A 53,860-nucleotide genomic window follows, 5' to 3' on the forward strand; every position below is an offset into this window, starting at 1 on the left:
GGCTCTCGGGGAGCAAGGTGCTTTGACCTCGATGTTCACCTTGGATGAAGCGTTTCATGGGCGACCCTTGCGATAAATTCTGGGAAATCATAGCAAGGGTTTGTTTCCACGTTTTTGCACACTCTGGGCCATGGATGGCCGATGGCGGCGGGCCCCCGGAGCAATGCCTTCGTTACGGCATGCCGCGCCTAAGCGAGGCACCGAATGGAGGGGCAAAGCGTTTTGCTTCCTTTTGGGCGTCTGCAAAAGGGAGTCGCTGTAAGAGCGAAACCATAATCAGCCGTTACCGCAGAAACGGATATGTACACCCTCAAAAAATAAGTCGCCCAACACACAGCCATCGCGGGCAAGCCCACTCCCACAGGCTCCACGTCGCACACAAAAAAACTGAAAAAGCCCGCTGACCATCACCGGTCAGCGGGCTTTTTAATGCGCGGTCGATCAGTGCGCCACTGCCGCCTGCTCTTCCATCTTCTGCCGCAGGCTCAACGGACGCATATCCGTCCAGGTTTCTTCGATGTAAGCCAGGCATTCCTTTTTCAGCCCGCTCTTGCCCACGGTGCGCCAGCCTTCAGGCACGGCCTTGTAGTCGGGCCAGATCGAGTATTGCTCTTCGTGGTTGACCACGACCTGAAAGAGGATGTCCTCGCGGTCGAATACTGACGTCATGGTATTTCTCCATCGCTGTAGGGTGGGCTGCGCTGCGTGCGCAGCCGGTATGTAGAAGGAACGTTCGGGGTGCCAAAAAATTTAGAGGCTGGCGGTAGCAGCGGCCATGGCCCTGCCGAAAATCGCCGCCACCCGATCGATTTCGGCGGCCGTGATCACCAGCGGCGGCAGGAAACGCACCACGCCACCGTGACGTCCGCCGAGTTCCAGGATCAAGCCGCGCTTGAGGCACTCGCGTTGCACCAGCGGCGCCAGGCGCCCAAAGATCGGTGGATGCCCCTGCACATCCAGCGGCCCCGTCGGATCGACCAACTCAACGCCAAGCATCAAGCCACGCCCGCGAATGTCACCCAGTTGCGGGAAGTCTCGCTGCAGGATGTGCAAGTGTTCGCTCAAGCGTTCGCCCATGGCGCTGGCGTGTTCGCAGACCTTGTGCTCAGTCAGGTAACGCATCACCGCAGAGCCTGCAGCCATTGCCATTTGATTGCCACGAAAAGTCCCGGCATGCGCTCCCGGTAGCCAGGTGTCGAGCCAGTCGCGATAGACCACCACGGCCAACGGCAGGCTGCCGCCGATGGCTTTGGACATCACCACCACATCCGGAATGATCCCGGCGTGCTCGAAGGCAAACATCTTGCCGGTGCGGGCAAAACCGCTCTGGATTTCATCGACGATCAGCGCCACCCCAGCCTTCTCGGTGATGCGTCGCAAGCCGCGCAACCAGTCGAGATCGGCCGGGATCACCCCGCCTTCACCCTGCACCACTTCGACGATCACCGCTGCCGGCAGTTGCACACCGGCCTCGGGGTCATTGAGCAGGTTTTCCAGGTAATTCAGATTGACCTGCACACCCTGCGCACCACCGAGACCAAACGGGCAACGGTAATCGTAGGGGTACGGCATGAACTGCACGCCGCTGCTAAGCAAGGCGCCCAACGGCTTTTTCGGCCCCAGGCTGCCCATCAAACTTAACGCGCCCTGGCTCATGCCGTGATAACCGCCCTGGAACGACAACACGGTGCTGCGTCCGGTGGCGGTGCGCACCAGCTTCAACGCAGCTTCCACCGCGTCAGTGCCGGTAGGGCCGCAGAACTGGATCTTGGCTTCAGCCGCCAGCGCCGGCGGCAGCAGACCGAACAGGTCCTGAACGAATTGATCCTTGACCGGCGTGGTCAGGTCGAGCGTATGCAGTGGCAGTTCATCAGCCAGCACTTGCTGGATCGCGTCGATCACCACCGGGTGATTGTGCCCCAGGGCCAGGGTTCCGGCGCCGGCCAGACAGTCGATGAAACTTCGGCCTTCGACGTCTTCGACATAAATGCCCTTGGCGCGTTTGAGAGCCAGGGGAATGCGTCGCGGGTAGCTGCGGGCATTCGATTCCTGCTGGTTCTGACGGGCCAGCAATGGCGATTCGTTGAACTGATAAAGCGTCTCGGCTGGCGTCGGGGCAAGCCGGGCCGACTGATCTTCCATAAGGCTGGTAGCGACTGACATCTCTCGACCCCTCAATAAGGTTTTCCTGTTCTGGAAACGCACCGGGGCCCTGCGGATTTAGACCTGCGATCAGCTTTCTATGAAGGTGGCCCCAGCCCTTTGTGCATGGGGATCGCGTGGAGCCCCGCGACCATGAACGTTTGGGCGCATGACTGGTATCCCAGATGGCGGTAAAACGCCTCGCTGGTTCGGGTGCTGTTGAGTCGCGCGTGGTGCAAACCCTGCTTGAGCAGCCAGCCCTCGAGGTCACGTACCAGCGCTTGCCCGGCGCCCCGGCGAAACCATTCCGGCTGCACGTAACAGAACGCCACTTTGCCGCTGATCGCGGCCATGGCGACGCCGACCGGTTTGTCCTGCAACAGGGCGATGTTCAAGTACAACCGCTGGTCGGTCAGCCAGGCGCTGATGTGTTCGGCGGTTTTGTTGTGGGTCCAGGCCGCGACGATTTTCGCATCGTTGCGGTGGTCGAGCGCGCAACCGACCCGGATGGAACGCTCGACAATCCGGCTGATAATGCCGGCGTCGGCAGGGGCTGCGGGGCTGATGTGAATCGATGCATCCATGGCGCTGTCACCTCAATCCATTGAGTCAAAGCTGCGAGGGACGATAGCGCTGTGTTGGCCGATGGCCTAATGAAGAGACGTTACATTTGGTGTGCAACCCCAATCCCTTGTAGGAGCTGGCTTGCCAGCGAAGGTCGTCAACGATGACGCGTTTAAAACAGGATAAACGCGGTGCCTATGGGTCCTTCGCTGGCAAGCCAGCTCCTACAGGTGGAGGGTGCTTATCAGAGCTGTTGCAACGGCATTGTCAGCTCAACCCGCAACCCATCCGGCCGGCTGTCAAAACGCAGGGTGCAGCCGCAGCGCTGGACGATGGCCTGGACAATCGCCAGGCCGAGGCCGCAGCCGGTGCTCTGGCCATTGCGCCAGAAGCGTTGGGTCAGGTGTTGCAAGTCCTCTTCGGCAATGCCCGGCCCATGATCGCGAACCACAAACTGCACGCGATTGCCGGTGGTTTCCAGGCTCAGCTCCACGGCGCCATCGCCCGGCGTATGCCGTAGCGCGTTGTCGAGCAAGTTGCGCAGCGCGGCAATCGACAGCACCGCGGGCATTTGCACTGGCGCGTGAGAAAGCTTTGGCGGCATTTTAAATTTGATCCGTTGGCGGTCATCACTGGCCGCATCCTGGATCGCCAGTTTCGCCACTTGCTCGGCGCTGCATTGAACGCCGTCATCGAACGACAGACTGCCTTCGACCCGCGCCAGCAGCAGCAATTGTTCAAGCGTGCGGTGCAAACGGTCGGCGCCCTCTTCGGCCCGGGCCAGGGATTGATCCCGCGCCGCGCCGTCGGTCATGCGCGCCACTTGCAGGTGAGTCTTGATCGCCGTCAGCGGGCTGCGCAGTTCATGCGCCGCATCACCGGTCAGGCGACGCTCGCGTTCGATGGTCTTGCCGATGCGCTGGAACAACTGATTCTGCGTGTCGAGCAACGGTTGCAGCTCACTGGGCAGCGGCTGGATCTGCAACGGTTCAAGGGAGTCGGCGCTACGCCGCATCAAGGCGTCACGCATGCGGTTGAGCGGCGCCAGCCCCTGGCCGATCCCCAGCCACAGCAGGCACAGGCAACCAAGCAACGCCACGCCCACCGGCACTGAAGCGGCCAGCAGAATCGACATGTTCAGGGCTTCACGCTCGATCTGCCGATCAGCCGTGGTGATCCGCAAATCGCCACGGGCGAGGGTGAAACTGCGCCACGGTGCGCCGTCGATCATTTGGTCGTGAAAGCCCATTTTCTCGGCTTCCAGGGTTTGTTGCGGGTCGGTGTGACTGCGGGCGAGAATTTCGCCGCGCAACGAGCTGACCTGACACGCCATGCCACCCGGGATGTTCAACTGTTCAGCGCTGAAATGGGTGCCCTCGCCTTTGCTCGGCAAGGCCGGCAATTGCTCCATCAGCCCGGCGACCATGCGCGCCGACGCCACCAGCCGCTGATCGAGGGAAAACATCATTTGATTGCGCAAATCGCTGAGCATCCAGGCCGCCGCCAAGGCCCAGATCAGCGCAAAAGCGGCGCCGAGTGTCAGGCTCAAGCGCAAACGCAGGCTCATCACTTCGATTGATCTCCGCCATCCGCCGGCCCCAGGCGATAGCCCAGGCCGCGCACAGTCTCGACGATGCCGTTGCCCAGTTTACGCCGCAGGTGATGGATATGAACGTTGAGGGCGTTGCTTTCCAGTTCGTCGTTGAAACCGTAGACACTGTCTTTCAATTGCTCGGTGGACAGCACCCGGCCACGGTTATGCAGCAAGGCTTGCAACAGCGACTGTTCACGGCGCGACAGGTCGACCGGCTGGCCGGCGAGCAGGGTTTCGCGACTGCTCGGGTCGTACGTCAGGGCGCCGTGCTCGATCAGGTTGACGCTGCGCCCCGCCACGCGCCGCAGCAACGTGTGCAGGCGCGCGGCGAGTTCACGCAGATCGAAAGGTTTGAGCAGGTAGTCGTCGGCACCGGCTTGCAGACCGTCGACGCGGTCGGTGACCGAATCCCGCGCCGTGAGAATCAGCACCGGCAACTCCAGGCCGTTGTGGCGCAACTGCTGAAGCAGCTTGAGACCGTCTTCATCCGGCAGACCGAGGTCGAGCACCATCACGTCGAACTCGGCCACCTTGAGCATCGCCCGGGCAGCCGAAGCGGTGGCGACATGCTCCACGGTCAGGCCTTGGGCGGTGAGCCCGGCGACGATGCCGCTGGCGATCAGCTCATCGTCTTCGCAAACCAGTACGTGCATGGGAGCTCCGTGAGCAAAAACATGAGTCAAACAGGTGAGGATTAAGGCGCAATTATGACAAGCCATGTGAATGAGGAGAAGCGCCAGGACTGCCCAGAACCGTTGTATTAGCTATTACTTGCCATCTGAACAAGCCTGAAACAACTAACATTTAACCTGGCCCTTTAAATAACGAAACAAATCTCACTGAACAGACCTTTAACAAACGCATAACATCATGCAACTAGCGGAGCACTATCGACAGACTGCAAATGGACTTAAACGCACCGCTAAATAACATCAATAAAACTGAAAGGAATCAGAATATGCGTACATTAAAAAACATGATCGCCGTTGATTGGCGATCCGGGAAAGATCGTTATTACTTCTTTTTCAAAGATACCGAAACCTACACGCGATTCGATATTGGAGATCACAGCGTTCCTGACGGCTACCCCGCATCAGTCAACTCAGGCAATTGGGACAGTTTTCACTCAGACATCAAAAACCTGAGATTCGGATTCTCGACCACCAATCTTTACAAGTTCGATGGGCAGGAAGCGTTTGACCGGGATTATCTTCTGCTTTTCTATTACGAGGGCGAAACACCCATGTGCTGCTGGTACGATCAAGATGATGACAAGGTAACTCGCCGTAAACCTGTGGCAGATACTCATTGGCGCCCTATTCTTCCGTACTTTGACAACATTGTGGCGGGCACATGGTGGGAAACCGGCGGTGCAAACTGGATAGGAAAACCGTCACCCTTTCGATTCCTTATGAACGACGGACAGTCTTTCTGGTTTGATATTTATAAGACGGATGTGCTCCTTCAGTCCATCGATGAACACAGCTGGCCTGGCTTGGAGCTGTACCAGAATCGGATTCTCACCGGCGTACAAAATGACCGAACGCTGGAGCAAAGTCTTTTCCATATCTTCCTGACCAATAATGAGTTCATGACCTATACCATTCCTGATGGCGAACTCGTGCATGGCCCCAAGAAGGTCGATGAACATACCTGGTCGGGTCTGCTTCGCGACTGAGCCTGGCCAGACCACGGCAGGCGAGCGGCGGTTAATCATCGGTTAATCGCCGCCGCTCATTGTGCAGCTCACTTGCACAGAGCCAAGGCTTATCCATGCGTCGACTGTTGGTACTTTTTGTTCTCTTGATCTCGGGTCTGGCCCAGGCGGGAACCAATCCGTTTGAGGCCAAGCCCGACTTTCTTCCGGTCGGCAAAGCCTTCATTTTCACCTCCGAACGCCTTGAGTCCGGTGAAACCCAGCTGTTCTGGCAGATTGCCGACGGTTATTACCTGTACCAGAAACGCCTGAAATTCGATGGCTTGCCTGAGCAGCACAAACCGGTGTTGCCGGAGGGTGAGTCCCACAGCGACGAGTTTTTCGGTGAACAGCAGGTCTATCGCCAGGGCCTGGAGCTGAAGATTCCTGCCGGTGCCAGTGGCCAGATCAAGGTGGGTTTCCAGGGCTGTGCCGATGCCGGTTTGTGTTATCCGCCGCAAACCCAGGTGGTGGACCTGGGCGACAGCGCAGCGGTTAACGTGGCCACCGAAGCGCCGGACCAGGCCTTGGCCAGTGGCCTGCAACAACGGGCGTTGGGCTGGAGCTTGCTGGTGTTCTTTGGCCTCGGCCTGTTGCTGGCGTTCACGCCTTGCTCATTGCCGATGCTGCCGATCCTGGCCGGTTTGATCGTCGGCAGTGGCGCCAAGCCCAAGCGCGGTTTCGCCTTGGCCAGCAGTTATGTGGTGAGCATGGCGCTGGTGTATGCGGCGATGGGTGTTCTGGCCGCGTTGCTCGGTGCGAACCTGCAGGCGCTGTTGCAGAACCCTTGGCTGCTCGGCAGTTTCGCGGCAATTTTCGTGTTGCTGGCGTTGCCGATGTTCGGCTTCTTTGAGCTGCAATTGCCAGTGGCCGTACGAGATCGACTGGAGAACGTTTCGCGTAATCAGCGCGGCGGCAGCCTGATCGGCGCCGGTGCATTGGGGGCCTTGTCCGGTCTGCTGGTCGGCCCGTGCATGACCGCGCCGCTGGCGGGCGCCCTGCTCTACATCGCGCAAAGCGGTAATGCGTTGCATGGCGGATTGATCCTGTTTGCCATGGGTATCGGCATCGGTGTGCCATTGCTGTTGCTGGTGACCGTCGGCAATCGCTTCCTGCCCAAACCCGGCGCGTGGATGAACCTGCTCAAGGGCATCTTCGGTTTCCTGTTCCTCGCCACTGCATTGCTGATGTTGCGCCCGGTGCTGGATGAATCCCTGTGGGTCGGCTTGTGTGGCGCGTTGTTGTTGATCGCCGCCTACAGCGCCTGGAAGCAGTCGGAAGGTTTCGGTCGCATCGCCCACCTGTTCGGCGCCAGCTCGTTGTTGCTTGGACTGTGGGGCAGCCTGGCGCTGATCGGTGCAGCGGGTGGCAGTGACGACCTGTTCAAGCCGTTGCAGGTGTTTCGCGCCTCCAACTCGGCCAGCGCCGCCGTGCCAACGGGCCATGACGCCTTCACCACGATCAAGGACGCAGGCGCGCTGCAACGGGAACTCGATGCCGCACAGGCGCAGGGCCAATGGGTGCTGCTGGACTACTACGCCGACTGGTGCGTGTCGTGCAAGGTCATGGAAAAGCAGGTGTTCGGCAAACCCCAAGTGCTTGCAGCCTTGAGCGATGTGCGCTTGCTCCGGCTGGACGTCACCGCCGACAATGCCGCCAGCCGCGAGCTGCTCGGCCGTTACAAAGTGCCGGGGCCGCCGAGCCTGCTGTGGATCGGTGCCGACGGCAGCGAGCGTCGCAGCCAGCGCATCACCGGCGAGGTCGATGCCGACACTTTCCTGCAACGCTGGACCACCACCCGAGACGCCCGTTAATGCTGACCTTTACCCTCGGCACGTTTGCCATCGCGCTTAACCACCTGCTGCTGATCAGTGCATTGGCACTGGCGACCTTCGTCGGCTGGCGGGTGGCCAAGCGCGGTGGGGAAAATCCCGAGTCGGTGCTGTTCAGCCTGTTCCTGATCGGCATGCTCGCGGCGCGAATCGGTTTTGTTGCCGTGTACTGGACGCACTATCGCAATGATGCCTGGCAGATCATCGACCTGCGCGACGGCGGTTTCCTCGCCTGGCCGGGGGTGATCGCACTGTTGCTTGCCGCCGTGTATCGAGGCTGGCGTCGTCCGGGCCTGCGTCGGCCCTTGGGTTTTGGCGTAAGCTGCGGCCTGGCGTTCTGGTTGCTGGCGACGTTCTCCCTGGCAATTTACGAACAAGGCACGCGCCTGCCGGACATTGCCCTGCGCAATGCCGCCGGTGAAACCGTGCAACTGGCTGACTACAAAGGCGGCCCGCTGGTGATCAATCTTTGGGCGACCTGGTGCCCGCCGTGCCGACGGGAAATGCCGGTGCTGGAAAACGCCCAGCAACACCGTCCGGACCTGACGTTCCTGTTCGTCAACCAGGCCGAAAGCATGCAAAGCGTCAGCACCTTCCTGGAAACCCAGGGCCTGAGCCTGTCCAATGTGTTGTTCGATGGCGGCGGCCGATTGGGCCAGGCCGTCGGCTCCATGGCGTTGCCGACTACGCTGTTCTATAGCCCCGAAGGTCGCTTGTTGGGCAGCCATCTGGGTGAGCTGTCGGAAGCCAGCCTGGCCCGCGCCCTGGAAAACTTCGAGACCCCGAATCCTGCCGTACCGGCCACCTCTTCAAGGAAACTGCCATGCCCCGCCTCCGCCACCTGCTGACGCTGACCCTGGGCGCCGCCCTGCTGCACCTGCCATCGGTGCAGGCTGAAGAGCTGCCCGAGGCGATCAAGAAGATCGAGGCCAAGGGCGCGAAAATCGTCGGTCAGTTCGATGCGCCCGATGGTTTGCGCGGTTATGCGGCGCAATACCAGAACCGTGGCATGGCGCTGTACCTGACACCTGATGGCAAGCATGTATTGCTGGGCAATCTGTATGACGCCGAAGGTAACGACCTGAGCAGCGCGCCGTTGCAGAAGCTGGTGTATGCGCCGATGGCCAAGGAAGTCTGGGGCAAGATGGAGGCGAGCAACTGGATCGGTGACGGCAACAAAGACGCACCGCGCGTCGTCTATTTGTTCAGCGATCCCAACTGCCCTTACTGCAACATGTTCTGGGAACAGGCGCGGCCATGGGTGAAGGCCGGCAAGGTGCAGTTGCGGCACATCATGGTCGGCATTATCCGCGAAGACAGCCCGGGCAAATCTGCCGCGTTGCTGGCGGCGAAGGATCCGCAAAAAGCGCTGGAAGACCATGAGAAGTCTGGCAAGGACAGTAAACTCAAGGCATTGAAAGACGTGCCACCGGCGATTCAGGCGAAACTCGCGGCCAACATGCAGTTGATGGAAGACCTGGAGTTGTCCGCTACCCCGGCGATTTTCTACATGGACGACAAGGGTGAGCTGCAACAACAGCAAGGCGCGCCATCGCCGGACAAGTTGCTGAAAATTCTCGGGCCGAAGTAAGTAGTTTGGCCGTTGGATTTACGGTGATAACACTGACGCCATCGCGGGCAAGCCCGCTCCCACAAAGAGCGGTGGTGAACACCTGATTTGTGCCTACCATAAATCACTGTGGGAGCGGGCTTGCCCGCGATGACGTCAGCAAGATCAACTAATTTCTCTCAGCCAAAAACTTCAGCAACGCCTCAGTGACAAACTCCGGGTTTTCCAGATTGGAAATATGCCCTGCTTCCGGCACCAACACAGAGGCGCAACCAATCAACCCGGCCATCTCCCGGGCTTCACTCGGTGGCCGTGGCTTGTCCTGATCACCGCACATCACCAGTGTGTTCGCTGCATCCAACTCGCCCAGACGCGGCAACACATCATCCCGACCAAACGTAATCCGCCCCATCGGCACGATGCTTTCGCGCAGGCGTTGCGGCGGCAGCGCGGCCAGTTTCGAGCGGAAATCCTGATACAACGCCGACTGCGGATCGATGCCCGGGCGGAAGAAAATCGGCACCACGATATCCAGCAACTGCGGCGAGATCACACCAGTGTCTTCGATCTGTTTGAACAACGAGAAATAGTATTGGCGAGTCGGTTCCGGCTCGACACCGACATAGGTGTCCATCAGCACCAGCCCGTTGAGCCGCTGAGGTGCCGACAGCGCCAGACGCACGCCCCACATGCCGCCGACTGAAAGACCAGCGAACGTGACCCGGTCGATATCCAGATGATCGAGCAATGCCAGCGCCTGGCGCGCGATGTCATCCAGCGACGTCGTACCGTCCGGCAGCGGCCCGGATTCGCCGTGGCCCCAGAGGTCCAGGGCGATCACCCGATAGTGTTGCGACAGTGCGGCAATCTGCGGCGCCCACATGGTTTGGTCCCACAGGTAGCTGCCGGCCAGCAGCACCGCCGGGCCAGTGCCTTGATCGATGTAGTGAAGGGCTTGTCCGTCCAGAGTTACGAAGGGCATTGACTGTCTCCGCGTCAAAAATGGAGCCGCAAGACTGATGCGGCAGTGTTGCGCAGTCAACGCGAGAATTGTACAGACTGTGCCGACGCCTTCGCGGGCAAGCCTCGCTCCTACAGGGTAATGCGCGATTCTGTAGGAGCGAGGCTTGCCCGCGAAGGGGCCAATACAGACGCTAAAGAATCAAAGCCCCTCCAACTCCGCCATCAGGTCATTCAACCGATCCACCTTCTCCTCGGTGATGTCACTCGCCGCCAACCCGTCGATGTACTCGGCCAGCTCCTCCACCGTGCTGCATTCGAACATTGCCCGCAGCGGCACATCCCGTTGCAGGGTTTTCTGCACTCGCGAAGCAATCTGCGTGGCCAACAACGAATGACCGCCCAGTTCAAAGAAATTGTCGCGGATGCCGACCTTCTCAACCTTCAGCACTTCGGCCCAAATATCCGCCAGGGTCTGCTGCAGTTGATTGCGCGGCGCTTGATAGTCCTGGCTCTGCAACTGGCCGATCTCCAGAGCCGGCAAGGCCTTGCGATCGAGTTTGCCGTTGGCGTTCAGCGGCATCTTGTCGAGCCACAGCCAGTGCAGCGGCACCATGTATTCCGGCAATTCGGCACGCAGGCGTTGCTTGATGCGCTCCAGTCGTTCACCCGAATTGAGCGCCGAGTTGGCCGCCACCAGATAACCCACCAGGTGTTTGCCGTTCACGCCGTCCTGCACGCCGACCGCCGCTTCGCGGACTTCCGGTTGTTCGTGCAGACGCGCTTCGATTTCCCCCAGTTCGATGCGGTAGCCGCGAATTTTAACTTGATGGTCGATGCGGCCAACGTACTCCATCACGCCGTCACTGCGACGACGAGCCAGGTCACCGGTGCGATACAGCCGATCCCCCGGCGCACCGAACGGGTTCGGCACAAACACCTGAGCGGTGCGCAACGGATCACTCACATAACCGCGCCCCACCCCGGTGCCGGCGACGCACAATTCGCCCACCGCACCCAACGGCACCAACTCCAGCGCGCCATCGAGCAGGTACAAACGGTTGTTGTCGGTCGGCGTACCGATCGGCAAATAACTGGCGCGCGTCGAGGCCATGTCGACGCGAAAGAACGCCACGTCGTCCGAGCATTCCGCCGGGCCGTAGGCATTCACCAGCCCGATCTCCGGGTAGCGCAATAGCCATTGGTGCGCCAGTTCCGGCGGCATCGCTTCCCCCGTCGGCAGCATCCAGCGCAAGCCATCGAGGCTCATACGTTCCTGGGCGAGCATGCCCTGGATCAACGACGGCACGCTTTCCAGCACGGTGATACCTTGGGACGAAACATGACTCAGCAAACCCTGTGGATCATGAGCAATGGTATTCGGCACGATATCCACCCGAGCGCCAAACAACGGTGCCGCGAGGAACTGCCAGACCGAAATGTCGAAACTTTGCGAGGCGGTCTGGGCGATCACATCCGTGGCGCTCAGGTCCAGGTACGGCACCTTGCTCAACTGGTTATTGAGCATGCCGCGTTGCTCGACCATCACGCCCTTCGGCAACCCGGTTGAGCCCGAGGTGTAGATCACGTAGGCCAGGTTATCCGGGGCGCTGTAGATCCCCGGGTTTTGCACCGACACATTGCTCGCTTGCACGTCTTCCCAGACCAACAGCTTAGGTCGATAGGCACAACCGAATTCATCCAGCAACGCGACGGCCTGCTCACGGCACGCTTCGGTGCAAACCAGTAACGGCGTGCGGCTGAGGGCGATGACCCGGCTCGGGCGCTGGGTCGGCAGGCCGGGATCCAGCGGCAGGTACCCGGCCCCCGCCTTGAAGCTGCCGATGATCATGCCGAGCAAATCGAGGTTACGTTCGGCCAGCAACGCCACCGGTTGATCGAGCCCGACACCGGCCACGATCAACGCATGACCGAGACGGTTGCTGCGCTGGTTCAGCTCGACGTAGCTGTGCAGCCGGGCGAGGCAACTGGCGGCAATCCGCTGCGGATGCTGCGCGACTTGCGCTTCGAACAACTCGACGTAGCTTTTTTCCAATGGGTAGTCGTGTTCGCTCTGGTTGCAGCCATGGATCAGGAAATCCTGCTCCTCGGCGCCCAGCAGCGGCAGATCGGCCATGTCGCCGTGGAAGCCTTCCACCAGCGCCAGCAGCAACCGCTTGAACTCGCCGAGCATGCGTTCGATCGTCGATTCATCAAAGTAACGTTGGTCGTAGGACAGGTGCAGACCCAGGTCATCGCCCGGATAGCAGACCGCCGTCAGCGGGAAGTTGGTGTGGGTGCGGCCCGAATCCGAAGTCGCATTAAGGCTTTGCGCACGGTCCAGCACCGAGACTTCCACCGGGGCGTTTTCGAACACGAACAGGCTGTCGAACAGCGGTTGGCCCTTGGGCAGTTCACTGTTTTCCTGAATGCTCACCAGCGGCAGGTACTCGTACTCGCGCAGTTGCATGTTGCTGTCGAGCAAGCCGCTGAGCCACTGACGAACGCTGCAACGCTGATCGTCTTCGGGCATTTTCACTCGCAGCGCGATGCTGTTGATGAACAGGCCGACCGTGCGCTGCATCTCCGGCATGTCCACCGGACGCCCGGCCACGGTGACGCCGAACAGCACGTCGCGATCACCGCTCAAGCGCCGCAAGACCAGGGCCCACGCCGCTTGGGCGAAGGTGTTGATGGTCAGTTGATGGGCCTGGGCCAGTTCCCGTAGTTGTGCGCCGTCACGGGCATCGAGTCGGGTGTAGCGGTCTCCGACGATCATGCCGCCGCTGTCACCGGCGTGTTCACGCAGGAACGGCCGGTCGCTCGGAATCGGTGTGGTCCGTTCGAAGCCTTGCAGGTTGGTTTTCCACCACTGCCGCGCCTCGTCCAGGCTCTGGCGTTGCAGCCAGCCGATGTAGTCGCGATAACGTGGCGGCACGACCAGTTGCGCTTCGCGGCCTTCGCCCAGCGCAGTGTAGATGTCAAAGAAATCGTTCATCAGCAGCGAACGGCACCAGGCATCGATGAGGATGTGGTGGTTGCTCATCATGAACCAGTAGCGCGCTTCGCCGACCTTGATCAGGCGCAGGTGAAACGGTGCCTGGTTGAGCAAATCGAAACCGGCCTCGCGCTCGTTTTTCAGCAGCGCCTGCAACTTCGGCTCCTGTTCGGCCTCAGCGATGGCGGTCCAGTCGAGGTAGTCGATCGGTGTGCTGCCCGGCTTGTGGATCACTTGCAGCATGTCTTCGCCGACGTTCCAGCAGAACGATGCGCGCAAGGCTTCATGGCGGGCGATCACCGCTTGCCAAGCCTGGGCGAAACGCTGCGGATCGAGTTCGCTGTTGATGCGGTAGCGATCCTGCATGTAGTAGAGGCCGGTGCCCGGTTCCAGCAAGGTGTGCAGCAGCATGCCTTCCTGCATCGGGGTCAGCGGGTAGACGTCTTCGATGAGCGCGGCTGGCACCGGCAACGCGTCGAGTTGCGGCTGCGTCAGTTTCGCCAGCGGGAAGTCCGACGGCGTCAGGCCGCCCGCATCGTCGTTCAGGCAATGCTCGATCAGGCCCTGCAATTCGCCGAGGTAGGCGTCTGCCAGTTCGGCGATAGTTTGCGGGTCGTAGCGTTCGGCGCTGAAGGTCCAGCGCAGCACCAGTTCACCGCCGTAAACCTGACTGTCGACGCTCAGCTCGTTAGGCAGCGGCGCTTTTGGATCGTGTGCGGCACCGACCGGCTCATCCAGCGGACGGAACAACGCGTCACTGCCGAAGCTCTGGTCGAACTGGCCGAGGTAGTTGAAGGTGATCGGCGCCACCGGCAGCGCGGCCATGGACTGCCGGCACACCTCATCGGCCAGGTAACGCAGCACGCCATAACCCAAGCCTTTGTGCGGCACGGCGCGCAGTTGTTCCTTGATCGACTTGATCGACGCGCCCTGCCCGTCCGCTGGCGTCAACCGCAACGGATAAGCGCTGGTGAACCAGCCGACAGTGCGGGTCAGGTCGATCTCGTCGAACAGCGTTTCGCGGCCGTGGCCTTCCAGCTGAATCAGCGCCGATTCGTCACCGCTCCAGCGGCACAGCACGCGGGCCAATGCAGTCAGCAGCAGATCGTTAACCTGGGTGCGATAAGCACTCGGCGCCTGTTGCAGCAATTGACGGGTGCGCTCGCTGTCGAGGCGTACGCTGACGGTTTGTGCATGGCGATTCTGCCGGCCGCCCTCGGGGCGTTCGCACGGCAATTCAATGCCTGGACCGGCCAGTTGCGCCTGCCACCAGCCCAGTTCTTCGCGCAGGGATTCGCTGCCGGCATACGCCTGCAAGCGCGCGGCCCAGTCCTTGAAGGCGCTGGTTTTGGCTGGCAGGTTGACCGTCTGTTGCGCGGTCAATTGGCGATAGGCGGTTTGCAGATCGTCCAGCAGCACGCGCCACGAAACCCCGTCCACCACCAAGTGGTGAATGGCGATGAACAGCCGTTGCTGATCCCTCGGCGCATCGACCAACAGTGCGCGCATGAGCGGGCCCTGTTCAAGGTCGAGGCTGCGCTGGGCATCGGCGAACAGCGCCGCGCATTTATCGATGGAGGGAACGCGCACTTGCCAGAGCACCGCGGCATCGGACACCGCCTGATGCTCGGCCTGCCATTGCCCGGCGGCGTCAGTGAAACGCAGGCGCAAGGCATCGTGCTGCTGGATCACGGCCAGCAGCGCCGCCTCCAGACGATGGGGCTCCAACGTCACGGTCGGTTCCAGCAGCAACGCCTGGTTCCAGTGTTGGCGCTGCGGGATATCGGTGTCGAAGAACCAGTGCTGGATCGGCGTCAGGCGCGATTCGCCCGTGAGCAAACCTTGCTCGGCGGTGACCTGCTCGGTGCGGGTCGCCACGGCGGCGAGGGTCTGCACGGTCTGGTGCTGGAACAGGTCACGCGGGCTGAAGTGGATGCCTTGCTGCCGTGCACGGCTGACCACCTGGATCGACAGGATCGAGTCGCCACCCAGTTCGAAGAAATTGTCGTTGAGGCCGACCTGTTCGACGTTCAGCACGTCGCACCAAATGCCGGCCAGGGTCAGTTCAAGTTCGTTGCTCGGCGCCACGTAGTGCTGACGATTCAGCTCCGGGTCCGGTGCCGGCAACGCGCGGCGGTCGAGTTTGCCGTTGGCGGTCAGTGGCATGCTGGCCAGCAGGATCAGGTGCGTCGGCACCATGTAGTCCGGCAATTGCGATTTGAGGTGATTTTTCAGGGCTTCGCGCAGTGCCGCTTGTTGCGTTTCGTCCTGTTCGGCGACGTCGGTGACCAGATAGCCAACCAATTGTTTGCCGCTCGGTGCGTCGAGCGCCAGCACCACGGCTTCACGCACAGATTGGTGTTCCAGCAGGCGGGTTTCGATCTCGCCCAGTTCGATACGGAAACCGCGAATCTTCACTTGATGGTCGATACGGCCGAGGTATTCCACCAGACCGTCGGCACGCTGGCGCACCAGGTCGCCGGTGCGGTAGATCCGCCCGCCATCGGCGGCGAACGGATCAGCCACAAAACGCTCGGCGGTCATGCCCGGACGCTGGTGATAACCCTGCGCCAGACCGGCGCCACCGATGTACAACTCGCCGGTCGCGCCTTGTGGCACCATCGCCAGATCGCCATCAAGAATGGAAGCCACACGAGCGCCGATCACGCTGCCGATTGGCACGCTGCCCAGGCCTTCTTCCAATTGCTCCGGGGCGAGACTGGCCAGCGGCAGGACCACGGTTTCGGTCGGGCCATAGGCGTTGAAGACCAGGCTCGGCTTGACCGCCGCGCGAATCCGTTGCAGGTGTTCACCCGTCAGGGCTTCACCGCCGGTGATGATCATGCGCACCGGCAGGGTTTCGTTCTGCGTGGCCAGCCATTGCGCCAATTGACTGCCATAGCTTGGGGTGAAGCCGAGGATGTTGATGTTCTGCCGGCGAATCAGGCCGCAGATTTCTTCCGCATCCCATTGGCCTTGCGCACGCAGAACCACTTGCGCGCCGCACAGCAATGGCACCAGCAGACGCTCGGTGGCGGCGTCGAAGTTGATCGAATAGAAATGCAGCTCGCAATCATCCGGGCGCATGCCAAAACGTTCGATCACCGCTTGGCAATGCATGGCGATTTCACCGTGGGAGACCACCACGCCTTTCGGTTTGCCGGTGGAGCCCGAGGTGTAAATCAGGTACGCCTGATGCTGCGGCAGGCTGATAAATGGCAGCTCGGTGGCCGGGTAGTTGGCCAGTTCGGCGGCGTCTTCTTCCAGGCACCAGCGGGCCACGGTCGAAGGCAATTCACCCAGTGCCTTGAACATCGCCGCATCGCTGAGCAGCAAACCGATGCCGCTGTCTTCGATCATGTAATGCAGGCGATCCAGCGGGTATTCCGGGTCCAGCGGCACGTAGGCGCCGCCGGCCTTGAGGATCGCCAGCAGGCCGACGACCATCTCCAGCGAGCGCTCCAACGCCAGGCCGACGCGAACCTGCGGGCCGACACCACGCTCGCGGAGCATCCACGCGAGGCGATTGGCACGGCTGTCGAGTTCGGCGTAACTCAGGGTCTGCCCGGCGAAGGTCAATGCCGGTGCATCCTTGCGCACCAGCGCCTGTTCGCTGAACAGGCGGTGGATGCACTGATCCAGTCGATGCTCGCCCTGTTCAGTGCCAAGGCTGTCGAGCAGGTTTTGCTGCTCGCTCGTTTGCAGCAACGGCAGTTCACTGAGGCGCTGTTGCGGGTCGGCCAGCAGCGCTTCCAGCAGGTTGCGCCAATGCCCGGCCATGCGCGCAATGCGCGGTTCATCGAACAGATCGGTGCTGTAGGTCAGGCAGCAACCCAGGCGATGGTCGAGGTCGGTGACTTCCAGGTTGAGGTCGAACTTGGTCGCCCGGGCATCGTTGGCCAGGTACTCGACCGTCATGCCGGCCAGGGTGCGGCTCTGCTGGAATTCCCAGCGCTGCACGTTGCACATCACCTGGAACAGCGGGTTGTACGCGGCGCTGCGCGGTGGCTGCAAGGCTTCCACCAGATGATCGAACGGCAGGTCCTGATGGGACTGGCCTTCGATCACCGTGTGGCGAACCTGCTCGAACCATTGCCCCACGGACATCTGCCCGTCGAGCTGGCAACGCAACACTTGGGTGTTGAGGAACGCACCGATCAGCCCTTCGCTTTCCGGGCGGATCCGGTTGGCGACGGGTGCGCCGATGCGCAGGTCGGCCTGGCCGCTGTAGCGGTAAAGCAACACGGCCAGCGCGGCGGTCATGGTCATGAACAGGGTCAGACCGTGTTGTGCGTTAAAGGCACGGACCCGCGCGGCGAGGTCGTCGCTGAGGTCGAAACGGAACAGTTCGCCCTGATGACTTTGCACGGGCGGACGCGGACGGTCCCCCGGCAATTCCAGCAGCGGATGTTCGCGGCCCAGTTGCGCGGTCCAGTAGTCGAGTTGGCGCTGACGCTCGCCGGACTCCAGCCACTGCCGCTGCCAGACGCTGTAATCCAGATACTGCACCGGCAACGGCGCCAGCGGCGATTCACGGTCATCGACGAACGCCTCGTAGAGCGCGCTCAGCTCACGGGCGAAGATGTCCATCGCCCAGCCTTCGGTGACGATGTGGTGCAGGGTCAGCACCAGGTAGTGTTCCTGCTCGGCGGTCTTGACCATGCACGCGCGCAGCAGCGGTCCGGTTTCCAGATCGAACGGCGTGTGCGCTTCATCGTCGGCCAGTTGCTGCACCTGCCATTCGCGGCTGGCGGCGTCCAGCGCCGATAAATCCTTCCAGTCCATACGCATCCCGGTGTCCGCATGCCCTTGTTGCCGGGCCACGCCATCGATGCTCGGGAAAGTCGTACGCAGGGTTTCGTGGCGCATGATCAGCGCTTGCAACGCCGCTTCGAAACGCCCGACATCCAGCACCCCGCGCAGCCGCGCCATGCCGCCGACGTTGTAGGCCGGGCTGTCCGGTTCCATCTGCCAGAGGAACCACATGCGCTGTTGCGAATAGGACAACGGCACCGGTTGGCTGCGGTCGACCTTCGCGATCGGCGGCTGCTTATTGGTGTTGCCGCTGACCTGGATCAGCCGAACCTGTTCGGCGAAGGCGCCCAGCTCACTGTTCTCGAACAGCGCGCGCAGCGGCAACTCGACGTCGCAAGCCTGGCGGGTGCGGGAAATGATCTGGGTGGCCAACAGCGAGTGACCGCCGAGGGCGAAGAAATCGTCGCGCAGACCGATCTGCGCAAGACCCAGGACTTCGCGCCAGATGCCGGCGATTTGCTGCTCCAGTGCGCTGACCGGTTCGACGTGTTCGCGGGCCTGCCATTGAGGCTCCGGCAAGGCGCGGCGATCGAGTTTGCCGCTCGGGCTCAAGGGCATTTGGTCGAGGCGCATCAGTTGCGCCGGGACCATGTATTCCGGCAGCTCGGCCGCCAGCGCGGTTTTCAGGCGGGCGGTTTGCGCGTCTTCGCTTTCGCCGGTTTCAGAGGCGGTGTAGTAGCCGATCAACTGGCCACCGGCCGAGGTCTCGCGCACCAGCACCACGGTTTGGGCGACGCCATCCTGCGCCAGCAAACGCGCCTCGATTTCTTCCGGTTCGACACGAAAGCCGCGCAGTTTGACCTGCTGATCGAGACGGCCAAGGTATTCAATCACGCCCTCGGCGGTCCAGCGCGCACGGTCGCCAGTGCGGTACAGACGCGCGCCCTGCTCGCCCAGCGGATCGACGACAAAACGTTCGGCAGTCAGCGATGGACGACCGAGGTAGCCTCGGGCCAGACCGATGCCGCTGATGCACAGTTCACCCGGCACGCCGGCCGGCACGGGATTGAGATCACTGTCGAGCACGCGGCAGACGACGTTGCCCAATGGCCGACCAATCGGCGAGCGCTCGCCATCAGCGACAGAGCAATGCCAATGAGTGACGTTGATCGCGGTTTCGGTCGGGCCATAGCGGTTGTGCAGTTGCACCGCCGGCAGGTGTTCCAGCACGCGATTGCGCAGCTCGGCAGGCAAGGCTTCGCCACCGGAGAACACACGGCGCAGGCTGGTGCATTCGGCGCTCAGCGGTTCGTCGATGAACAACGCCAGCAGCGGCGGCACGAAGTGCAGCGTGGTCACGCCATACTGTTGAACCAGCTGCGCGATGCGATGCGGATCGCGATGTTCACCGGGGCCGGCGATCAGCAAACGGCTACCGGTGATCAGCGGCCAGAAGCACTCCCACACCGACACGTCGAAACTGATCGGCGCCTTTTGCATCAGCACGTCGGTGTCGTTCAGGCGGTAGGTGTTCTGCATCCATTGCAAGCGCTCGGCGAGTGCCGCGTGAGTGTTGCCGACGCCCTTCGGCTGGCCGGTGGAACCGGAGGTGTAAATCACGTAGGCGAGGTTGTCGCCGTGCAAGTGCAGACCCGGCGTGTGGCTCGGCCAGCTCTCCAGATGCAGGGCGTCCATGGCGATCACACTGACGCCGTCGGTGGCGGGCAAGCGCTCGAGCAATTGGGTTTGGGTCAGCAGCAATTCGACGCCGCTGTCGCTGAGCATGTAGGCCAGGCGCTCGGCCGGGTAATCCGGGTCCAGCGGCACGTAGGCGCCACCGGCCTTGATGATTGCCAGCACGCCGATCAGCAATTGCGGCGAACGCTCGGCGGCGATGGCCACGCAGACGTCCGGGCCAACGCCTTTGTCGCGCAGGTAATGGGCCCGGCGGTTGGCCTGGGTGTGCAGCTCGGCGAAGTCCAGGTGGCCACCGTCCCACATCAGCGCGATGCGCTCCGGGGTGAGGCGCGCTTGTTCATTGAGCAATTCCGGCAGCCATTGGCTGGCAGGCGTGCACGGTGTGGCGCTCCAGTTTGATTGCTGATCGAGCTCACTCGGCGTCAGCAGTTGCAGGTCGCCAATGGCGGTTGTGGGTGGCGCGCAAACGGCGCGCAGCAGGTTGCTGAAATGCTCCGCCAGACGCTCGATGGTCGCGGCATCAAACAACTCGCTGGCGTAGTCGAAGGACAGGCTCAGGCGACCGTTGCGGTCTTCTTCACTGTGCAATTGCAAGTCGAACTTGGCTTCGCGGCTGTGCCACGGCAGCTCTTCAGCCAGCAGCCCCGGCAAGCGCCGCAAAGCGCTGAGGTCGCGTTGCTGATGGTTGAACATGACCTGGAACAAGCCTTGTTCGCGAGCTTGCGGGAAGGCTTCAAGCAGTTGCTCGAACGGCAGATCCTGATGCGCTTGTGCACCCAATGCAGTCTGCCGGGTTTGCGCCAGCAACGCCGTGAATGGCTGCCGTGAATCGACGTCGGCGCGCAGCACCTGGGTGTTGATGAAGAAGCCGATCAGCCCTTGGGTTTCCAGGCGCGGACGGTTGGCGTTCGGCACGCCGATGCGGATGTCGCGCTGGCCGCTGTAGCGGTGCAGCAGGCTCTGGAACGCGGCGAGCAGCAGCATGAACGCGGTGGATTCATGGGCCTGGGCAGTCCTACGAATGGCATCGCTCAGGGTCGCGCCGAGTTTTATGGAATGGCGGGCGGCTGTGTGTATGGATTGCGCCGAGCGCGGGTGATCGGTGGCCAGACTCAGGGTCGGATGCTCATCGCCCAACTGCGCTTTCCAGTAAGCCAGTTGCCGCTCGCCCTCCCCTTGCGCCAGCCATTGACGCTGCCAGCTGCCGTAGTCGGCGTACTGCGTGGGTAACGGTGCAAGCGTCGCTGTTTGTCCTTGGGACGCGGCAGCGTACAGGCGTGAAAACTCGTCGATCAACACGTTCAGCGACCAGCCGTCAGCGATGATGTGGTGCAGCGTCACCAGCAGTTGATGGTCCTCGTCATCGAGGCGCACCAACGTCACCCACAGCAGCGGGCCATTCTCCAGGTCGAATTGAGTCCGCGCTTCGTCTTCACGGATTTGCAGCGCGCGCGCTTCACGCTCGGCGACGGGCAGGTCGCTAATGTCGATCAATTGCAGATTGAATTCACCGGCGGCATCGACCTGTTGCAGCGCCACGCCGTCTCGCTCGAAGAACCGCGTGCGCAAGGATTCGTGACGCTCGATCAACTGCTGAAAACTGGCGCGCAAGGCGTCTTCATCCAGTTCACCGCGCAGGCGCAAGGCGCCGGGAATGTTGTAGGCGCTGCTGTGCGGGTCGAGTTGCCAGGTGATCCACAGACGGTTTTGTGCCAGGGATTGCGGCATGGATTCGGCGCGCGACAGCGCGGTGATTGCGCCTTGGGCGAGGCCGCCATCCTGTTGTTGCTGGGCCACGGCAGCAGCGAATGCGCCGAGGGTCGGCGCTTCAAACAGCAGGCGCAGATTGAGCTCCAGGCCGAGTGCTTCGCGCAGACGCGCCACCACTTGGGTGGCGGCGATGGAGTTGCCGCCGAGCCGGAAGAAGTGATCGTCGGCGCTGACCTGTTTGAGGTTCAGTTGTGCGCACCAGATCTGGCCGATCAAGGTTTGCAGCTCAGAGCTTGATTCAGTGCTTGCTTCACTTTCGCTGACCTTCGACGGGAACAGCGCGTAGCTGTCGAGGCTGCCGTCCGCCAGACGATTGCGGCACGCCGAGCGTTGCAATTTGCCGCTGGAGGGTTTCGGCAATGCGCCCGGATTGAGTAGCACCACGACGCTTGGCGCTTGCTGATACGCCTCGGCCACGGCTTGGCGGATGGCTTTGATCAACGCCTCGGGCGGGAGGATTTTCTGCACGCTGCGGCTGATTTCCGCGGCGATGCCGATGCCTTCCTCGCCGTCGATATTCACGGCGAACGAGGCGACGCGACCTTTACGCACCACCTCCACTTCGCGCTCGATGGTCTGTTCGATGTCTTGCGGATAAAGGTTGTGACCGCGAACGATCAACATGTCTTTCAGGCGACCGGTGATGAACAATTCGCCGTCGCGCATAAAGCCCAGGTCGCCGGTGCGCAGCCAGGTTTTTTCGTTGTGTTGCACGAAGGTCTTGGCACTGGCCTCCGGGTTGCGCCAGTAGCCGTGGGCAATGCTCGGCCCGGCAGCCCAGACCTCACCAACCTCGTTGTCAGCCAACTCGTTGAGCGCAATCGGATCGACAATCAGCACCGCGTGATCCGGCTGACTGATGCCGCAACTCATGATCGCCGCGCCCTCGCCCGACTCGGCGCGGTTTTGTGCCAGGGCCAGATCATCCACGCGCAGGTTACCAATCCCTTGGCCACGAGGACTACCAGCGACGAACAGCGTGGCCTCGGCCAAACCGTAGGACGCCATGAAACTGTCCGGCGTGAATCCGCAGCTCGCGAACTTCTCGGCGAAGCGTTCCAGGGTGTCGAGGCGAATCGGTTCGGAACCGGAATACGCCACGCGCCAACCGCTCAGGTCGAGACGCTCCAGCGCCGACTCGCTGACGCGCTCGCTGCACAGTCGATAGGCAAAATCCGGCCCGCCGCTGATGGTGCCGCCGTACTCGCTGATCGCTTCCAGCCAGCGCAACGGGCGGCCGAGGAAGTAGGCAGGCGACATCAGTACACACGGCACGCCACTGAAGATCGGTTGCAACAGACCGCCAATCAGGCCCATGTCGTGGTACAGCGGCAGCCAGCTGACGATCACATCGTCGGGGTTCAGATCGATGCCAAAACCGTGGCGGATCAACAGTTCGTTGGCCACCAGGTTGCCGTGGCTGACTTGCACGCCTTTAGGCAACGCGGTCGAGCCGGAGGTGTATTGCAGGAAAGCGATGTGATCGTCGTGCAGGTCCGGCGCTATCCAGCGTTCGGCAAACGCACTGTCGAGGGTATCGACACACAGCAACGGCGGTGCGCCTTCGATTTGCAGCAACGCATCGCGCAGGCCGGCGCTGGTCAGCAGCAGGCGCGGTTCGGCATCGCTGATGATCGACAGCAAACGCTCTTGATGATGACGACGGGTCGACTCCGGCGGATAGGCCGGCACCGCAATTACACCGGCGTACAGGCAACCAAAAAACGCCGCGACGTAATCCGGACCGCTGGGAAACAGCAGCACCGCGCGGTCGCCCAACGCAGCCTGGGCCTGCAACGCGCCGGCAATGGTTCGCGCCCGCTGATCGAGTTCGCGATAACTGAGCACCACAGCCTGATCCTGGGTTTCGGCGAGAAAACGCAAGGCCACCCGGTCCGGCGTCAGGGCCGCGCGGCGCTGGAGGGCGTGGACCAGATTGCTGGGGAGTTCGAACGCGTCGGTCATGAGGTTTCCTGCCTGATTTCGGCTTGGTAGGAGCGGGCTTGCTCGCGAAAATCCGGAGAACGCCGCGGGGTGTCAGGCGCCCATAGCCATCGTTGACGACCATCGCAAGCGAGCCCGCTCCTACGGGTGATGAGGGTTGTGCTGTGCCATTCACCAATGAGAACGGATGACGTTGGCAAATAATTAGTCGGTGGGACTGATCGCCAACGGGGCCGTGGTGCGGCAGCGTGTCGCAGTTCTCACTCTGCACCGTCGTGGCGCATTAATTCTCTTTCTCAATTGACAATCATTATCATTCAACATAATTTGTCGCTCGATGTGTAGGACGGCACCGGCCTTCCGGGCGTCCCACTAACCTATTTGCAGCAGGGTGATTTCCATGACGGAACAAGTGTCCACAAGCAGGTGCGATTCACCGCTACTTCAGGCATTCGTCGACAATCGACTGATTCTGGTCAAGATTGCAGCCCGCATTACCGGCTGCCGCTCGCGTGCCGAAGATGTGGTGCAGGATGCATTCTTCCGGTTGCAATCGGCGCCGCAGATCACCTCCTCGTTCAAGGCTCAACTCAGCTACCTGTTCCAGATCGTGCGCAACCTGGCGATCGATCACTACCGCAAACAGGCGCTGGAGCAGAAGTATTCGGGGCCTGAAGAGGAGGGCCTGAACGTGGTGATCCAAGGGGCCTCGCCGGAGACTTCGCACATCAACTTCTCGACCCTGGAACACATTGCCGACGCGCTGACCGAGCTGCCCAGCCGCACCCGTTACGCCTTCGAGATGTACCGCCTGCACGGCGTGCCGCAAAAAGACATCGCCAAGGAACTCGGCGTCTCGCCGACCCTGGTGAACTTCATGATCCGCGATGCGCTGGTGCACTGCCGCAAGGTGTCGGGCAGTCGTGTGGATACGTTTGCCCGTCGTTGAAAGCTGAAATCTGCGTCGCCCCCATCGCGGGCAAGCCCGCTCCCACAGGTTCAGCGCTAACCTTGTAGGAGCGGGCTTGCCCGCGAAGACGGACTCAAGACCGCAACGGATCTTGAGCCTCAAGCATCACGCCAACAAACACCGATCAAAAAACCGCTCCCGCCCCAGCGCCATCAACGCCGCGCGCTTGTGCGGGAAGTCGAACGCTTTCTCGCAGTAAAAACCCTGGTTCTGCATATGCCCGATCATCTTCGCGTTATCCGCGCGAGGCTCGGCGACCACTCGCTGGGTGCGCGGATCATCGAGAAACAGGTAATGCACCAACGCCGATAACCAGCTCGCCACCTTATGCGGACCGCGGTGATTTTCTTCGCCCACCAACATGTGGATGCCACGGTCGTAATCGCCGGCATCGTAGAACGGCGCGATGCGATCTTCCTTGGCCCAGTACGCTTCGAAGTAGGCGAAGGGTTGATCATCAAAACACCCGATCAACGTCAGCGTGTGCGGGTCGGCTTCGAGTTTGCCCAGGTACTCGCGATGCTGTTCGAGACTGCCCTCCTCCTGCCAGAAACTCGCCACCCGCGGGCTGTTCTGCCAACGATTGAAACGCGCAAGGTCATGCTCGATGTCTACCGTGCGCAGGGAAATCCACGCACCGAGCCGCGCATCGAAACGCCGGTACACTTCACCGCGCGGTTTCATCGGGCGCAGCGGATGACGCTTGCCACCACTGAGGACCATTTGCTGCGGATAATTCGATGTCAGCGACGTGCCCAGCCAAGGTTGAGGCAACTGCCAGAATAACGTGCGCTCGCAGCGATACTGGCCGACGACTTCGGTCGAGATCAGCAACCCGCTAAGCAACGCTGCAGTGGGAGCTTCATCGAGGTGCCAGGTCAGGTGTTGACGGGCCGGGTCGCTGGCCAACAGCCAATAACACGCCGCCCAAAATGCCTGACCGTCAGGACGGCCAAAGCGCTCTTCGACCTGCACATGCAACTCGGGCTCGCGCGTCAGGCGCAACTGGATCAGAGGTTGCCCTTCCAGGCTGAGGCTCAGTCGGTTTTCGGTTTCATCAGCTACAAGACTGTTGCCTGTCGGCAAGGCCAGGGCAGTCAGGTGATTCAGATTGGGCATCGGTCGGGCTCACGGTAATCGTCGACAGTTCAACGATGTGACGTGAGCCGGTGCGGGAAATTTAAGAGAAGTCGGCCACTACGCGACCTGCGGCGCGATGTCAGTTGTTCGGGACGGGCACGATCGCGATCTTGTAGGGATCGAAAATCTTCAGCATCTGGCCATTGTCGCGCAACCCTTGCAGCAACTTGCCCAGCGCCTCGCCACTGATCGGTGCGGCCGGGCGGAGAATGGCGTAGTGGTGATAAACCTGATCGATACGCTCGGACACCAGCAACTGATCAGCGACTTTCCCGTTGCGCAGCAGATAATCGCTCAGGTAGGAGCGCGTCACTAATGCAACATCTGCACGCCCACGCAGCACCATCAGCAGGTTACTGTCATGGGAATAGGTCAGTGTGGCGTTGTAGTTCTGCGCGAGGAATTTTGGATCGGCATTGAAGTTGGCGAATTCGTAGTGATAACCGCTGAACAGTGCCAGGCGCTTGCCGGCGAGATTGGCAAAATAGCTCTGCTGACGTACCGGTTGGCCGTCGGGCTGGCGTTGCGCGACAAAAATCTCGGCGTCTTCCAGGCCCATGTCGACGCTGGTGTGCGGGATGTTTTTCCAGCCCCAGTCGGGGTTCTCGAAAATCGCCATATCGACCCGCGCCTGCTTGAAGTCACCGAAGCGTCGGGGAATGGAAGTCGGCACCAACACAAACTGATAGTCGCTTTGCAAGGCATTGAGCGCCTCGACCAATTGCGGCAGCAGGCCGGTGTCGGCACCGGTTTCCGGGCGCACGGTATACGGTGGAAAATGTGCGGCACCGATCCGCACCTGTTGTGCAGCCTGGGATGACACTGCGCATAACGCTGCAAGCGACACCAGCAAAAGCCGCGAGGCCGTCCGAATTGGCGAAGACTTCAAAACAACCCACTCCCCAAGAAAATACGCATCAATGCATTCAAGCTAGGCGGTTTCACCCACTTAGCCAGTTTCCTGCTGGCGAATACACACTATTGTTTCTCTTCCAACACCAGAATCAATGCTTCCTCAGCCAATTGATCGAGGCTCATGCTGCCGCCAGCGCGAAACCAGGTGGTGGTCCATGACAGTGCACCTGTGAGAAAACGGCGGGTGATGAACACATCCCCGCGGATAAAACCGGCGTCCTTGGCCTCGCCCAGCACTTGCAACCAGAGGTCTTCATAAATGTCGCGCAGTGCCAACACTTGCGCCTGCCCGTCTTCGGAGAGTGACCGCCATTCATACACCAAGACCGCCATGGCCTCGCCGCTGCCGCCCATGATCGACTGCAATTCGCAGCGGATCAGCGCCAACACGCGCTCGCGAACGTCGCCAGACTCCGCCAGGGCTGCGCGCATCAGCGCAGTGTTATAGCGAACGGTTTCCTCCATCACCGCACGCAGGATCTCGTCCTTGCTTTTGAAGTGATGAAAAATGCTGCCCGACTGGATGCCCACGGCCCCCGCCAGATCGCGCACGGTGGTGCGCTCATAACCTTTGTTGCGGAACAGGTGAGCCGCCACTTGCAGCAGTTTGCCGCGGGCGCTGTCCGGGTCGGTCAATTGGCCGTTGTCGACCAATTCGCGCATGACCCTCAGGGCTTTTTGCTCGTCCACCCGTTCTCTCCTACAGTCGATCAATCAAATGCGCCGCTTATGTAGGAGCTCGCTCGCGAAGGACGTGAGGAAGCCGCGTTGACTCAGGAGCACGCGTCATCGTTAACGTCTTTCGCGAGCAAGCTCGCTCCTACAATTTCGTGGGTAGCGCGGGCAATTTAAGCTGGCCGGAGCGACCAAGCAAGCGCTCGGGAAGAAGATAGTTTAGCCGTTTACAAACCAAGCGCTTGCTTGGTAGTCTCGATGCACTTCTGTCGGAGGTGGCTATGGAAAGGGCTGTGCCTGAAACAATTCGCATCGGATGCGCCAGCGCCTTCTGGGGCGACACCTCGACCGCCGCTGCGCAACTGGTGGAAGGTGGTCGTCTGGACTATCTGGTCTTTGATTATCTGGCTGAAATCACCATGTCGATCATGGCCGGCGCCCGCATGAAAGATCCCCAGGCCGGTTACGCCAGCGACTTCATCGAAGTCCTCAGCCCCCTGCTCACGCGCATTGCCGAGCAAAAAATCCGTGTTATCAGTAACGCCGGCGGGGTCAACCCACAGGCCTGCGCCGCCGTGTTGCAAGCGGCTTGCGACAAGGCGGGTGTGGCGCTGAAGATCGCCGTGTTGCGGGGCGATGACCTGCAACCGCAGTTCAAACACCTGAACAGCCTTGGTCTGCATGAAATGTTCAGTGGCACCCCGCTGCCGCCGATGTGCGTCTCGACCAACGCCTACCTCGGCGCGCCGGGCATCGTCGAGGCGCTGCGCTTGGGTGCCGATATTGTGATCACCGGGCGCGTGGTCGACAGCGCGGTGGTCAGCGCCGCACTGGTGCATGAATTCGGCTGGTCGTGGCACGACTACGACAAACTCGCCCAAGCCGCACTGGCCGGCCACATCATCGAATGCGGCGCCCAGTGCACCGGGGGCAATTTCACCGATTGGCGCGATGTGCCCGACTACGAACACATCGGCTTCCCCATCGTCGAGGTCAGCGCCGACAGCCAGTTCATCGTCAGCAAACCCGAAGGCTCGGGCGGGCTGGTCACGCCGCTGACGGTGGGCGAGCAGATGCTCTATGAAATCGGCAATCCGCAAGCGTATCTGCTGCCCGATGTGGTCTGCGATTTCAGTCAGGTCAAACTGGTGCAACAAGGCAAAAACGCGGTCCAGGTGCATGGCGCCAAAGGCTTGCCGCCGACCGATCACTACAAGGTCAGTGCGACCTACCCGGACGGTTTCCGTTGCACCGCCAGTTGCCTGATCGCGGGCATCGATGCGGTCGACAAGGCCCGGCGCGTCAGCGAAGCGATCATCAACAAGACCGCTGAGATTTTCAGCCAGCGCGGCTGGGCGCCCTACAGCGAAGTCAACATCGAACTGCTGGGCAGCGAGGCCACTTACGGCCCCCACGGCCAGCGCCGCGACAGCCGCGAAGTGGTGATCAAACTCGCCGTGCGCCATCCGAGCAAACAGGCATTGATCGTGTTCTCCCGGGAAATCGCCCAGGCCGCCACCGGCATGGCGCCGGGGCTGACCGGGATAGTCGGCGGACGGCCGACGGTGTATCCGCTGATCCGGCTGTTCTCGTTCCTCATCGACAAAAACGCCTGCACGCTGGACATTGAACTCAAGGGCCAGCGCCACCCGTGCGCCCTGCCCGCCGTCGATGTGCTCGACAGCGCCGACTTGCCAATACCGTTCGAGCCACCCAAACCCGGCGGCCTGGCCGACGCCAGCGTGGCCCTGGTCAAACTCGCGGTGGCGCGCTCCGGCGACAAGGGCAACCACAGCAATATCGGGGTCATGGCCCGCGAGCCCGAGTACCTGCCATGGATCGCTGAGGCGTTGACTCCGGAGGTGATCGTCGACTGGATGAGCCATGTCCTCGACCCGGTCCATGGACGTGTCGAGCGCTGGTTTCTGCCGGGCACCCACAGCCTTAATTTTCTGCTGGAAAACGCCCTCGGAGGCGGTGGTGTGGCCAGCCTGCGGATCGATCCACAAGGAAAAGCCTTCGCCCAACAACTGCTGGAAATCCAGATTCCGGTGCCCCAGAGCATCGCCGACCAAGTCAACTAGAGGACTGTCGCCGTGGCCTACGATTCGATTTTCAAAGCCGACTTGTTTGCAGGTTTTACCGTCATTGTCACCGGTGGCGGCAGCGGCATCGGTCGTTGCACCGCCCATGAACTCGCGGCCCTCGGCGCTCATGTGCTGCTGCTCGGGCGCAAGGTCGACAAGCTGAAAAGCGTCGCCGCCGAGATTGTCGAAGATGGCGGCAAGGCTGACTGGATGGTCTGCGATATCCGTGAGGAAGAAGCGGTCAAGCATGTGGTCAGCGAGTTGATTCGCAAGCACGGGCCCATACACGGTCTGGTCAACAATGCCGGCGGGCAGTACCCGTCACCGCTGGCGTCGATCAATCAAAAGGGTTTCGAAACGGTGTTGCGCACCAACCTGATGGGCGGCTTCCTGATGGCCCGGGAAGTATTCAACCAGTCCATGAGCAAGCACGGCGGCGCCATCGTCAACATGCTCGCCGACATGTGGGGCGGCATGCCCGGCATGGGCCATTCGGGTGCGGCACGCTCAGGCATGGACAACCTCACCAAGACTGCCGCGTTCGAATGGGGTTATGCCGGGGTGCGGGTCAATGCCGTGGCGCCGGGCTGGATCGCGTCGAGCGGTATGGACACCTATGAAGGCGCGTTCAAAGCGGTGATTCCAACCTTGCGCGAACACGTGCCGCTCAAGCGCATCGGCACCGAATCGGAAGTCAGCGCGGCGATCGTGTTCCTGCTCAGTCCGGCAGCGGCGTTTGTCAGCGGCAGTACCCTGCGCATCGACGGTGCCGCGAGCCTCGGCGGGCGCGCCTGGCCGATCCACAAGGCGCAGATCAGCGAGTCATACAACGGCTTCCACCGCGCCTACCTTCCGGATGTGCTCAAGGACAAGGAATAAGCCATGCCGGTGATCCCGTCGCAAGTGGACCCCTTCAGCGAACAGTTCGCGCGCAATCGCGAGGCGGTGCTGGTGGGGATCGAGCAGGTCCGCCAGCTTGAGCAAAACCTGCTGGATAAAGCGGCCGAAGCCAAAGCCAAATTCGACAAGCGCGGGCAACTGTTGCCCCGTGAACGCCTCAATCTGCTGCTGGACCCCGGCGCGCCGTTCCTCGAACTGGCCAGCCTGGCCGGTTACAAGCTGCACGACGACAAAGACGGCAGCTCGGCGGGTGGCGGGCTGATCGCCGGGATCGGTTATGTGTCCGGCGTTCGGGTGCTGGTGGTGGCGAACAACAGCGCCATCAAGGGCGGGACCATTTCCCCCAGCGGCCTGAAAAAATCCCTGCGCCTGCAACAGATCGCCATGGAGAACAAACTGCCGGTGATCACCCTCGCCGAAAGCGGCGGCGCCAACCTCAATTACGCCGCGGAGATCTTCGTCGAAGGCGCGCGCAGCTTTGCCAATCAGGCGCGGATGTCGGCTATGGGTTTGCCGCAGATCACCGTGGTCCACGGCTCGGCCACGGCGGGCGGCGCTTATCAGCCGGGGTTGTCGGATTACGTGGTGGTGGTGCGCGGCAAGGCCAAACTGTTTCTGGCCGGCCCGCCGCTGCTCAAGGCGGCCACTGGCGAAGTCGCCACCGACGAAGAACTCGGCGGCGCCGAGATGCACGCGCAAACCGCCGGCACCGCCGAATACCTGGCCGAAAACGATGCCGACGGCGTGCGCCTGGTGCGCGAGATTGTCAGCCTGCTGCGGTGGAACGATCAGCTGCAATGGTTACCCGAACGCCCATTCGAAGAACCGCTCTACCCCATCGACGAACTGCTGGGCCTGATCCCGGATGACCCGAAAAAGCCCTACGACGTGCGCGAGATCATCGCCCGGATCGCCGACGCGTCGAACTTCCTCGAATTCAAAAGTGAGTTCGATCAGCAGACCGTCTGCGGCCATTTGCAGATTCAGGGCCGTGCCTGCGGGTTCATCGGCAACAACGGCCCGATCACGCCCAAGGGTGCGAGCAAGGCGGCGCAGTTCATCCAACTGTGCGACCAGAGCCAGACGCCGCTGCTGTTTTTCCACAACACCACCGGGTTCATGGTCGGCACCGAGTCGGAGCAGCAAGGCGTGATCAAGCACGGCGCGAAGATGATTCAGGCGGTGGCCAATGCTCGGGTGGCTAAATTGACCATCGTTGTCGGCGGTTCCTACGGCGCCGGCAATTACGCCATGTGCGGGCGTGGCCTCGACCCGCGCTTCATCTTCGCCTGGCCCAATAGCCGCACCGCCGTCATGGGTGGCGCCCAGGCCGGCAAGGTGCTGCGAATTGTCACCGAGGCCAAACAGGCCAAGGACGGCCTGGTGCCCGACCCGAAAATGCTCGACATGCTGGAACAGGTCACCGCGCAAAAACTCGACAGCCAGTCCACTGCGCTGTATGGCAGCGCCAATCTGTGGGATGACGGGCTGATTGATCCGAGGGATACCCGAACCCTGCTCGGCTACTTGCTGGATATCTGTCACGAGGCCGAGGTGCGGCCGCTGCAAGCCAACAGTTTTGGTGTAGCCCGCTTCTAAGGGCGCTCAGGAGAACAATAAAAATGATCTTCACCCAGGAACACGAAGCACTGCGTCGCACCGTCCGCCAGTTCGTCGAGCACGAGATCAATCCGCACGTCGAGGAATGGGAAAAGGCCGGACGCTTTCCCATCCACGAGATCTTCCGCAAGGCCGGCGATCTAGGCCTGCTGGGGATTTCCAAACCGGAAAAGTTCGGTGGCATGGGGCTTGATTACAGCTACTCGATCGTCGCTGCCGAAGAGTTCGGCACCATTCATTGCGGCGGCATTCCGATGTCCATCGGTGTGCAGACCGACATGTGCACCCCGGCCCTCGCCCGCTTCGGCTCCGATGAATTGCGCGAAGAATTCCTCCGTCCGGCAATCACGGGTGAACAGGTCGGTTGCATTGGGGTGTCCGAAGTCGGCGCCGGCTCCGATGTGGCGGGTTTGAAAACCACCGCGCGCAAGGACGGCGACGACTACGTGATCAACGGCAGCAAGATGTGGATCACCAACTCGCCGAGCGCCGATTTCATCTGCCTGCTGGCCAACACCTCGGACGACAAACCGCACGTCAACAAGTCGCTGATCATGGTGCCGATGAACACACCTGGCATCAGCCTCAGTTCGCACCTGGACAAGCTCGGCATGCGCAGTTCGGAAACCGCCCAGGTGTTTTTCGACAACGTGCGCGTGCCGCAGCGTAACCGCATCGGCCATGAAGGCGCGGGGTTCATGATGCAAATGCTGCAGTTCCAGGAGGAACGCCTGTTCGGCGCGGCGAACATGATCAAAGGGCTGGAGTACTGCGTCGATAGCACCATCGAGTATTGCAAGGAGCGCAAAACCTTCGGCAACGCGCTGATCGACAACCAGGTCATTCACTTCCGCCTGGCCGAACTGCAAACCGAAATCGAATGCCTGCGGGCGCTGGTCTATCAGGCCACCGAGCAGTACATCAAAGGCCAGGACGTCACGCGCCTGGCCTCCATGGCCAAACTCAAGGCCGGGCGCCTGGGCCGCGAAGTCAGCGACAGCTGCCTGCAATACTGGGGCGGCATGGGCTTCATGTGGGACAACCCGGTGGCCCGGGCTTATCGCGATGTGCGGCTGGTGTCGATCGGCGGTGGCGCCGACGAAATCATGCTGGGGATCATCTGCAAGCTCATGGGCATCCTGCCGGGGAAAAAGAAATGACGACCCTGCCGGTTTGCCAGACCTTGCTGCTGGAACCGCATAACGGTGTCCTGCACATCACCCTCAACCGCCCGGAAAGCCGTAACGCCATGAGCTTGCAGATGGTCGCCGAACTGCGCGCGGTGCTGGCGGCAGTGCGCGATGACCGAGGGATTCGTGCGTTGGTGATCGGTGGTGCCGGCGGGCCTGTCAGCGCGGGGGCGACATCAAGGACATGGCCAGTGCCCGCGGGCAAGGGGCGACGGCCTACCGTGACTTGAACCGCGCCTTCGGTGCCTTGCTACAAGAGGTGCAACACGCGCCTCAAGTGGGGATCACGGGGCTGCAAGGCGCGGTGCTGGGCGGTGGGTTCGGCCTGGCCTGCGTCAGTGACGTTGCGCTGGCCGATCATCAGGCTCAATTCGGTTTGCCGGAAACCAGCCTCGGCCTGCTGCCGGCGCAAATTGCGCCGTTCGTGGTCCAGCGTATCGGTTTGACCCAGGCCCGCCGTCTGGCCCTGACCGCCGCACGTTTCGACGGCACGCAGGCGCGGCGGATGGGGCGGGGGCATTTTGTCGAACATGATGCGCAAGCCTTGGCCGAACGCCTCGATGAGGTGCTGGCCCATGTGTTGTGCTGCGCACCGGGGGCGAACGCGGCGACTAAAAAATTGTTGCTGGCCAGTGCCGGGCAGCCGTCGGATGAGCTGCTGGATCAAGCGGCCGAATGGTTCAGTGAGGCGGTGACCGGGGTTGAGGGTGTCGAAGGCACGATGGCGTTTGTGCAGAAGCGTAAACCGGGGTGGGCGCCTTGAGAGCTTCGCGGGCAAGCCTCGCTCCTACAGGTTCACGAAGCCCTGTAGGAGCGAGGCTTGCCCGCGAAGAGGCCATCACCTTCACCGCACAACTTGAGAGAAGCCCCATGCCCGGACTCAGCAAAATCCTCATCGCCAACCGTGGTGAAATCGCCTGCCGCATCCAGCGCACGGCCCAGGCCCTGGGCTATCGCACCGTCGCAGTCTTCAGCGATGCCGACGCCGATGCGCTGCACGTACGCATGGCCGACGAAGCCGTGAACATCGGCCCGGCCCCAGTGCAGCAGTCCTACCTGAATATCCCGGCCATCATCGACGCTGCCCGTCGCACCGGTGCCGACGCGATCCACCCCGGCTATGGCTTTCTCTCGGAAAACGCCGGATTCGCCCTCGCCTGCCAGCACGCCGGCATCACCTTCATCGGCCCCAGCCCCGACGCCATCGAACTGATGGGCAGCAAACGCCTGTCGAAAATGGCCATGATCGCCGCCGGTGTACCGTGCATCAAAGGCTATCAAGGCGCCGAACAGGACGACGCAACCCTGAGCCGCGAAGCCGAGCGCATCGGCTACCCGCTAATGATCAAGGCCAGCGCCGGCGGTGGCGGGCGCGGCATGCGCCTGGTGCATGAGGCCAGTGATTTGCTGGCGCAGCTTCGCACCGCACGCTCCGAAGCGCTGCATGGGTTTGGCAGTGACGAACTGATCCTCGAACAAGCGCTGATCGATCCCCGTCACGTCGAGGTCCAACTGTTCGGCGACCAGCAGGGCAACCTGATTTACCTCGGCGAGCGCGACTGTTCCATCCAGCGCCGTCACCAGAAAGTCATCGAAGAAGCCCCCTGCCCGGTGATGACCGCTCAATTGCGCCAAGCCATGGGCGAAGCGGCGCTCAAGGTGGGTCGCGCGGTGAATTACGTTGGCGCGGGCACCGTGGAATTTCTGTTGGATGCGCGCGGGCAGTTTTACTTTCTGGAGATGAACACCCGACTGCAAGTGGAACACCCGGTGACCGAGCTGATCACCGGGCTGGATTTGGTGGCCTGGCAGCTGAGCATCGCCGAAGGGCTGCCGCTGCCCTTGCAACAGGAGCAGGTGCAGCTCAACGGCCACGCCATCGAAGTGCGCTTGTATGCCGAGGATCCGGCGCAGGGTTTTCTGCCGCAGACCGGACTCATCGCCGCCTGGGAACCCGCGTTGCAGGGCGGCGTGCGAATCGACCATGGCCTGATCGAAGGCCAGAACGTCAGCCCTTTTTACGACCCGATGCTGGGCAAGATCATCGCCCACGGCGCCACCCGCGAAGAAGCCCGGCGCAAGTTGCTGCGAGCGGTACAAGACAGCGTGCTGCTCGGCGTTCAGAGCAATCAGCGCTTGCTCGCCAGCCTCCTGGAACACCCGCAGTTCATCAGCGGCGAGTTCAGCACCGGGTTTATCCCGACCTGTTTCGCCGACCACCCTTGCCTGCACGCCCATGATCCGAACGCCGAACAGCTGGCCATCGCCGCAGCACTGTTCTATCAGGCCTCGGCGCAAGCCCATCGCGCGCCTCTGGCCGGTTGGCGCAACAACGCCAGCGTGCCACTGCACTATCGCATCGGCCTGGAGGACCAGGATTGGCCGGTGGCACTGAATGCCGTGCCTGGCGAACCGTATCGGATTCAAGTCGCCGCCCGGCTCCTTGAACTGAAGGTTATGCAGTGCGATGGACACTGGGCCACCCTGGAAATCGATGGCATCCGGCAACGCCACGCCTATCGTCTCGATGCCGGACAACTCTGGCTATTCACCCGCCCCGGCAATCTGCGGCTGGTGGATCGAACGCATGCCACCGTCATGGGTCAGGCCAGCATCAGCTCCGGCACCCTCAAGGCACCGATGGACGGCGCGATCGTCGACGTACTGGTCAGTGAGGGCAGCAGCGTCAGCAAAGGTCAACTGTTGGTGGTGCTGGAGGCCATGAAAATGGAGCATCCGCTCAAATCGGGCATCGACGGCGTGCTCAAACGCCTGCAAGTCAGGGTCGGCGACCAGGTGAAAAATCGGCAGATTTTGCTCGAGGTCGAATAAGCCGCTAGGCGGATCCGCCGGGTTTGGCTACGCTCAAGCCCTATCAGGACGCGGATACCAGGAACCCTGCGATGCCTCACTGGTTGGTCATTGATCTGGAAGCCACCACCGATGAGGGTGGTTGGCCAGTAACGGAAATGGAAATTATCGAAATCGGCGCCACCCTGGTGGATCGCAAAGGACGGGAAGTGGATCACTTCCAGTGCTTCGTGCAGCCGCTGCGCCGGCCGCTGCTGACGCCGTTTTGTCGGCAACTGACGCACATCACTCAGGCCGACGTCGATGCGGCCCAGACGCTGGGCGAGGTCTGGCCGTCATTCGAGCAATGGCTCGGGCAACATCGTTCGCATCTGGAAGGTTGGGTCAGTTGGGGCGATTACGATCGCAAGCAACTGCTTCAGGAATGGCAGCACCTGCAAATCGACAGCGCCCTTGGCCGCGTGCCGCACATAAACCTCAAGCAGCGCTTTGCCAAGGCCCGTCGGCTGGAGCGCCCACTGGGGCTCAACGGCGCACTGCAACTGGCGGGTCTGCAATTTACGGGGCAGCAACATCGGGCGCTGGAAGATGCACGTAATACGGCGCGACTATTGCCGCAGATTTTCCCCCCTCTGGAGAGGTGACGACACGGGGCCCCTTGTGCATACTGGCCGGCCCTTTCAAGCCCTTTTCGAGGAATCGCCCATGTTTAAAGTCAACGAGTACTTCGACGGCACCGTCAAGTCGATCGCCTTTGGCACCGCTGAAGGTCCGGCGACGATCGGCGTCATGGCACCGGGCGAATACGAATTCGGCACCAGCCAGCGTGAAATCATGCACGTGGTGACCGGCGCCCTGACCGTCAAACTGCCAGACAGCACCGACTGGGAAACCTTCGCCGCCGGCAGCCAGTTCAACGTGCCCGCCAACAGCAAGTTCCAGCTGAAAGTGGCCGTAGACACTGCTTACCTGTGCGAATACCGCGGTTAAAACCCTGGGTTTTCACAGCGACAAAAAAATGCCCGTGTCTTTCGACACGGGCATTTTTCGTTTCAACGCTTTTATTCGAGGATGGTCACCGGCATACCGACTTCAAGTCGACCATTGCTGTCATTGACCAGATTCTGGCCAAACATCGCGCCCTCTTCCTCAGCGCGGTATTTTTGCAAGGTTGCCAGCGGTTCGCGATCCTCACTACGCTCGCCGGTTTGCGGATCGATAGTGGTCAGAATGCAGCGTGAACACGACTTGACCACGCGGAACTCGACATCACCGATGCGGATGCGCTTCCAGCCATCTTCCGCATAGGCTTCACTGCCTTCGATCACCAGGTTCGGCCGAAAGCGCAGCATTTCCAGCTGACGTCCAACTTTCTGCGACAAGTCTTCAAGAGACGCCTGCCCAATCAACAACAGCGGGAAGCCATCGGCGAACGCTACCTGATCGTCGTCCTTGCCATAACCGGCCTGAGTAGTTCTGGCGCGATCAAGAGGCACTTGCACCAGCCGAGTCGGCTTGCCAATGAATTCACTGACCCAGGCCGCCGCCTCATCGCCGGCATCGGGTACGCGCAAGGTGTCGCGCCAGATGGTCACGCCACGCAGTTCAGCATCGCTGGCCGGCAAGGCGATATCGATCGGTGAGTGGCCCGGTGCGCTGAGGGTCAAGCCACCGTCGGCATTCCACAGCGCCGACAACTGACTCATCTGCGCCACCGCACGCTGGGTCAGGAAGCGCCCACTGGCTTCGTCCACCAGCATCCAGCGCCGATCACCATCCAGGCCGAGCTTATCGAGGCTGATGTGCTGCAGGGTCTCGCCCTTGCCGGATTTCAACGGATAACGATAAAGCGCGCTCAGACGCAGCATGGCCAGCTCCCTGGTGGACGAAAAACGCCACCCTATACGAGCTTGATCGCCGAATCAAAGGCCAAAAACCTGTGGGAGCGAGCCTGCTCGCGAAGGCGGTTCAACATTAAAGTCGACTGTCCTAGCGCTTTCGCGAGCAAGCTCGCTCCTACAGGTTAATTGTTCGGGTCGGAATCAGGCTGGCACTGCGTCGAGCATCAGGCGCTGACGCACCACGTCGACGAGTTTGTCCGGCTGGAATTTGGAAAGGAAGTTGTCGCAGCCAACCTTCTTCACCATCGAGTCGTTGAAGCTGCCGGACAACGACGTGTGCAGCACCACATAAAGGCCACGCAGGCGCGGGTCGTTACGGATTTCGGTGGTGAGGCGGTAGCCATCCATTTCCGGCATTTCCGCGTCGGTAAAGATCATCAGCAATTTGTCGGTCATGGAAACGCCGGTATCGGCCCAGGCCTTGAGCATGTTCAACGCCCTCAAGCCATCGCTGGCGATGTGCATCTTCACGCCCAGCTGGCCCAGGGTGTCGCGCAATTGCGACAAGGCCACATTCGAGTCGTCCACCAGCAGCACTTCACGGCCGCGGGCGCGTTCGAGTACCGGATCGTCGAGTTTTTCGCGGGAGACCTTGGCGTTATACGGGACGATTTCGGCCAGGACTTTTTCGACGTCGATGATTTCCACCAGTTGATCGTCGACCTTGCTGATGGCGGTCAGGTAATGCTGGCGGCCGGCGCTGGTCGGCGGCGGCAGGATGGCTTCCCAGTTCATGTTGACGATGCGGTCCACACCACCGACCAGGAACGCCTGCACCGAACGATTGTACTCGGTGACGATGATCGTGCTGGTAGGGCTCGGCACCAGCGGACGCATGCCGATGGCCTGGGACAGGTCGATCACCGGCAAGGTCTGGCCGCGCAGGTTGACCACCCCGCAGACAAAGGGATGGCGCTGCGGCATCAGGGTCAGTTTCGGCAGTTGCAGCACTTCCTGCACTTTGAAGACGTTGATCGCGAACAATTGCCGCCCGGCCAGCCGGAACATGAGAATTTCCAGGCGATTCTCACCCACCAGTTGCGTGCGTTGGTCTACCGTGTCGAGAATGCCGGCCATCAATGACTCCTGGGCTTGTTCTGATGAATTCACTAAAGAGGGTTATCGGCTGTTATTGCCGGACCTTGACCCCCCGACAAAATGCCATGCCCGGGCATTGATGTCACATTAACATCATGCTTTACTGGCCCTGCGATTCCATCTGCTTCATTGCCAGCGACGCGACCACAGTTCGTTCGTTTGGTTCCCCCGTGTAAGGGATTCCCCTAGTAACAATCAGGCCCAACCTGATATTCGCAATATCCAATAGCCATTAATGTGACGCCATTCTCATTGCATGAACGGAGTCAGGCTTTTGTGTGCGATCGCAGGTAAGTGGCCTTCCACCCTCTCGAGTTACCTAGCCTGCAACCAGGCTTGCCGGGGCGCGATCTCACGACGAGACGGCAACGCAGGGACGACTTTGGTCAGCCTCGTCGACACACACGGCATTCCCTCATTTGACATGACGTTGTGGAGATAAACATGCCGAACGACCGTAAAGAGTGGGCCCAGCGGCTCCCGGAGTTTCTCGTAGAGGCTGAAACACTCCTGGCCAAAACCGAGGAATGCCTGAGTCATTTGCAATTGATCAACAATGACAAGGACGCCATCGACTGCATGCTTAGCACCCTCCTGAAACTGGCCAGCAAGGCCGACGCCCTTGCACTGGCAGCGGTTTCGGAGTTTTCGCTGCACATTCATGGCTTGCTGAACCATGCCCAAAGCCATATGGACCTGCACGATCAGGCCCTCGGCGCACTGAAAGACTGCCTGACATTAATTGCCTGGCAACTCGAACTCATCGACCAGACCACCGGCCAACTCAGCCTTGACGACACTGAGCAAGCCTCCCTGATCGAAGCCTTCGCCTTTCAGGTCGGGCAAAGCCAGTACCAGCCACCGGCTAATTCCAAGCCGTTCACGCTCGTTTCCTATTCAGGGCATCAGGCTTAAATTCATCACAACTCTGTTGTGTCCGGTATTTACTGCCATGAGCGGCACCACAACTTGTGCGCGCTTATGTCGTAATTGAATACTTCATACCCGTTTACGACAACTCGAATAAATAAACTTATTCTGTCACCCACCTTTTTCCATTATGGAAACACCTTCCAGAAACGCTTGTTTCCTGACTCTGAAGACATATAAGCCAAACGCGACCAACGGTATCTTAAGTGTTACTATGCCGCCCATTAGTTGACGTCAATTAATGGCAGAGTAACTCCAGACCGAAACCCATCATCGACGATGAGCGGTTTTCCCGCAGCGAACATCCATTGGCTCCATCCGCTATGTACGCCAGCCTCAAGTCAATTACCCAATGGCCACCCTCCCGAGTAAACGCGCGTCGGTTCACGCTATTGCTGTGCACCTGCTCGGCGCTGGGCAGCCTTCTGGTTTACAGCCTGTCCAGTCGCCTGCCGTTGAGTCTGCTGCTGCTCAACATCGCGGCGCTGACCTGTGTCTGGGTACAGCATTGCCTCTCGCGCAAATCGATAAAGTTTCAACCTCAAGAGTTGGCCGACCGGCTATTGGCGGTTCAGGAAAATGAACGTCACCGGCTCAGCCGGGAATTGCATGACGACATCGGCCAGTTACTGACCGCGGCCAAACTTCAAAGTGACTGGCTTAAACGCCGAATGCCCGAAGAACTTCAGGCGCAGTGTTCGGTGCTCTGTGACACGCTGGAAGAAACCCTGGTCAAAGTTCGTGACGTATCGGCCATTCTCAATCCCCGACAACTGGCCAGTCTCGGGCTGGAAGCCAGCCTTCGTGCACACTTGCTCAAGACACTGGCCAATACTTCGGTGCACTGGAGCCTGGAATGCCATCAACGCTTGACCGGCCTATCGGAAGAAATGGCAGTGGCCGCCTTTCGAATTACCCAGGAAGCGGTGACCAATATACTGCGGCATGCCGAAGCTAAAAATCTGTTGGTCCGCCTGCAACGTCTGCCACAGGGTCTGTCGCTGCTGATCAGCGACGATGGCCTGGGTTTCGCGCCGGCGATAGATCCGGGGCGCGAGGGACAACGCGGAATGGCCGGGATGTCGGAACGAATCGATCAGTTGGGCGGCACACTGAGCGTGACCAGCGAGCCGGGCAAAGGCACTCAAATCGAAGCTCTCTTCCCTTGGGCGCCGCGTGCGCTCGAACGGGCCAGTTCGAATAAGGTTATGCATTGACTTGTAACTTACTTCTGGTGGATGACCACTCGCTTATCAGGGCAGGCGTGCGCGCTCTGGTGCTGGATATTCCTGGCTACGCGGTAATCGGCGAGGCCAATGACGGCTCGCAGCTACTCGAAATGGTCGAACAGCTGTCGCCGGACATCGTACTGCTGGATATTTCCATGAAAGTCACCGGCGGCCTTGAAGCCTTGCAGCGGCTCAAGCGTGTACGTCCGCAAAGCAAGGTGCTGATCCTGTCGATGCACACCGACCCTGCTTTGATCATGCAGGCACTGGAATCCGGCGCCCATGGCTACCTGCTCAAGGACACCACCGCCACCGAACTCGAACATGCCCTGGATGCCTTGCGCAACAACGAACGCTACCTGAGCCCGGCCATCGCCCATACCGTCATTAACCAGGCACTGATTCGAAACCAGAAACACCAGCCCGAACTTGCAGACTCGCACAACCTGACTGCACGTCAGCTGGAAATTCTGCGGCTCATCGTTCGTGGGAAATCGACCCGGGAAATCGCCAATGGCCTTGGCCTGAGCATCAAGACGGTCGAAACCCATCGCTCGCAGATCATGAAGCGCTTGCAGATCTTCGACGTGGCCGGCCTGGTGCTGTTCGCGGTACGCGAGCAGATCATCAGCCTGGATGACTAACCGGTCCTGAAGTGCTCAACAGCGGCGAACTCTCCGGCAAATGCACGCGCAGTGCCGCCGGACGCGCCGAGAACCGCAAACTGTCGCCTTCCATGGGTTCGCCATCGAGGTTGATGTAAAGGCCTTCCGAGACCTTGATCTCGACCCATGGCAAACGCGCGCGCACAAACATGTTGTCGATACCGAAACCATCGGCCAGCAGGGTTTTCAACGTACCGACCAATTCCTGCGGCGCAGGCAGAATGCTGATATCCAGCAGTCCATCGTCCGCCAGTGCCTGTGGGCACAGCACATGACCGCCGCCAGCCTGCCTCCCGTTACCGATGCCCAATGCCAACAATTCGCCGCTCCACTGAAAACCCGGCCCCTGCAACTCGCCATAGGCCGCGTGCAACTCGCTGAAGCGCGATAACCCGGTAAACAGGTAAGCCGCGCCCCCGAGGACTTTTTTCAAGTCCTCCGAGGTATTTGCCGTGACCTGGCTGCCGAAACCGCCTGTGGCCATATTCAGAAACACTTGCCCGCCGACCTCGCCCAGGTCAATGGCGCGCGGAGCCGTGTCGAGAAGTTCCAATGCCTGAGCGGGGTCCAGCGGTACGCCGGCGGCGCGCGCAAAATCGTTGGCGGTGCCCAAAGGCATAAGCACCAGGCTGGCCTGAGTGGAATGCGCCGCCATCGCCTCGGCAATATCACGCAAGGTGCCATCGCCGCCGCCGGCGATGACCTGCTTATAGCCCGCCGTCAGCGCTTCATCCACCAGCCGCTGTGCGTCACCAGCCTCCCAGGTCAGGCGAACGGCCAGCTCCCAACCCTGTTTGCGCTTGCCCTCGACGGCAGCACGAACCGCCTCGTTGAGCGCCTGCTTGCCATGCAGAATCAACAGTGCCTTGCGTTCGCTCATTGTGGTCACTCCCATGATTGAATTCCGTATGGGAGATGTTGACCTCGACACGCCCCAAAAAAGTCGCAAGAGATTCAATTATTTGAAATGGAGCAGTGTTGAGTCCTAGGACGTTGGGATTTTTCTTACATAACATGAGGAATCGGCTCAATTGACCGATAAGTACGATTGGTACACCTTGGCATCTACGGTTATCAGTCATTAGCAGCAAATACACAGGGACGTGACATGCAAAGCCATGACATCAGGTCGCCGATAATTCCGGTCGTACCTTGCGCAGAAAAACGCACCAATCATCACACCGCATTTAAAGGCAGCGCAAAATCCACTGGAGAAGTGAATATGGAACCTCGCGTCGTTGAACTGGAGACACACCTCGAATATATCCGGCGAGACATGGAAGAAGTCCGTGGTGACGTCAAGTCCATAAAACACCGACTTGCCTATTCTGCTGGTGGAACAGCGGTCGTCCTCGGGCTTCTGGCCTGGATCGCCAATAGCCGTTTCGACCAGGTCGTGACACTCCTGGCTCAATAAGCGTCAGCCATTAACGCAAAACCCGATTCGATCAATCGGGTTTTGCGTGCGGAGACGACGGCAGATATCAGTTCAGGAGTTCGCTCAGCGGGATGAAGTTCACACTGTCACCCTCGATCAGCGTGCGCTCTTCCAACACTTCGACCAGACCGTCGGCCCAGGCGGCGCTGCGCAACACACCGGAACTCTGATTCCTGTAAATGATTGCCCGACCGTTCTCCAGACGTCCACGCAGGTACTCACGCCGATTGCCTGCTTTTGGCCAGACGAACCCTGCTGGCACCTGAAACTTCAGCGGCTCAACTTCTTTTACGCCCTGACGGCGCAAGAGATAAGGCCTTGCCAACAACGCAAAGGTCACAAGCGTCGATGCCGGGTTGCCGGGTAAACCAATCACAGGTACGCCGCGAAAATGCCCGAACGTCAGCGGTTTACCCGGTTTGATGGCGAGTTTCCACAACGTCAACTCGCCCTCTTCCCGCAGCGCAATGCCCAGGAAATCGGCCTCGCCCACCGATACGCCACCGGTCGAGAGGATCAGGTCGACATCCTTCAATTCACCCAGGCGGGCACGGGTGGTCGCCAGATTATCCGGAAGAATGCCGGCATCGAACACTTCACAACCCATGCGCTGCAACCAGCTGCAGAGCAGCACTCGGTTGCTGTTGTAGATCTGTCCCGGCCCCAAGGCCTGACCCGGCTCAATCAACTCATCCCCGGTTGACAGAACCGCGACGCGAACCTTGCGAATCACCTCCAGCTCTGCGCATCCCAGTGATGCAGCCAACCCCTGCTCGATAGCTCCCAGGCGCGTGCCTGCCGGCAGGATCAACTCACCGACGGTGGTTTCCTGGCCTTGGGGGCGGATGTTTTGTCCTGGTGTCATGGTTTCGGTGAAGCGCACTCGCTCATCCGGCTGGACTTCGGCGTTCTCCTGCATCTCGACACAATCTGCACCTGCAGGAACAGGCGCACCGGTGAAGATTCGTGCGCAGGTGCCTGGCTTCAAGGGCTCCGGTGCCTGACCCGCGAAAACCTTCTGGCTGACGGCCATGGGTTCTCCCGTCCAGTCGGCCATGCGCAGGGCATAACCGTCCATGGCACTGTTGGGCCAAGGCGGCAGATCGAGCGTCGAGATCAGATCGCCGGCCAGCACGCGGCCCTGAACCTGTGCCAGCGGCAAGCGTTCACGCTCACGAATGGGTGAGGCTTCGGCCATTTCGAGCAAGCGCGCCAGCGCCACCTCGACAGCCATCAGACTGCCGGTCTTGCCCGGCTTACCCACGGGATTCACAGGGTGCCGCCTGTTTTAGATGAGCCACGAAATTACATGGACGGTGCCGTGAATCCAGCTGTTCGGCGAGAATGCCGTCCCATCCGGTGCGTACGGCATTGGTCGAACCCGGCAAGCAGCAAACCAGCGTGCCATTGGCCAGACCGGCCAAAGCGCGGGACTGGACAGTAGAGGTGCCGATATCGGCTACCGATATCTGCCGGAACAATTCACCAAAGCCATCGACCTGCTTGTCCAGCAGGCAGCTCACAGCTTCTGGAGTGCTGTCGCGCCCCGTGAAGCCGGTTCCGCCAGTGATCAGCACGACCTGCACCACATCGTCGGCGATCCAGTTGGCGACTTGCGCACGAATTTTGTACAGGTCATCTTTGAGCAGCACCCGCTCGGCCAGGTTATGCCCGGCAGCGCTCAAGCGGTCAACGAAGACCTGGCCCGAGGTATCGGTTTCCAGGGTACGGGTGTCGCTGACCGTCAGCACCGCGATGTTGAGCGGCGCGAAAGGTACATCAGCCTTGGCTTTCATAGGCTCGTCCAGTTGTAGGAGAAACAGCCCGGTGTTATATCACAGCGCCCCATTTTTTCGCCGCCCCCATGGAGACCTGCCATGACCCTGAATACACATTTAACGCCCTGCTCCATTCTGCTCCTGGCAGGTGGTCGCGGCCAACGCATGGGTGGCCAGGACAAAGGGTTGCTGGAATGGCACGGCGAGCCACTGATTGCGCACCTGCACCGCAAGACCCGTGCGCTGAGCGATGACTTGATCATCTCCTGCAACAGGAACCCGGAAAAATATGCGCCCTATGCCGACCAGCTGGTTCATGACGACGAAGGCGACTTCCCGGGACCTCTGGCCGGTATTCGCGCCGGTCTGAAAGCCGCTCGTCATGCGCATCTGATGGTATTGCCTTGTGACGTTCCGCGTATCGATGCCGATCTGCTGCAGAGCATGCGCGAAACCGCCAGCCAGCAGCCGGACAAACCGCTGATGCTGCGCCATGGCGAACACTGGGAGCCCTTGCTGTGCATCATCCCCGTGGCACTGCGCGCGGCTTTCGAAAGTGCCTGGCACGAAGGTGAACGCAGCCCGGGTCGCCTCATGCGCAAACTGGGCGCTACCGCACTACACTGTCCTGACAACGACCCACGCTTGGCTAATCTCAATACGCCAGAACTGTTAAGTGCACACCGCACTGTGTCAGACTGATACGAGAAGGAACTTGCGCGCGTGGTACACGTCTCAAGCTCAGTAACCAAAAGAATTCATATTCGGAGACACACTCATGACTCAACGGACCCTCGCCACTTTCATGCTCGCACTGGGCCTCGCGACCCTCGCCGGTTGTGCATCGCCTACAGTGATCACCTTGAATGACGGTCGAGAAATCCAGGCTGTCGACGCGCCAAAGTTCGATAAGGATTCGGGTTTCTACGAGTTCGAACAACTGGATGGCAAACAAACCCGCATCAACAAGGATCAGGTTCGTACCGTTAAAGAGTTGTAATCTTTGCGGCGACAACCGGATATAGAAAAGCCCGCTTTATGCGGGCTTTTTCGTGGCTGAAGAACAGGTTCACCACTGCAGGGTGAGGGTGCTTTCGAATGCTCTTTCCTGACCGGTGACCGGATCCACAAAACGCAACCCCTGAGCGAGCAGCTTCAAAGGATTGGCATAGTCATCCTCAACATCCTTGAGCACCTGCGGATAAAACGGGTCGTTGCAAATACTGGCACCCAGGGCTGTCATGTGCACCCGCAACTGATGTTTCTTGCCTGTCACCGGGTAAAGCCCATAACGCCAGAGATCACCGTTCTTCTCTTTGACCTCAACCGCCGTCTCGGTGTTACTGGCGCCCGGCCCTTCCTGCATGCGGAAAAACGGCTCGCCATCGATCAGCCGGCTCTTGTGGACCAATGGAAAAGACAGTTCAGGCAACGCCCGGGCAATCGCCTCGTAGCGCTTTTCGATCTGCCGTGTCGGAAACAGCGACTGATACGCCGAACGGCTCTGAGGGTTGGCGGAAAACAGCACCAGCCCCGCTGTATGCCGGTCGATGCGGTGCAACGGCACCAGATGCGGGTTATCCAGTCGACGGATCAGTCGTCTTAGCAGGGTCTGCTCAACGTATTCGCCTGCCGGCGTCACGGGCAAAAAATGCGGCTTGTCCGCCACGACCAGATGCTCGTCGGCGTAAAGAATCGACTCGACCACCGGGATCGGCTTTTCATCCGGCACTTCCCGAAAATAATGAATCCGCAAGCCTTCCTTGTAAGCCAGATCGAGGGCGATCGGCTGGCCGTGACCGTCGAGAACACGACCACGCGCAATCCTGTCCAGCCATTGTTCGCGACCGATGGCGCTGAAGTGTTCAGACAGGCAATCGAGCACGGTCTGCCACGGTCCCGCAGGCAAGTACAGTGTGCTGGCCTGGTTGTGTGCAGCAGAAAAAGATGAAGTGGACATACGAAAGCTCTAACCCTCAATACAGGGCGGCATTATCCAGCAGTGGCCGGAATGAACCTAGCAGAGAATCCTCAGGCCGGTATTTGCGCGCGAGCGGCCGCTTCGGTGAATTCCTTGAGCCAGCGCAACACATCGACCGCTTCCCAGCGACCCGGGTCATAAAGCGCATACAACAAACCCTGATAACCCACGACGTCCAGCTGACGGTGATAGCCCGCTCGCTGGAACAACGCTTCTATTTCGGCGAAACAGGTATTGAAATGTAGCTTGTTGAAGGGGGTTTTTCCTTCCGTCACCAGGCCATCCAGACGCAATTCGATGACCGCCTCGCGCACGACGTCCGCCGACATCCGGTTCACGCTGTTTTTCAATTGTTCGACATTGACCACGATTCATCCCTCTTACGCCCGGCCACCTGCCCAAATTCTAAAAACCAGGGAGGCGAGGTAGACACTGCGAATAGCTGTATGCGCATACAGTATCCGAACACTGCCTGTTAAGCCAAGGGATCAATCGCAAAAGTGCGACAGACGGGACACCGGCACTCGAAAAATCGCTTAACGCAAGAACGCCACAACCTGGTCGGCATTGAACGGCCAGCCCAGCTCAGCGCCGGTATCGACCCGTCGTAATACCGGGATACGCAGACTGTAAGCCTCGAACCACATTTCGTCTTCAGCGATATCCACCAGCTCCACCAGCAGACCGTTTTCGACAAATTCCATCAGCATGGCTTCGGCCACTTCACAGAGATGGCACCCAAGGGTGCCGAACAGCTGACATTCAGGAGGCATAAGCGCTCAACCGATAAATTAAGTGATTATTCTAGGCCGGCCCCGAAAAGCCGTCGAGCCATTGAATCCTATGCCCTGCAACCCATGAACGGCAATGGATCGTGGTACATCCTGATGCACATCAGTCACCTTCAATGCCCTTTGCGCGATGCTTACGGTTTGATTGCTTCTACGCTTGAGTAGCCAGCGTCCATCACCGGAGTTTTTGTGTTCGCCAATCTGCTGATCATCCTCACCTCCTCCCTGGTGGTCATCGCCCTGTTCCAGCGCCTGCGATTGCCGCCCGTGCTGGGCTACCTGTGCGTGGGCCTGATGGTGGGGCCGACGGCGTTCAACTGGATAAATGAAAGCGAAGCGCTGCCGTACCTCGCCGAGCTGGGGGTGGTGTTTCTGCTGTTCTCCCTCGGGCTGGAGTTTTCGCTGTCGAAAATGCTCGCCCTGCGTCGGGTGGTGTTTGGGCTGGGCAGCCTGCAAGTGTTAAGTACCGGGCTATTGCTGGGCGCTATTTTGATGTTGCTCGGCATGGCGACCACGCCTGCACTGTTACTCGGTGCCGGCCTGTCGCTGTCGTCCACCGCCATCGTCAGCAAGGAGCTGGGCAGTCTCGGCGAAATTTTCAGCACACACGGACAGAATGCCATCGCCGTGCTGTTGTTCCAGGATGTGGTGGCGGTGTTGCTGCTGACCCTGGTGCCGGTGTTCGCCGGTAATAGCGACCAGCCCTGGTATTGGGCGTTACCCGTGACGCTGGGCAAGACCGCAGTACTGTTCGCCGGTTTGTTGCTGGCCAGTCGTTGGTTGTTGCCCCGTCTGTTTCATGAAGTGGCGGCCGCCCGTTCCGCGGAACTGTTCGTGCTGCTGGCGCTGGTCATCGTTCTGCTGACGGCCTGGCTGACTCACCTGCTCGGCCTCTCCCCGGCGCTGGGCGCCTTTCTCGCCGGGATGTTGTTGGGGGAAAGCCACTACCGGCATCAGATCGAAGCCGACATCCGGCCGTTTCGCGACATCCTGCTCGGGGTGTTCTTCGTCAGTATCGGCATGTTGATCGACGTGCAATTGTTCGCCAGTCACGGTTTGCTGATTCTCGGCCTGACCCTGGGGCTGCTGTTGTTAAAGGGCAGCGTGGTTGCGCTGCTGGTCAAATGGCGTGGCAGCGACAGTGAAACCGCCTGGCGTAGCGGCCTGGCATTGGCCCAGGGCGGCGAGTTCTGTTTTGCCCTGATGGCACAGATGCAGCAAAACCAACTGATGCCCGCCGACTTCGGAGGCCTGCTGCTGGCAGCGACATTCTGCTCGATGCTGGTGACGCCGCTGCTGCTACGCGCAGCTCCCCACATCGCGACTCGCCTGCATCGCAAGCCTAACGAAGAGGCGCAACTCGAAGAAATCAGCGCGCTCAACGCCGGATTACGTGGCCATGTGGTGATTTGTGGTTACGGTCGCGTCGGCCAGTCCATCGGCCGCTTCCTGCGTCGTGTGCAGCAACCCTACATCGCACTGGACAGCGACCCGGTGCGGGTTCAGGAAGCGGCCGTGAGTGAAAGCTGCGTGCATTACGGCGACTCACGCCGCGGCGAACTGCTTGCCGCCGTAGGGCTGGAGCGCGCCAGGCTGCTGGTGATCGCCGTGGACCAAACCGACATCGCCCTGCTGATACTCAAGGAAGCACGACGCTTTAACCCGAGCGTGCCGATCCTGGTGCGCACCCGGGACGACAGTCAGCTGGCCGAGTTGAAGGCGGCCGGAGCCAGCGAAGTCGTGCCCGAGTTGCTGGAATCCAGCCTGATGCTCGCCTCCCATGCGCTGATCATGCTGGGGCTGCCCGTTCAGCAGGTGCAGGACCGGGTCGATCAGGTACGACGTGACCGCTATCGCTTGCTGCACGGTTTTTATCCCGGGGCTGACGATGAAGAAACCTGAACTAGTCCTGACTGACAGCGCCGATCTTGTGCACCGACAGGTCCGCGCCGTAATACTCTTCTTCCTGGCTCAGACGCAGGCCATGGAGCGCCTTGATCACGCCATACACCGCAAAACCACCGGCCAGCGCCACGGTCACACCCAGCGCGGTGCCGATCAACTGGCTGACCAGGCTCACGCCGCCCAGGCCGCCCAATGCACTCTGGCCGAAGATGCCGCAGGCGATTCCGCCCCAGACGCCGCACAAACCATGCAAGGGCCAGACACCCAGCACATCGTCGATATGCCATTTGCCTTGGGCCGCGGTAAAGCACCAGACGAACAATGCCCCGGCGATGGCACCGGTTACCAGCGCGCCCACCGGGTGCATCAGATCGGAACCGGCGCAGATCGCCACCAGGCCGGCCAGCGGGCCGTTATGCAAAAAGCCCGGGTCGTTGCGCCCGACGATCAGCGCTGCCACGGTGCCGCCGACCATGGCCATCAGCGAGTTCACCGCCACCAGCCCACTGACACCTTGCAGGGTCTGGGCACTCATGACGTTAAACCCGAACCATCCCACGATCAGAATCCACGAACCCAGTGCCAGAAAGGGAATGCTGGAAGGCGCAAACGCCACCAGTTTCCCGTCCCGGTAACGACCATTGCGCGGGCCGAGCAACAACACCGCCGTCAGCGCCAGCCAGCCGCCCATGGCATGGACGACCACAGAGCCCGCGAAATCATGGAAGCTGGCGCCAAAGCGTTCCAGCAACCAGGCTTGCAGGCCAAAGTTACCGTTCCAGATCATGCCCTCGAAGAACGGATAGATGAACGCCACGATCAATGCGGTCGCGCACAACTGCGGAACGAACCGTGCACGCTCGGCAATGCCTCCGGAAATGATCGCCGGGATCGCCGCGGCAAAGGTCAGCAGAAAGAAAAACTTCACCAGCCCGTAGCCATGATCGGCGTTGATCACCGCCGCCGGTTGCATGAAGGTGACGCCGTAGGAAATCCAATAGCCTATAAAGAAGTAGGCCAGGGTCGAAATGGCGAAGTCGCTGAGGATCTTCGACAACGCGTTGACCTGGTTCTTTTGGCGAACCGTGCCGACTTCGAGAAAGGCGAAACCGGCGTGCATGGCCAGCACCATGACCGCGCCGATCAGAATGAACAACGTATTGGAGCTATGGACCAGACTGTCCACAGCGCTTTGCAGATTTTCCATGGGGATTGGCAGACCTGAAGGCTAAAAAAGCACCAAAGCAGTTCGCGCAGACCATTCATGCACCAAGTTGCAACTTTCCGGGATCAGCAATCAGATCCCGATGAACCGCTTTGGCGCACGAAATTCGTCGAGGTCAATCACGACCGGGACATTCGCGCGGGTTTTAATTGTTTGAGTCAGGGTTTTCCTGAAATCATGCCCGGCAACAGCGCAACGGCGCAGGCAGACGCACCACGACGTAGCAAAAGTTGTACCAGTCATTTGTACTGAACCTTCGCGCAAGGCTCATACTCGAACGCAACAGAAGCCACTTACGGAGATCACCAATGGCCAGCATCAAGGCAAAGACTGCTCAAGAAATCCTGATGAACGATTTTCAGACACTCGTCAGCGACACCGAACGGTTGCTGGAACACACCGCAACCTTGGCGGGTGATCAGGCTGACGAATTGCGCGAGCAGATCCACGACAGTCTGCTGCGTGCACGGGAAACCTTGAAACTGACCGAAGACTCTCTGCGTGAGCGCAGCAAGGCAGCCGTCACCGCCACCGAAGACTACGTCCAGGCCAACCCATGGCAATCGGTCGGAATCGCGGCCGGCGTGGGTTTCCTGATTGGTCTGCTGGCCACTCGGCGCTGATCATGGCGATCGGCGAATCCGGCTCGTCCGCGACGGGCCCAAGCTCCTCACCGCGGCGCCTGGGTGCCGCTTTTCTTGGACTGCTGCACAGCCATGTCGAATTGTTCGGCATCGAACTGCAGGAACAAAAAGCCCGCACTGTCAGCCTGCTGCTGTTTGCAGGCCTGGCGCTGGTGTTCGCCTTGCTGTTGCTGGTGGGGCTGTCGACGCTGGTATTGATCCTGTTTTGGGACACCTATCGTTTGCCAGCCATCATCGCGCTTTGCGTGTTCTACAGCCTTGCGTGCGTCTTTTGTGCGATGCGCTTGAGAGCGGCGATTTTCGATGAGTCCTCACCCTTCCACGGTACGTTGGAAGAACTGGCCAACGATCGGGAGCGCCTGCTGCCATGAGCCTGCCTGAACTGCCTCACAACAGCTCGCGTACGGAAATGCGCAAGGCCCTGATCCGCTTGCGCATGGAAATGCATCGCCAGGAAATCCGCCATGAATCAGCGCAACTGCTGGTGCCTTTGCAGCGCGTGCGCGGGATGACGCAAAACCTGCAGGATGGCTTCGGCATCAAACACGCTCCACTCTGGGGCGTGGCGGCGGTCACCTTGCTGGGCTTTTTGACCGGCAAGGGCGCCAAGAGCGGCGGCGTCAGCAGCCTGACTCGGCTGGTTCGCCTGGGCACCACGCTGGGGCCGCTGATCAAGCTGGTCATGCAAGGCTCTTCGCGCAATCACTAAGCCAGCCTCTGGCTGCATTCTTGCAACACCATCGGGATTGAACCTCTTTATCGAGGGGTTCGATCCTGCATGCCTATCCGGTAAGCAGATTCAATCCAAGAACAAGACCTTACTAAGGAGGACTCGTGATCGACGGGCAACCGCTCGCCTGCTTTCAGCCGTTCATCGATACCGCCACCGGCCGTATCGCCGGCGTCGAGGCACTGGGTCGACTGCGACAGGCCGACGGTCAATTGACCTCGGTGGGACCGCTGTTTGCCAACCCGCGAACACCCGCCATCGCCCTGCGTCGCCTGGACCGGCAGATTCGCGATAACGCCCTGAGCCGCCTGCATGAAGCGCCAGCGGAATGGTTTCTCAGTTTGAACATGTCCCCACGCTGGATCAGCCGTCTGCGCCCGGACCAGGCTCTGCCAAGCCTAAAGCAACTGAGCAGGCACGGGGTCGACTCGCGGCGAATCGTCTTCGAGATTACCGAGCAGGGAGGCGACATCCAGCGCCTGGCAGACGTGGTGGCGCGTTACCGTCAAGCGGGTGCGCGGATCGCCATCGATGATTTCGGTGCCGGCTACTCTCAACTCGACCGCGTGCTGGCACTGCAACCGGACATTCTCAAGCTCGACATGCGCTTGTTCCAGGCCGCTGCGTTAGGTGGTCCGAGCAGCGATGTGGTCAAGGCCCTGGCGCAAATGGCGGAGAAAACCGGGTGCTGGATCATTGCCGAAGGGGTAGAAACCGACGCACAACTGAATTTTGCCCTGGAGTGCGGTTCGCGCTACGTTCAGGGTTTCCTGTTCGCCCGGGCGCAAGAGGAGTTCTTTGCCACAGACGCCTTTGTCGAACGCTTCGCACAGCTGCGTCAGCGCTATGTTCAGCAGAAACTGGCAGAACGCAGTCGCCTGATGATCATGCGCCAGCAACTCTGTGAGCTGATGGCCATCCTCCAAGGCTGGGCCCAGGCCCGCGCCCCGCTCAGCGCCCTACCGCACCTGGACGCTTTTCCCTGGCTGTTACGCTTCTATCAATGCGATCGCCACGGCACGCAACTGACGCCCAACCTTGAATGGCGTAATCACCGCTGGGAGTCCGACAACCGCTACGTGGGCCATAACTGGTCCTGGCGCCCGTACTTTTATCACCTGCTGGCCGAGGGCTGGGAGCAGCGCCGGCTGACGCTTTCCAACACCTACCGCGACGCCACCAGCAACCAGTATTGCCTCACCGCCGGACAGTTTTTCGACAACGGCGAGCGACTGCTGCTGATCGATATCGATGCCGCCGGCCTGTAGGCGCCGAGCAGCGAGACATGGGTCCAAAAACATTGAGCCATAACAGCTCGGTTCCTACAGAACAGCGAACGCAACACCTGAAAACCACCACCCTCTGTAGGAGCTGGCTTGCCAGCGAAGCATTCGAATTCACCACGGTTATCCTGTTGAAACGCGTCATCGTTAACGACCTTCGCTGGCAAGCCAGCTCCTACAGGTCGAGCGTTAGCTCGCCCACAGCTTTTGCGAGCAAGCTCGGCTCCTACGGAGCAGCGAACGCAACACCTGAAAACCACCACCCCCTGTAGGAGCGGGCTTGCCAGCGAAGCATTCGAATGCGCCACGTTTATCCTGTTGAAACGCGTCATCGTTAACGACCTTCGCTGGCAAGCCAGCTCCTACAGGTCGAGCGTTAGCTCGCCCACAGCTTTTGCGAGCAAGCTCGGCTCCTACGGAGCAGCGAACGC

42 protein-coding genes and 1 pseudogene are annotated in these 53,860 nt (G+C 60.6%); 24 read left to right on the forward strand and 19 right to left on the reverse strand.

The annotated features are described in order from the left end of the window. Window positions 1-441 precede the first annotated feature (441 nt). The 5 genes from AEQ67_RS02640 to AEQ67_RS02660 all read right to left on the reverse strand — a co-directional run bounded on the left by AEQ67_RS02640 (window position 442) and on the right by AEQ67_RS02660 (window position 4,953). The gene (locus AEQ67_RS02640; protein ID WP_059402338.1) at window positions 442-669 is read right to left on the reverse strand and encodes an MbtH family protein; all 228 of its coding nucleotides are present in this window, start codon (window positions 667-669) and stop codon (window positions 442-444) included. A gap of 81 nt (window positions 670-750) precedes the next feature. Continuing rightward, a complete protein-coding gene (locus AEQ67_RS02645) occupies window positions 751-2,163 on the reverse strand; it encodes an aspartate aminotransferase family protein (protein ID WP_059402339.1) in 1,413 nt (470 codons plus the stop codon). Between the two features lie 77 nt (window positions 2,164-2,240). Further along, window positions 2,241-2,726 (reverse strand): GNAT family N-acetyltransferase, encoded by a 486-nt coding sequence (locus AEQ67_RS02650; protein WP_059402340.1) that lies wholly within the window; start codon window positions 2,724-2,726, stop codon window positions 2,241-2,243. A 224-nt stretch (window positions 2,727-2,950) separates the two neighbouring features. Further along, entirely contained in the window at window positions 2,951-4,276 is a 1,326-nt protein-coding gene (locus AEQ67_RS02655; RefSeq protein WP_059402341.1) for an ATP-binding protein, read from the reverse strand. Beyond that, window positions 4,273-4,953, reverse strand: a complete 681-nt coding sequence (locus AEQ67_RS02660; RefSeq protein WP_059402342.1) for a response regulator — start codon at window positions 4,951-4,953, stop codon at window positions 4,273-4,275. Before AEQ67_RS02660 ends, AEQ67_RS02655 begins: the two co-directional genes overlap by 4 nt. Window positions 4,954-5,258: 305 nt before the next feature. Between AEQ67_RS02660 and AEQ67_RS02665 the strand changes: the two genes are divergently transcribed. The 4 genes from AEQ67_RS02665 (at window position 5,259) to dsbG (ending at window position 9,419) form a co-directional block, all read left to right on the forward strand. Further along, window positions 5,259-5,978, forward strand: coding sequence for a hypothetical protein (locus tag AEQ67_RS02665; protein WP_059402343.1), 720 nt, complete (start codon window positions 5,259-5,261; stop codon window positions 5,976-5,978). Between the two features lie 95 nt (window positions 5,979-6,073). Next, window positions 6,074-7,810 carry a protein-disulfide reductase DsbD gene (dsbD, locus tag AEQ67_RS02670; RefSeq protein WP_059402344.1) on the forward strand — a complete coding sequence of 579 codons (1,737 nt, stop codon included), beginning with the start codon at window positions 6,074-6,076 and terminating at the stop codon, window positions 7,808-7,810. After that, window positions 7,810-8,676: a TlpA disulfide reductase family protein gene (locus tag AEQ67_RS02675; RefSeq protein ID WP_059402345.1), complete on the forward strand. Its 867-nt coding sequence runs from the start codon at window positions 7,810-7,812 to the stop codon at window positions 8,674-8,676. The genes dsbD and AEQ67_RS02675 overlap by 1 nt, the downstream gene beginning before the upstream one ends. Beyond that, window positions 8,652-9,419 (forward strand): thiol:disulfide interchange protein DsbG, encoded by a 768-nt coding sequence (gene dsbG / locus AEQ67_RS02680; protein ID WP_059402346.1) that lies wholly within the window; start codon window positions 8,652-8,654, stop codon window positions 9,417-9,419. Before AEQ67_RS02675 ends, dsbG begins: the two co-directional genes overlap by 25 nt. A 148-nt stretch (window positions 9,420-9,567) precedes the next feature. Here dsbG and AEQ67_RS02685 read toward each other — a convergent pair whose 3' ends face one another. Both AEQ67_RS02685 and AEQ67_RS02690 read right to left on the reverse strand, forming a co-directional pair. Next, entirely contained in the window at window positions 9,568-10,380 is an 813-nt protein-coding gene (locus tag AEQ67_RS02685; RefSeq protein ID WP_059402347.1) for an alpha/beta fold hydrolase, read from the reverse strand. 180 nt (window positions 10,381-10,560) lie between these two features. Beyond that, window positions 10,561-23,544, reverse strand: coding sequence for a non-ribosomal peptide synthetase (locus AEQ67_RS02690; RefSeq protein ID WP_059402348.1), 12,984 nt, complete (start codon window positions 23,542-23,544; stop codon window positions 10,561-10,563). Between the two features lie 379 nt (window positions 23,545-23,923). Between AEQ67_RS02690 and AEQ67_RS02695 the strand changes: the two genes are divergently transcribed. Further along, window positions 23,924-24,472: an RNA polymerase factor sigma-70 gene (locus tag AEQ67_RS02695; RefSeq protein ID WP_008145913.1), complete on the forward strand. Its 549-nt coding sequence runs from the start codon at window positions 23,924-23,926 to the stop codon at window positions 24,470-24,472. 126 nt (window positions 24,473-24,598) lie between these two features. On the opposite strand, the gene AEQ67_RS02700 is transcribed toward AEQ67_RS02695, so the two are convergent. The 3 genes from AEQ67_RS02700 to AEQ67_RS02710 form a co-directional block, all read right to left on the reverse strand. Then, window positions 24,599-25,612: a GNAT family N-acetyltransferase gene (locus tag AEQ67_RS02700; RefSeq protein WP_059402349.1), complete on the reverse strand. Its 1,014-nt coding sequence runs from the start codon at window positions 25,610-25,612 to the stop codon at window positions 24,599-24,601. A 100-nt stretch (window positions 25,613-25,712) separates the two neighbouring features. Beyond that, window positions 25,713-26,522, reverse strand: coding sequence for a substrate-binding periplasmic protein (locus tag AEQ67_RS02705; RefSeq protein ID WP_082377766.1), 810 nt, complete (start codon window positions 26,520-26,522; stop codon window positions 25,713-25,715). Between the two features lie 89 nt (window positions 26,523-26,611). Beyond that, a complete protein-coding gene (locus tag AEQ67_RS02710; protein ID WP_059402351.1) occupies window positions 26,612-27,238 on the reverse strand; it encodes a TetR/AcrR family transcriptional regulator in 627 nt (208 codons plus the stop codon). Between the two features lie 278 nt (window positions 27,239-27,516). Between AEQ67_RS02710 and AEQ67_RS02715 the strand changes: the two genes are divergently transcribed. From AEQ67_RS02715 to ppnP, 8 genes and pseudogenes are all read left to right on the forward strand, one after another. Continuing rightward, window positions 27,517-29,307, forward strand: coding sequence for an acyclic terpene utilization AtuA family protein (locus AEQ67_RS02715; RefSeq protein WP_161807455.1), 1,791 nt, complete (start codon window positions 27,517-27,519; stop codon window positions 29,305-29,307). A 12-nt stretch (window positions 29,308-29,319) separates the two neighbouring features. After that, a complete protein-coding gene (locus tag AEQ67_RS02720) occupies window positions 29,320-30,189 on the forward strand; it encodes an SDR family oxidoreductase (protein ID WP_059402353.1) in 870 nt (289 codons plus the stop codon). Between the two features lie 3 nt (window positions 30,190-30,192). Next, the gene (gene atuC, locus AEQ67_RS02725; RefSeq protein ID WP_059402354.1) at window positions 30,193-31,809 is read left to right on the forward strand and encodes a geranyl-CoA carboxylase subunit beta; all 1,617 of its coding nucleotides are present in this window, start codon (window positions 30,193-30,195) and stop codon (window positions 31,807-31,809) included. A gap of 23 nt (window positions 31,810-31,832) precedes the next feature. Continuing rightward, window positions 31,833-32,990 (forward strand): citronellyl-CoA dehydrogenase, encoded by a 1,158-nt coding sequence (gene atuD / locus AEQ67_RS02730; protein ID WP_059402355.1) that lies wholly within the window; start codon window positions 31,833-31,835, stop codon window positions 32,988-32,990. Continuing rightward, window positions 32,987-33,783, forward strand: a pseudogene (locus AEQ67_RS02735) (enoyl-CoA hydratase/isomerase family protein). Before atuD ends, AEQ67_RS02735 begins: the two are co-directional and overlap by 4 nt. A gap of 107 nt (window positions 33,784-33,890) precedes the next feature. Then, entirely contained in the window at window positions 33,891-35,852 is a 1,962-nt protein-coding gene (locus AEQ67_RS02740) for an acetyl/propionyl/methylcrotonyl-CoA carboxylase subunit alpha (protein ID WP_059402356.1), read from the forward strand. A gap of 71 nt (window positions 35,853-35,923) precedes the next feature. Continuing rightward, a complete protein-coding gene (locus AEQ67_RS02745) occupies window positions 35,924-36,475 on the forward strand; it encodes an exonuclease domain-containing protein (RefSeq protein WP_059402357.1) in 552 nt (183 codons plus the stop codon). 61 nt (window positions 36,476-36,536) lie between these two features. Next, window positions 36,537-36,821, forward strand: a complete 285-nt coding sequence (ppnP, locus tag AEQ67_RS02750; RefSeq protein ID WP_010461229.1) for a pyrimidine/purine nucleoside phosphorylase — start codon at window positions 36,537-36,539, stop codon at window positions 36,819-36,821. Window positions 36,822-36,892: 71 nt separating this feature from the next. Here the strand turns inward: ppnP and AEQ67_RS02755 are convergent, their stop codons facing one another. After that, complete coding sequence (locus AEQ67_RS02755; protein ID WP_059402358.1) at window positions 36,893-37,699, reverse strand: MOSC domain-containing protein; 807 nt, start codon at window positions 37,697-37,699, stop codon at window positions 36,893-36,895. A gap of 174 nt (window positions 37,700-37,873) precedes the next feature. Next, entirely contained in the window at window positions 37,874-38,809 is a 936-nt protein-coding gene (locus AEQ67_RS02760; protein ID WP_059402359.1) for a chemotaxis protein CheV, read from the reverse strand. A gap of 465 nt (window positions 38,810-39,274) precedes the next feature. On the opposite strand from AEQ67_RS02760, the gene AEQ67_RS02765 reads away from it, so the two are divergent. The 3 genes from AEQ67_RS02765 to AEQ67_RS02775 all read left to right on the forward strand — a co-directional run bounded on the left by AEQ67_RS02765 (window position 39,275) and on the right by AEQ67_RS02775 (window position 41,633). Then, a complete protein-coding gene (locus tag AEQ67_RS02765) occupies window positions 39,275-39,745 on the forward strand; it encodes a hypothetical protein (protein ID WP_059402360.1) in 471 nt (156 codons plus the stop codon). Window positions 39,746-40,083: 338 nt separating this feature from the next. Then, window positions 40,084-40,977 (forward strand): sensor histidine kinase, encoded by an 894-nt coding sequence (locus tag AEQ67_RS02770; RefSeq protein WP_059402361.1) that lies wholly within the window; start codon window positions 40,084-40,086, stop codon window positions 40,975-40,977. Then, window positions 40,974-41,633: a response regulator gene (locus AEQ67_RS02775; protein WP_059402362.1), complete on the forward strand. Its 660-nt coding sequence runs from the start codon at window positions 40,974-40,976 to the stop codon at window positions 41,631-41,633. The genes AEQ67_RS02770 and AEQ67_RS02775 overlap by 4 nt, the downstream gene beginning before the upstream one ends. Here AEQ67_RS02775 and yegS read toward each other — a convergent pair. Beyond that, window positions 41,617-42,534, reverse strand: a complete 918-nt coding sequence (gene yegS / locus AEQ67_RS02780; RefSeq protein ID WP_059402363.1) for a lipid kinase YegS — start codon at window positions 42,532-42,534, stop codon at window positions 41,617-41,619. The two genes, AEQ67_RS02775 and yegS, sit on opposite strands and share 17 nt — an antisense overlap. A gap of 228 nt (window positions 42,535-42,762) precedes the next feature. Between yegS and AEQ67_RS33515 the strand changes: the two genes are divergently transcribed. After that, entirely contained in the window at window positions 42,763-43,071 is a 309-nt protein-coding gene (locus tag AEQ67_RS33515) for a hypothetical protein (protein ID WP_082377767.1), read from the forward strand. 67 nt (window positions 43,072-43,138) lie between these two features. Here the strand turns inward: AEQ67_RS33515 and AEQ67_RS02790 are convergent, their stop codons facing one another. Then, window positions 43,139-44,365, reverse strand: coding sequence for a molybdopterin molybdotransferase MoeA (locus AEQ67_RS02790; protein WP_059402365.1), 1,227 nt, complete (start codon window positions 44,363-44,365; stop codon window positions 43,139-43,141). Further along, window positions 44,349-44,888, reverse strand: a complete 540-nt coding sequence (gene moaB, locus AEQ67_RS02795; RefSeq protein ID WP_059402366.1) for a molybdenum cofactor biosynthesis protein B — start codon at window positions 44,886-44,888, stop codon at window positions 44,349-44,351. The genes AEQ67_RS02790 and moaB overlap by 17 nt, the downstream gene beginning before the upstream one ends. A gap of 81 nt (window positions 44,889-44,969) precedes the next feature. Between moaB and mobA the strand changes: the two genes are divergently transcribed. Both mobA and AEQ67_RS02805 read left to right on the forward strand, forming a co-directional pair. Next, a complete protein-coding gene (gene mobA, locus AEQ67_RS02800) occupies window positions 44,970-45,572 on the forward strand; it encodes a molybdenum cofactor guanylyltransferase MobA (RefSeq protein WP_059402367.1) in 603 nt (200 codons plus the stop codon). A gap of 76 nt (window positions 45,573-45,648) precedes the next feature. Next, on the forward strand, window positions 45,649-45,870 hold the full coding sequence (locus AEQ67_RS02805; protein ID WP_033059146.1) for a YgdI/YgdR family lipoprotein: 222 nt from the start codon (window positions 45,649-45,651) through the stop codon (window positions 45,868-45,870). 69 nt (window positions 45,871-45,939) lie between these two features. Here AEQ67_RS02805 and AEQ67_RS02810 read toward each other — a convergent pair whose 3' ends face one another. The 3 genes from AEQ67_RS02810 to AEQ67_RS02820 form a co-directional block, all read right to left on the reverse strand. After that, window positions 45,940-46,830, reverse strand: a complete 891-nt coding sequence (locus AEQ67_RS02810) for a pseudouridine synthase (RefSeq protein WP_059402368.1) — start codon at window positions 46,828-46,830, stop codon at window positions 45,940-45,942. 71 nt (window positions 46,831-46,901) lie between these two features. Continuing rightward, entirely contained in the window at window positions 46,902-47,219 is a 318-nt protein-coding gene (locus AEQ67_RS02815; protein WP_059402369.1) for a transcriptional regulator, read from the reverse strand. A 168-nt stretch (window positions 47,220-47,387) separates the two neighbouring features. Continuing rightward, the gene (locus tag AEQ67_RS02820) at window positions 47,388-47,624 is read right to left on the reverse strand and encodes a glutaredoxin family protein (RefSeq protein WP_059402370.1); all 237 of its coding nucleotides are present in this window, start codon (window positions 47,622-47,624) and stop codon (window positions 47,388-47,390) included. A gap of 207 nt (window positions 47,625-47,831) precedes the next feature. Between AEQ67_RS02820 and AEQ67_RS02825 the strand changes: the two genes are divergently transcribed. Next, the gene (locus AEQ67_RS02825; RefSeq protein WP_059402371.1) at window positions 47,832-49,544 is read left to right on the forward strand and encodes a cation:proton antiporter; all 1,713 of its coding nucleotides are present in this window, start codon (window positions 47,832-47,834) and stop codon (window positions 49,542-49,544) included. Between the two features lies 1 nt (window position 49,545). On the opposite strand, the gene AEQ67_RS02830 is transcribed toward AEQ67_RS02825, so the two are convergent. Further along, window positions 49,546-50,754 carry an ammonium transporter gene (locus AEQ67_RS02830; protein ID WP_059402372.1) on the reverse strand — a complete coding sequence of 403 codons (1,209 nt, stop codon included), beginning with the start codon at window positions 50,752-50,754 and terminating at the stop codon, window positions 49,546-49,548. A 326-nt stretch (window positions 50,755-51,080) separates the two neighbouring features. On the opposite strand from AEQ67_RS02830, the gene AEQ67_RS02835 reads away from it, so the two are divergent. The 4 genes from AEQ67_RS02835 to AEQ67_RS02850 all read left to right on the forward strand — a co-directional run bounded on the left by AEQ67_RS02835 (window position 51,081) and on the right by AEQ67_RS02850 (window position 53,414). After that, entirely contained in the window at window positions 51,081-51,395 is a 315-nt protein-coding gene (locus tag AEQ67_RS02835; protein WP_017340000.1) for a DUF883 family protein, read from the forward strand. A 2-nt stretch (window positions 51,396-51,397) separates the two neighbouring features. Continuing rightward, entirely contained in the window at window positions 51,398-51,787 is a 390-nt protein-coding gene (locus tag AEQ67_RS02840) for a phage holin family protein (RefSeq protein WP_059402373.1), read from the forward strand. Further along, a complete protein-coding gene (locus tag AEQ67_RS02845; protein ID WP_059402374.1) occupies window positions 51,784-52,125 on the forward strand; it encodes a hypothetical protein in 342 nt (113 codons plus the stop codon). Before AEQ67_RS02840 ends, AEQ67_RS02845 begins: the two co-directional genes overlap by 4 nt. 125 nt (window positions 52,126-52,250) lie before the next feature. Continuing rightward, a complete protein-coding gene (locus AEQ67_RS02850) occupies window positions 52,251-53,414 on the forward strand; it encodes an EAL domain-containing protein (protein WP_059402375.1) in 1,164 nt (387 codons plus the stop codon). Window positions 53,415-53,860: the final 446 nt, after the last annotated feature.

It is taken from the genome of Pseudomonas sp. RIT-PI-q (genome assembly GCF_001297125.1).
Taxonomy (GTDB): domain Bacteria; phylum Pseudomonadota; class Gammaproteobacteria; order Pseudomonadales; family Pseudomonadaceae; genus Aquipseudomonas.

Bases quoted from the DNA above. Each gene is read 5' to 3' on its own strand.
- dsbD (WP_059402344.1), top strand. From the start codon at position 6,074: ATGCGTCGACTGTTGGTACTTTTTGTTCTCTTGATCTCGGGTCTGGCC.
- AEQ67_RS02805 (WP_033059146.1), top strand. From the start codon at position 45,649: ATGACTCAACGGACCCTCGCCACTTTCATGCTCGCACTGGGCCTCGCG.
- AEQ67_RS02845 (WP_059402374.1), top strand. From the start codon at position 51,784: ATGAGCCTGCCTGAACTGCCTCACAACAGCTCGCGTACGGAAATGCGC.
- AEQ67_RS02645 (WP_059402339.1), bottom strand. From the start codon at position 2,163: ATGTCAGTCGCTACCAGCCTTATGGAAGATCAGTCGGCCCGGCTTGCC.
- AEQ67_RS02835 (WP_017340000.1), top strand. From the start codon at position 51,081: ATGGCCAGCATCAAGGCAAAGACTGCTCAAGAAATCCTGATGAACGAT.
- AEQ67_RS02820 (WP_059402370.1), bottom strand. From the start codon at position 47,624: ATGCCTCCTGAATGTCAGCTGTTCGGCACCCTTGGGTGCCATCTCTGT.
- atuC (WP_059402354.1), top strand. From the start codon at position 30,193: ATGCCGGTGATCCCGTCGCAAGTGGACCCCTTCAGCGAACAGTTCGCG.
- moaB (WP_059402366.1), bottom strand. From the start codon at position 44,888: ATGAAAGCCAAGGCTGATGTACCTTTCGCGCCGCTCAACATCGCGGTG.
- AEQ67_RS02640 (WP_059402338.1), bottom strand. From the start codon at position 669: ATGACGTCAGTATTCGACCGCGAGGACATCCTCTTTCAGGTCGTGGTC.
- ppnP (WP_010461229.1), top strand. From the start codon at position 36,537: ATGTTTAAAGTCAACGAGTACTTCGACGGCACCGTCAAGTCGATCGCC.
- AEQ67_RS02810 (WP_059402368.1), bottom strand. From the start codon at position 46,830: ATGTCCACTTCATCTTTTTCTGCTGCACACAACCAGGCCAGCACACTG.
- AEQ67_RS02770 (WP_059402361.1), top strand. From the start codon at position 40,084: ATGTACGCCAGCCTCAAGTCAATTACCCAATGGCCACCCTCCCGAGTA.
- dsbG (WP_059402346.1), top strand. From the start codon at position 8,652: ATGCCCCGCCTCCGCCACCTGCTGACGCTGACCCTGGGCGCCGCCCTG.
- AEQ67_RS02695 (WP_008145913.1), top strand. From the start codon at position 23,924: ATGACGGAACAAGTGTCCACAAGCAGGTGCGATTCACCGCTACTTCAG.
- AEQ67_RS02660 (WP_059402342.1), bottom strand. From the start codon at position 4,953: ATGCACGTACTGGTTTGCGAAGACGATGAGCTGATCGCCAGCGGCATC.
- AEQ67_RS33515 (WP_082377767.1), top strand. From the start codon at position 42,763: ATGCAAAGCCATGACATCAGGTCGCCGATAATTCCGGTCGTACCTTGC.
- AEQ67_RS02830 (WP_059402372.1), bottom strand. From the start codon at position 50,754: ATGGAAAATCTGCAAAGCGCTGTGGACAGTCTGGTCCATAGCTCCAAT.
- AEQ67_RS02700 (WP_059402349.1), bottom strand. From the start codon at position 25,612: ATGCCCAATCTGAATCACCTGACTGCCCTGGCCTTGCCGACAGGCAAC.
- AEQ67_RS02745 (WP_059402357.1), top strand. From the start codon at position 35,924: ATGCCTCACTGGTTGGTCATTGATCTGGAAGCCACCACCGATGAGGGT.
- AEQ67_RS02665 (WP_059402343.1), top strand. From the start codon at position 5,259: ATGCGTACATTAAAAAACATGATCGCCGTTGATTGGCGATCCGGGAAA.
- atuD (WP_059402355.1), top strand. From the start codon at position 31,833: ATGATCTTCACCCAGGAACACGAAGCACTGCGTCGCACCGTCCGCCAG.
- AEQ67_RS02740 (WP_059402356.1), top strand. From the start codon at position 33,891: ATGCCCGGACTCAGCAAAATCCTCATCGCCAACCGTGGTGAAATCGCC.
- AEQ67_RS02760 (WP_059402359.1), bottom strand. From the start codon at position 38,809: ATGGCCGGCATTCTCGACACGGTAGACCAACGCACGCAACTGGTGGGT.
- mobA (WP_059402367.1), top strand. From the start codon at position 44,970: ATGACCCTGAATACACATTTAACGCCCTGCTCCATTCTGCTCCTGGCA.
- AEQ67_RS02650 (WP_059402340.1), bottom strand. From the start codon at position 2,726: ATGGATGCATCGATTCACATCAGCCCCGCAGCCCCTGCCGACGCCGGC.
- AEQ67_RS02685 (WP_059402347.1), bottom strand. From the start codon at position 10,380: ATGCCCTTCGTAACTCTGGACGGACAAGCCCTTCACTACATCGATCAA.
- AEQ67_RS02755 (WP_059402358.1), bottom strand. From the start codon at position 37,699: ATGCTGCGTCTGAGCGCGCTTTATCGTTATCCGTTGAAATCCGGCAAG.
- yegS (WP_059402363.1), bottom strand. From the start codon at position 42,534: ATGAGCGAACGCAAGGCACTGTTGATTCTGCATGGCAAGCAGGCGCTC.
- AEQ67_RS02765 (WP_059402360.1), top strand. From the start codon at position 39,275: ATGCCGAACGACCGTAAAGAGTGGGCCCAGCGGCTCCCGGAGTTTCTC.
- AEQ67_RS02840 (WP_059402373.1), top strand. From the start codon at position 51,398: ATGGCGATCGGCGAATCCGGCTCGTCCGCGACGGGCCCAAGCTCCTCA.
- AEQ67_RS02690 (WP_059402348.1), bottom strand. From the start codon at position 23,544: ATGACCGACGCGTTCGAACTCCCCAGCAATCTGGTCCACGCCCTCCAG.
- AEQ67_RS02675 (WP_059402345.1), top strand. From the start codon at position 7,810: ATGCTGACCTTTACCCTCGGCACGTTTGCCATCGCGCTTAACCACCTG.